Genomic DNA, 55,325 nt, shown 5'->3' on the forward strand with positions numbered 1-55,325 from the left:
TTAGCCTTTAGCCTTTAGCCTTTAGCCTTTAGCCTTTAGCCTTTAGCCTTTAGCCTTTAGCAAAAAAAATCATTTTTCATTTCAATTTTTCACTTTTCGTTGTTCGTTGGTGGTTGTTCGTTGGTGGTTGTTCGTTGGTGGTTGTTCGCTTTTAGTTCAAGTGGCATTTCACTATTTCACTATCCAACTATTTCACTAAAATTCAAGGTTCAGATTTGAGGTTTAACTTCATTCTAAAATCTATATTCTTACTTCTAAATTTCCATTTTTCACTTTTCACTTTTCATTTTAAAGGACACCGAATCCATTTACCAAAAGCACCCTAATTCCCACAATCAGGACCAATAGTGCCGTTACCCGTTTGATACCATTCGCGGAAAGTCGCTTCAAACTGATACGAATTCCCAACTGACCTCCCAATAGCACGGCAATTCCAAGACATAGGGTTTCCAACCAAGGGAGGAACAAGGAATCACTTGTTACCAATCCCATGAGTCCCGATACCGAATTGACCAAAATAAAGAAACTGGCCAAGGCCGCTATTTTAATGGCCTTGTCCCAACGTAAATGGTTTAAGATCGGTGCCAGGAATATACCCCCGCCAATTCCTACCAAACCCGATAGAAAACCTATTCCGGCCCCTAAAAAATAGCTCAGGTAACCCGGATATTTTTTGGTCTCCGGTACCGACTTTGCCCAATTAAAGGTTTGTAATGCCAAAAAGGTTGCCGAAAGAATCAAGGAGATACCCAGAATATTAAAGAATATATTTTCCTTTAAGCGGAACGACGCTCCAAGAAAGGCCAAAGGAATACTAGTAATTATAAAAGGGAGAAAATCCTTCAACTTGGCGTGTCCGTTCTTAAAATAAAGGTAGGTGCTCCCAGAAACCACCACCAGATTACAAATAAGTGCAATGGATCGTATGGCAAAAAAACTTCCTAAAAATAGGGTTAAGAGGGCCAAGTAACTGGATCCACCTCCAAATCCCACGGAAGAGTATAAGGTTGCCACCACAAAAAAACCGAAACATAAGAGTGGGAATTGCTCAATAGGTAGTTGCATAGGAGTTCAATTGGTTCATACCTCCGGCCACGTTGATATATTTTCCTTCCGGAGACAATTCTTGCAACATTAAAACAGCCTTCCTACTACGGATTCCCGACTGACAAATAACATATACCGGTTTTTCATTGGCCACCTCCCCCGCCCTTTTTTCCAATTCGTTTAAAGGAATATTTTTTGCACCGTAAATATGCTTCCTTTGGAATTCCTGATCCGTCCGAACATCCAAAAGCAACGCTTTTGTATCCTTTATCAGGTTTTGGATTCCAACTGCCTCAACGGACTCCAATACTACTTCGCAGTCAAAATCATAGGAATCCTGAATCCCATTTATCTTCAGATTTTCAGGATTTAGTCCGAATTTCATGTGCTGCATACGCTGAGATAGCGCGTCATAGAGTAACAAAACCCCTGCTAGTACACCGTCCAATCCGCAAACAATCTTTACAACTTCCAAGGCCTGCAAATTGCCGATAATCCCGGGAAGAATTCCTAAAACACCATGTTCGTTGCAATTGGGAACCTCATCCGCCTTTGGCATATTTGGGAACAAACATCGATATGTAGGGCCATTGTTGTAGTTAAAAACACTTACCTGTCCCTCAAAGCCGTGCAAAGCACCATATACAAAAGGCTTTTTTTGAAGAACACAAACGTCGTTTATTAGGTATCGGGTAGGGAAATTATCGGTAGCATCTACCACCAAATCATAGTTTTCAATAATTTTTTCGGCATTATCCGGTGCTAAAAAGGTTTTATAGATATGTATTGAAGTGGTTGTATTCTGTGCCGATAATCGTTCTTTTGCCATTTCTACTTTTGACTTGCCTATCATGGCCTCCGTGTAGAGTACTTGTCTTTGTAAATTGGACTTGGAAACCAGATCGGCATCCACTATTCCCAAGGTGCCCACTCCCATGGCATTCAGATAGGTCATTACGGGCACGCCCAGGCCTCCGGCTCCTACCACAAGAATCCTGGCCTTTGCCAAAGCCGCTTGCCCCCTTTCCCCGAAACCGGGCAAAATGGTCTGTCTATGGTACCTACCTTCCATTAGGCTTCCAGTTTTTGTACCGCTTCCTTATACTCCTCTTGGGAGTTGGCATTCAACAACACTTCCGGTCTTTTAGGAAATACGAGCAGCACATCATTATTGATCAAAAACTTTCGGGGACAGGTGCCATTGCCAGCTTCCAAATAGGAAATCGAAGTTCGTAAGGCTTCCGGCTCCCAAATGGCACACAAAGGTTCGGGTAGCGGATTTTCCCTTTGTGCGAAGGCGGTGGCCATCTTTTTGGTGTCTCTTTTCTCTATCAATTCCGTGATGGATTCCTGATCAATCAAAGGAAGGTCACATGCCAAAACCAGCCATGCCACATCCGGGTATTCCTTATGCGCCGATAACAATCCATTATACGGACCTCGAAATTCGTCTTTATCCAGAATGGTGTTGAACGTAGGCGGAATGTCTCCTTGTTGATCGTGCCGAATACTCATAAAAGTTCTGTCGCAAACATCCTCCAAAAGGTGATATATATGTTCCCTTTGTGGCACGCCGTGATAGGAAATCAATCCTTTGTCCTGACCCATCCGGGTGCTTTTCCCTCCGGAAAGCACCAATCCATAAATCTTATCGTTCGTAGTCATTTTTTCCTCCTGATTTTCTTTCTAACTGTACAGTAGAAATCACAATATCCTGGGACAAGGCCTTGCACATGTCATATAAGGTCAAGGCGGCCACGGAAACGCCGGTAAGTGCCTCCATCTCCACCCCTGTTTTTCCATCACACTTTACGGTACAGGTAATCAGAAATTGATTATCGCCCGGAACGATGTCCACATCTATTTTTGTCAGGTTGATCTGATGGCACAATGGAATCAATTCCGATGTCTTCTTGACTCCCTGTATCCCTGCAATCACTGCAGTCTGCACGATGCTTCCCTTTTTTCCCAAAAAGTCCTGCTGTTGCAATTCTTTAAAAACTTCCGTTGGAAATAGTACCCTACCGGAAGCAATGGCAATTCTTGAACTAACCTGTTTTTCCGAAACATCCACCATTTCGGCATTTCCGGATGCATTGATATGTGATAATTTTTTCTCCATGGCCTACCCTCCAATCGATGTCATGGAATTGGAAAAGACATCCCGATATTTTTCTTGGGCCTCGAAACCGGTTTTTGCCCTACTGCCAACAGCTATCAAAATTTGTTCTTCCACGTTGGATTTCGCATTTTCACTCCTCATAATGTCCCTTAGGTTTGCGCTGGGTTTTGCATACAAACAGGTAATAACATCGCCCGTGGCCGAAACCCTAAGTCGGTTACAGGTACCGCAGAAAGTCCTGCTAAACGAAGGTATCACCCCAAAAGTTCCCATATGACCGGGTATCTTATAATTTATGGAAGTGGAAGTGCTTGGTGATTCCAGTTTGTAGAAATCGGGATGTGCTTCCCTAATGTGCTCCAAGATTTTTTTATAATCCCAAGCAATTTTTTGGAAGGTTTTTGAACCACCGTTAAAGGGCATTTCCTCCAAAAACCGAACCGATACCGGATAGTGCTTCGCCAGCTCCAAAATGGGCAGAATGTCCTGGGTATTTTGTCCGTCAAGGGCGATAAAATTTATACGCACATTGAATCCTTCACTGATCAAACGAATCAGGTTGTTATGGACCGTATCGTATTGGTCCCTGCGAGTGATTCTCTCAAAAGTTGCTTTATTGATGGCATCTAGGCTCACATTGATATTTTTGATGCCCAAGGATTTTAGCTCATCGATATACGGCCCTATCAAGGTTGCGTTCGTGGTTGCCGAAATATCCTTCAAACCATCCAACTTTGCCAAGTATCTTAGCAATTCCATCAAATCCTTTCGTACAAAGGGTTCGCCCCCGGTTATCCTGATTTTATCGATTCCCTGACCTACCAAAATACCGCTTAGGGTTTTCAATTCTTCAATGGTGAGCAGTTTATCGTTTTTGGCAAAATTGATGCCTTCCGCGGGCATGCAATAGTTACACCTTAGATTACAACGGTCCGTAACCGCCAATCTTAGGTAATTTATTGTTCTATTATGATTGTCTATCAACATATTCTTTCAATATACGCTTTAGCGTTGCCAATGCAAAATAGCCGCCAGTGGGTTGGTTTCTCTTCCTTTTCATGGGTGGGCAGAAACCCAGACCGATTTATTTTTGAACAGTTCCTTTTTCCAAATGGGTACCGTTTCCTTCAAGGTGTCTATTAAGAACCGACATGCTTCAAAGCATTCCGACCTGTGTGCCGATGAGGCTCCCACAATGACCACCGCATCTTGGACCTCCTTCTTGCCGACCGCATGTTTTATGACCACTTTGTTCAACTTCCATTTTTCCAAGGCGGTATCCGCCAATTTGTCCATCTCTTTCAAAGCCATGGTCTCATAGGTCTCAAACTCTAGGGCCATCACTTGCTCGTTATTGGTAAACTCCCTGACTGAACCTACAAAGACGCAGATGCCACCACTGCTTGGATGGGATAATTCCTGATACACTTTGTTGGTATCCAGATCTTGTACTATTTCTATGATCTTATTCATTAGCCTCCACTTACGGGCGGAATTATCGCCACCTCATCATTTGATTTAAGCTGAACATCATCGGATGCATATTCGCTGTTAACGGCAATTGCCAAGGAGGTCAACTTCGAAAATTCGGGATATCTTTTTTTTAAGGCTTGTTTTAGCTCCGCCACAGAATTAGGGGAGTCTTCCCCAAAATCCATATCCAATTGGGATGTTCCAACAATATCCTTTGCAATTCCAAAAAAAAGTAAATCCATTTGACCCGATTTGTTTAATGGGCATGCCCATTTTACCTGAACCTCTAAATTACTTATTATTCTGGAAGAACCTAACGAATCAAAGACCTATTTAACCTTTCATTAAGTTTGAAAAAATACAAAATCAACTTTGGAATTTTCCTTCGACAAAAACCCCGGCTTCGGGTTTTGCATAATATTCATTGGGCTTGGATTCCTTACTTAATTCCACATTTTCAAACTGCACGGTATTTCGTATTTCGCCCATCTCCCTGCCTTCATAGGCAACCCAAGAAATCGATTTAGGCAAAATAAGGCCTTCCACTTTTTGCCAATCATCATAGCAAATCCACTTTATGTTATCGGAATCCTCCCCAGTTCTATAGGTTACCGTATAGCCCAACCAAGCCATTTGAAAAGTCTCCGGGTCGTAATGAAGGTAATACTCGTCCTTGGGTGACGTACCTACACCTGTATCATAAGTGATGCTGATTCCGGGAAAGGATTTGCCATCCACTAGTAAATCCTTGGTCTCCCCATAATTTATACCTTCATCGCCCAATACAAAGGGCATTGCATAAAAATAGAACATAAGGTTGTGATAAAATACCGGGTCGCCTTGATATGTTTTTTCAGGGTCAGCCAGCCAAACCTTGGTACCATCGAATCCCATTTGAACAGCACCCATGATAACCAAATCCATTCTTTTAGGTAGATCCACAACATGGATTTCATTGGTTTTTTCTTTCCCGATTTCATAGGAAAGCGTTTTGTATTCCTTCCATGTCCCGTACGTCCCATGGGCATCAAATATGCTTTCTAGGGCTTCCGGATACCTGCTTACTACGTTACTTGTCTCGGTAGTTTTACCCATGGTTTCATTGGTGTTCTTCTCTTTGGTAGCCTCTTTACAGCCCATCAGCATAAGAAGCATACAGATTGGCAATAGTTGTTTTATCATTGTTCAGGAATTAGTTTTTAAGTTGGTCGGTCATACCATGTTTAGTTAACAGATTAAATTATTTTTGTTGCCGATGAAGGAAATAAAACATATTAGCAGCCTACAAAACCCTCTGATAAAAAAGGCCCTTTCACTAAAGGAAAAATCCAGGGAACGAAAGAAATCCGGACTTTTCGTTCTGGAAGGAAGAAAGGAAATTGAACTCGCGATTCATGGAAACTATACCATTGACACCTTATTATTTTGTCCGGAACTTATCTCATATGAGACGTTGGAGACTTCCTTAGAAATAGAGAAGGCTTCTTTGATTTCGGTTAGTCCCGAGGTTTATGGAAAATTGGCGCATAGAAATACGACGGAAGGCGTTATCGCCATAGCCGAAGCCAAGAACCACAACTTGGAAGGGGTTTCCTTTCAAACCAAAAACCCCTTGATCCTTGTAGCCGAGGCCCCGGAAAAACCAGGGAATATTGGGGCTCTCTTAAGAACGGCCGACGCCGCAAACCTGGATGCCGTCTTCATCGCTAATCCTAAAACGGATCTTTACAATCCCAATATCATTCGGTCTAGTGTAGGATGTGTTTTTTCAAGAAAGATTTTTATGGCTGATACTTCCTCGATTATTTCTATTTTAAAGGAAAATGGCATTGCCCTATATTGTGCCGCACTTTCCGCTTCCAAACCTTACACGGGGATTGACTACAAAGGGCCCACAGCCATTGTTGTAGGTACGGAGCATAGCGGACTCAGTGATGAATGGCTTTCAAATTCCACTCAAAACATTATCATTCCCATGGAAGGCGCCATCGATTCCATGAATGTTTCGGTATCCGCGGCAATACTTATCTTTGAGGCGAAACGTCAGCGATTGGAATAACAAAACCGAAATTCGTTCGTTAATCTCAAAAGTCTTTATGGACCACACCGTTGTTTTTTATTGTATTCTGGGAATTCTCTTAGGGGAATTTGTCCTTACCACAATATTAAACTACCTCAATGCCAAGAAATTTAGGGATCCCATACCGGCGGATGTACATGATGTCTACAATCCGGAAGAGTACAAAAAATCACAGGAATATAAATTGGCCAATTACAGGTTTGGCATCGTAACCTCAGTTTTTTCACTCGTATTGATCGTAGGCTTTTTGGTTTTTGGAGGTTTCGGTTTTGTGGATACCATCGTTAGGGATCTTACCAACAATCAAATCCTACAGGCCCTGCTGTTCTTTGGATTCATTATGATCGGCAGTGATTTTCTGGCTACGCCCCTATCTTATTACCAAACTTTCGTGATCGAGGAGAAGTTCGGTTTTAACAAAACAACGGTGAAAACCTTTCTTTTGGACAAGCTTAAAAGTTGGTTAATGACAATTGTCATTGGCGGCATTCTTTTATCCCTGGTCATTTGGTTTTTTCAGTTCGCCGGCAAAGGCTTTTGGCTTTACACCTGGGCATTGATCGCGGTCTTTACCCTATTCATGAATTTGTTTTACAGCAAATTGATCGTTCCATTGTTCAACAAACAGGAACCCCTGGAGACCGGTTCGTTAAAGGAAAAAATAGAGGCATATGCTAGCAAGGTGGGCTTCGAGCTTAAAAATATTTTCGTGATCAATGGATCAAAAAGGTCGACCAAGGCGAACGCCTATTTTTCCGGGTTTGGAAAGGAAAAAAGGGTAACACTCTACGACACCTTGATCAATGATTTGGAAGAGGACGAGATTGTGGCCGTTTTGGCGCATGAAATTGGGCATTACAAGAAGCACCACATCATCTTTAATTTGATTACATCGGTTTTATTAACGGGCTTTATGCTCTTTATCCTTTCATTATTCATAAACAACCCTAGTATTTCCTTGGCCGTTGGGGTTGACCGACCCAGTTTTCACGCGGCACTCATCGGTTTTGGAATCCTATACAGTCCCATCTCTGAGCTTACCGGTCTTTTGATGAATTATTTTTCTCGAAAATTCGAATATCAGGCGGACGATTTTGCAAAAAACACCTTCGCCGCACCTCCCTTGATAACGTCCCTAAAGAAACTTTCAAAAAATAGCTTGAGCAACCTCACCCCCCATCCTACCTATGTTTTTGTCCACTATTCACATCCTCCCTTGGTAGAAAGAATCCGAAATTTAAAGGCATAATTTTTGTTGTCTAACAGCTAGGATTGTGCTAATTTTAATCAAGTATGACACAGGCTGCATTAGAACAAGAGAACAAATTAATCGCACAGGAGTACAAGGAACTTCTTCGTATCAGTTACCAAACCTTAACGGATGACGATAAGAAACTAATACGGAGCGCCTTTGAAGTTGCGGTAGATGCGCATAAAGAGCAGCGGAGAAAATCCGGGGAAGCTTATGTGTTTCACCCCATTGCCGTGGCCAAGATCGTTGCTTCGGAAATTGGTTTGGATGCTGTAAGTATTGCCTCAGCCCTGTTGCACGACGTTGTGGAGGACACACCGTACACACTGGACGATATTGACAGGATGTTCGGGGAAACGGTGGCACGTATTGTGGACGGACTTACAAAAATATCCCATCTTAAAAAGGATATGAATATCTCCCAACAAGCGGAGAATTTTAGAAAAATGTTATTGACCTTGAACGACGACGTTAGGGTCATCATCATAAAGATCGCCGATCGCTACCATAACATGCTCACCATGGATTCCATGCCGGAGCATAAACAGGTGAAGATAGCTTCCGAAACCTTGTACATCTATGCCCCTTTGGCGCATAGAATTGGGCTTTACAACATCAAAACGGAACTGGAGGACCTGAGTCTAAAGTATACGGAACCTGAGGTTTATTATGATATCAAAAGTAAAATAGAGGAAAGCAAAGAGGAGCAACAAGCGTACATAAATGCCTTTTCTGATATCATAGACAATTCCCTGAAACAGGAAGGGCTCAATTATTACATCAAAGGCCGTATGAAATCCATTTTCTCCATGCGGCGTAAAATGAAGACCCAAAATGTAGGTTTTGATGAAATCTATGACAAGTTCGCCATCCGTATCATTTATAAATCCGATGCCAAGAACGAAAAGTTTTTGGCCTGGAAGATATACTCCATCGTAACCGATCATTTTACACCCAACCCGGTTCGCTTGCGGGATTGGATATCCTCTCCAAAATCAACAGGTTATGAAGCTTTGCACATCACCGTGATGGGGCCTAAAGGAAAATGGGTAGAAGTACAGATACGAAGCGAGCGCATGCACGAGATTGCCGAAAAAGGGTATGCCGCACATTTCAAGTACAAGCACGGCGACCAAAAGGAACAGGGAATCGAGGTCTGGCTGAACAAACTTCAGGAGGCCTTGGAAAATTCCAATTCAAACGCGGTCGATTTTGTGGAGGAGTTCAAACTGAACCTTTACTCCAAAGAAATCTTTGTATTTACCCCAAAAGGCGAATTAAAATCGCTCCCAAAAGGAGCGACACCGCTGGACTTTTCTTTCAACATCCACACAGAAGTGGGCATGCGCACCCGTGGTGCCAAAGTCAATGGTAAATTGGTACCGCTAAATACAACGCTGCATAGTGGAGACCAAGTAGAAATCATTACATCGGAACAAGCGAAACCCAACCAGAACTGGTTGGATTACGCCACCACTGCGAGGGCCAGGGCAAAGATCAAATCGGTTTTACGGGAAGAGAAAAAATCAGTTGCGGAGGAAGGAAAGGAGATACTCCGAAGAAAATTAAAGTCGCAAAAAATTACCTTGAACGAGGATTCCGTCAATAAGATGGTGACTTTTTTCAAGCTGAAGACGAGTTTGGACCTGTTCTACAGGGTGGGTATCGGTTCCATAGACAATAAAATGATTCGTGATTTTGCATCTTCCTACAGCAATGCCTTTATCAGTTTCTTCAAAAACAGGATCAGAAGGACGCCGGCACCGGAGGATATCGACAAGGAGGAGATTACCTCCAAATACGATCTTTTGGTCTTTGGCAAGGAAGAGGAAAAATTGGATTACAAGCTGTCACAATGCTGCAACCCCATTCCCGGTGACGACGTTTTTGGGTTTGTGAGCGTATCCGAAGGCATCAAGGTGCATAAAAAGAATTGCCCCAATGCCATTTCCTTACAGTCGAATTATGCCTACCGCATCATCAGCGCGAAATGGGTAGATTCCACGCAGGAAGAATTCAAGGCCGATATTCAACTAACCGGCATCGACAATCTTGGACTGGTCAGTGAGATTACCGAAGTAATATCGGACAACATGCACGTAAACATGCGCAACCTCAACTTTAGCACGGACGGCGGCACATTCACCGGAAGAATTACCGTAGTCGTGAAAAACAAGGGCATCCTGAACAAGCTCACCGAGAACCTCCAGCAAATAAACGGTATAGATAAAGTAACCCGACTATAGTGTTTTACAGTCATTCTAAATTTGGAATTTGACACCCTATTTTGCATAGTCGGAAAAGAGCATTTTAGCCCATTGGATTTCGATTTTGACCGCTTACAAGGGCATGGATAACATTTGATAAATTCTTGAACAGGCCCTTAGAAAGGAATAAAAATTTAACTGTACCTTTGTACATTAACACAATTTGTATGGCTTCCGAGAAGAATCAGGAAATAGTGAAAAACGTCTTTACCACTTTTTTGGAGGAAAACGGACATAGAAAAACGCCTGAACGCTACGCGATCCTTCAAGAAATTTATGATAGCGATGATCATTTTGACATTGAATCGCTCTACATAAAAATGAAGAACAAAAACTATCGTGTTAGTAGGGCCACTTTATACAATACCATCGAGCTTTTATTGGACTGTAAATTGGTGCGCAAACACCAATTTGGAAAAAACCAGGCACAATACGAAAAGTCCTATTTTGACCGGCAGCACGATCACGTAATACTAACGGATACGGGTGAAGTCATGGAGTTTTGCGATCCCCGGATCCAGTCCATCAAAAAAACGATAGAGGAAGTATTCGACATCAAGATAAATACACATTCGCTGTATTTTTACGGAGTAAAAAATAATTCAGAAAACACAAATAACTAACCAAGCAAGTTTAATTTAAATGGCAGTAGATTTATTGTTGGGCCTACAATGGGGGGACGAAGGAAAAGGAAAAATCGTTGATGTACTCACAAAAAATTATGACATAATCGCCCGATTTCAAGGAGGTCCCAATGCCGGACACACCTTGGAATTCGACGGTATCAAACACGTTCTACATACCATCCCCTCCGGAATTTTCCATGAAAATGCCATAAATGTGGTTGGAAACGGCGTCGTCATTGATCCTGTCATCTTTAAAAAGGAATTGGACAACCTTAAAAAGTTCAACCTGGACATAAGGTCCATCCTCTTGATTTCTAGAAAGGCCCATTTAATATTACCTACACACCGCTTGTTGGACGCCGCGTCCGAAGCGGCCAAAGGCAAGGCCAAAATTGGATCTACCTTGAAGGGAATCGGTCCTACGTATATGGACAAAACGGGCAGGAACGGTATGCGCGTTGGCGATTTGGAACTGGACGATTGGAAGGAAAAATACCGTAGCTTGGCCAACAAACACGAGGCCATGATCAATTTCTACGATGTGGACATTCAATATGACCTGGCAGAGTTGGAAGCAGAATTTTTTATGGCGGTCAAGGAACTTAAGGAACTGACCTTCATTGATAGTGAGGAATATCTGTACCAAGCTCAAAAAGCGGGTAAAAAAATATTGGCCGAAGGCGCTCAAGGGTCCTTGCTGGACATTGACTTTGGAACTTATCCCTTTGTAACTTCTTCCAACACCACGGCGGCAGGAGCCTGTACAGGATTGGGAATAGCGCCAAACCAAATCCAGGAGGTAAAGGGAATTTTCAAGGCCTATACCACAAGGGTAGGCAGTGGCCCTTTCCCAACGGAACTGTTCGATGAAGTTGGTGAAACCATGGGACGGGTCGGTAATGAATTTGGGGCAACTACGGGAAGGCCTAGAAGGTGTGGATGGTTGGATTTGGTGGCCCTTAAATATGCCGTTCGAATTAACGGTGTTACGGAGTTGATGATGATGAAGGGGGATGTCCTTAGCGGATTCGAAAAACTAAAGGTATGCACCGCCTACAATTACAAAGGAAAAAAAATCGAGCATCTTCCATTCAATATTGAAGCCGAAAACGTGACGCCTATTTACACTGAAATGGACGGTTGGGCAGAGGATTTAACCAAAATGGAAACAGAAGAGCAATTCCCTAAAGCATTAAAAGAATACATCTCATTTTTGGAAAAAGAATTGGAAGTACCAATTAAGATTGTTTCAGTGGGACCGGACAGGACCCAAACGATACATAGGTAAGAACATAGAATTCATAAATTTTAGGATAGCGATATTGACAAAAGTCAGTATCGCTATCCTTTTTTTATTAAATTACCAATCAAACCAAATAACTTACAAAACCAAAAATGACTAAGCTCAAGTTTCTCCCACTGCTTTTTATTTTAATCATCTCCTGTAAAACCGATAAAAAAGATGACAGCCCCAAGGAAACCGTTGAACAGGAAACATCGGACGAATGGATTGTACTGTTCGATGGTGAAAGTACCGAAGGATGGCGGGCCTATAACGGGGAGGAACTCCCACCAGGCTGGATCGCGAAGGATGGCGCACTCACTTTTGATACGGAATTGGGATTGGAACAGGATTACACTGGGGGAAAGGATATAATTTATGGTGCGGAAGAGTTCGAAAATTTTGAACTGTATCTAGAATGGAAGTTACCGGAAGGCGGTAATAGCGGAATTTTTTACCACCTAAAGGAAGGCTATGGCGGTCCCCCGGAAGTTGCTCCGGAATATCAATTGATCGATGATGAAAACTACGCCAAAATCCACGACCTTACCGAATACAACAAGAGCCTGGGCTACACGGAAAAACCGGAAGAACTGAAGCCGCTACAACAAACAGCTTCGGACTATGCCATGCACGCCGCAGATGCCAGCAAAAAAATACTGCATCCCGTAGGGGAATGGAACGCTACCAAGATTGTCTTCACCCCGGAAAAAGTGGAGCACTGGCTGAACGGCCAAATGGTATTGTCCTTCGTTCCATGGTCCGAAGATTGGTACGAACGCAAGAATTCGGACAAATGGAAAAATAGCGAGGACTACGGAAAATACAAAACGGGATATATCGGCCTTCAAGACCATTCCAGTCCGATCTGGTTTCGAAATATCAAAATCAAAAAATTATAGACCAACAAAATGAAAAAAAGGGAATTTTTAAAAAAATCGGCTATACTGGCCTCCTCCACGGCTATCATGCCATCAATTTTAATCGCCTGTAAGGAAGAGCAAAAAGAAGTGGTAAAAACTCCATTAACCCGACTCAGAACCGCGCATATTGGTGTAGGCAATATGGGAGGAGAGGATTTGAGGGATATTTCCTCGCACCCCAAAGTGGATGTTACCGCCCTATGCGATGTGGATGCCAACAATCTGGCAGCAGCCAAAAAGTTGCATCCCAATGCAAAGACCTATACGGATTATAGGGTTATGTTGGAAGAAATTGGTGATGAGATAGATGCCGTAATCGTAAGTACGCCAGACCATACCCATGCACCCGCATCCATGATGGCCATGAACATGGATAAGGCCGTGTATTGCCAAAAACCCTTGACACATTATGTTTCCGAAGCCAGGGCGATGAACAAATTGGCAGCTGAAAAAGGTTTGGTAACCCAAATGGGAATACAGGTACATTCCTTTTACGATTATAAACTGGCTACGCTTTTGATACAGTCGGGCATCATTGGAAAGGTTCATACCGTACATGCGTGGTCACCCAAAAACTGGGGATATGACGGACCGGAACCAGAAGGTTCTGACCCGGTACCCGAAACCCTCAACTGGAACCTTTGGCTGGGAACATCGGCAGAAAGGCCTTATAAGGAGGGAGTCTATCACCCAGGAAACTGGAGAAAGTTGGTAGATTATGGGTGTGGAACCTTGGGAGATATGGGCGTACACATTTTTGACACCCCATATAACGCACTGGAATTGGGCGTTCCCAGAACCATCAAAAATGAATGTAGGGAACCGAACGGTTTTGGGTTTCCTGAAAAAAATATCGTTACCTACGAATTCCCCGGCACCAAGCATACGGCGGAATCCTTAAAATGGATATGGTATGACGGACCTGGAGCACCGGAAATGCACGAAGACCTAAAACTACCGAATAGCGTTGCGAATACGGGAGAAAATTCCAATGCGAACCAAGAAGAATCCGAAGAAAATAAAATTTCCTTGGATGCCGGTATTGCCGAAGCGGGACAACTCCCTGAGCAGGGGGCTATGTTCGTTGGCGATAAGGGCCGACTCCTATTGCCGCACTTCATGCAGCTTCCACAAAAAATAGTAGATGGGGAATATGTGGATATTTCCGAGGAAATTGCGCAAGTGGAGCAAGCGAACAATATGGGGAAACCCATTAGGGATTATGCTTCGGAAGGACCAAAACACTATCACCAATTTGTGGACGCCTGTTTGGGCAAAGCGGAATGTAGCGCACCATTTTCCTATGCCTCAAGGCTTACGGAAACCATACTATTGGGCGTGATTGCCGGAAGGTTTCCCAACCAAACCCTACACTGGGATGCCCAAAACGCAAAATTCGCCGAAGAGGAGGCCAATCAATATTTGGCCGGTGATTACCGGGATTTTTAATTTATCCAGGGCCGACCTTGAAACACGTCTAAACTTTGAAAAGCTAGACCTGACAGGTTTTAAAACCTGTCAGGTCTATTTGTTTCTATACGCAACTGTTAGCTGTTGTCCTTTTTGAGGTAGTTCAACATTATGACTATATTTAATAGCACTTATATTCAACCAATGAAACGCCAGTTTACCTACCCGTTAGTTTTTTTATTGATTTTCCTTTCCGCCTGTAAAAACCAGAAAGAGCCTTTAGTCGAAATAAACCCTAAAAGCAGTATTGTTCTTATTGGCAACAACCTAGGTTCCAGAATGCTGAATTTTGGTTTTTTTGAGACCGAAATGCAATTGAGGTTCCCAAAGGACTCCCTGCGGATTCGGAACATGTGCGATGGTGGAAACACCCCCGGGTTCAGGCCACATTCGTCCAGAAACAATCCATGGGCGTTTCCTGGCGCGGAGAAATTCCAAACGGAACTGGCCCAAAATTCCGGCAGCGAAGGATTTTTCCCCTCTCCGGATGAATGGTTGACACAATTGGAGGCGGATATCGTTCTTGGATTTTTTGGCTATAACGAATCCTTTGAAGGTCCAGAGGAGTTGGATAATTTTAAAGGTGAATTGGAGGCATTTATCCAACACACCAAGAATCAGGTCTATAATGGAAAAACAAGTCCAAAACTGGTCCTAATATCCCCAATTGCATTTGAGGACCTTTCCCAAAAGCTGGACCTACCCAACGGTCAAAAGGAGAATGAAAATCTTAGGTTGTATACAGATGCCATAAAAGAGGTAAGTCTTGAAAACCAAGTACCCTTTATAGATGTTTATACGCCGACCTTAGGGTGGTTTGCAGATAATGATGACTACACGATAGATGGTTCTCAGTTAAATGAAAAAGGGTATCAAAAATTTGCTGCCTACCTTGTGGAACAGCTTACAGGAATCCCCGAAGTCGGTAGCGCCTCTAAACGAATGGCCATCAACAAAATGGTTAACGAAAAGAATTTCTATTGGCATAATGACTATAAAATTCCCAACGGAGTGCATGCCTATGGAAGGAGGTACGACCCGTTTGGACCCGATAATTATCCCTATGAAAAATTGAAGGTCAGGGAAATGACCGCAATCAGGGATACCGCCATCTGGTCCATCCTCCAAAATAAGAATTATGATATTTCTATGGCCGATGCCAGGACCACGGTACTCCCCGAAGTAGAAACAAATTACAATCTAGCGGACGAAGGAGATATGATCAGTTACAAATACGGGGAGAACGCATTGGAAACACTCACGGTCCCGGAGGGATATAAAGTGGAGTTGTTTGCTTCCGAAAAGGAGTTTCCGGATTTGGCCAACCCCGCACAAATCTCCTTCGATAATAAAGGCCGATTATGGGTGGCTACCCTGCCCTCCTATCCACATTATCGTGTAGGCGATGCCAAACCGAACGATAAACTGATCATTCTTGAGGATACAGATAACGATGGAAAAGCGGACAAGCAAACGGTTTTTGCGGACAGCCTTCATTTGCCCATAGGATTTGAGTTTGCCCCAGAGGGGGTGTACCTGAGTCAGGGAACGAACCTTAAACTTTTAACCGATACCGATGGCGATGACAAGGCGGATAATATCGAAATCCTGCTCAGCGGTTTTGATGACCATGACACCCATCATGCCATTTCCGCTTTCTGTGCGGATCCTTCCGGGGCTTTTTATATGGCCGAAGGAGTTTTTCTCCACACCAACGTGGAGACTTCCTACGGTCCCGTGCGAGGCACCAATGGCGGCTTTTACCGATACAATCCGCAGCGAAAAAAATTGGAGCGCGCCGTTCAAGTGAGTATTCCTAATCCGTGGGGAATCGCTTTTGACGATTGGGGACAGGACTTTTTCCTGCATACTTCCGGGCCAACGGTCAATTGGATGATGCCCAGCACCTTAAAACCGATTTATGGTGTAGCATCTCCTTTGACAGAGGACCTTATCGAGGAGGCCCATCGGGTACGGCCTACCTCCGGCATGGAATTTATCTCCAGTAGACATTTTCCAGGCGATGTACAAGGAGATATGATCCTTGCCAATTCCATTGGGTTTTTGGGAATGAAGCAACATCAAGTGATGGAAGATGGTACGGGATATAAAACAAAACATCGGCTGGACCTCATCAGCAGTACGGACAAAAACTTTAGACCCGTAGAAATGGAATTCGCCCCAGATGGTTCCCTGTATGTGGTAGACTGGCACAATGTACTCATCGGCCATATGCAACACAATGCACGGGACCCATTACGTGATCATGTCCACGGACGGATTTACCGGATCACCTATCCTTCCAGACCCTTGGTGGAACCAGCCAAAATCGACGGGGCATCCATAGAGACCTTATTGGGGAACCTAAAACTGCCAGAATATAGGACCCGATACAGAACCCGACGCGAACTTAGGGCCAGGAATACCGATGAAGTTCTGGAAAAATTAAAAACGTGGGTAAACAACCTAGATGCATCGGAGGAAAATTTTGAACACCACAGATTGGAAGCCTTATGGGTAACCTGGGGACTGAACAAGGTAGACAAAAACCTGCTTGAAAGCCTGCTGCAATCGCAGGACCATAGGGTCAGGGCAGCCTCGGTACGCGTTCTCAGATATATGGGACATCAACTGGACAATGCACAGGAACTTTTAAAGACAGCGGCTGCCGATGCACATGGCCGTGTACGCTTGGAAGCGATAACGGCCGCCTCCTGGTTACCAAAAGAGAAAGGATTGGAAATTCTGGAAATTGCGGGTCAACATCCTTTGGACCGATGGATGGAAGATTCCTATAAGTTCGCCGAAACAAGACTTACCGGTAACTTCTTGGACACCACAGAAGAAGAAAACCTCATCACTACGCTTGAAGGGGAGGATTTAAAGGTGTTCGCCCAAGGAAAGAAAATTTATGAAACGGAGGGCTATTGCATTACCTGCCACCAAGAAAGTGGTACCGGTCTTCAACAGGCTGGCTATCCAACTTTGGTAAATCAACAATGGGTTACCGGCGATGAAGAAAGACTTATTAAATTGGCTTTACATGGCCTGTACGGGCCCATGGACGTCATGGGCAATCACTATGACGGTCAGGTTCCTATGATGCCTTTTAAAGGTCTATTGAACGATGAGGAAATCGCGGCGGTACTGACCTATGTGCGCAATGCATTTGGAAACAAAGCGTCTGTCGTACAACCCGAAACGGTACAACGTGTCAGGGAAGCCACCAAAGACCGAAACGATTTTTACACCCCGGATGAATTGTTGAAGGAACATCCTATGAAATAGTATTTAAATGAAGACCATGAAACCCTCATCGAGGGATTTGTTATGGTAAGTTAAATACCTCTACAAAAGGAAATGTTTAAAAATGAAGCTCTAAACCTAATTTTAAAAGTATGAAAGAACGAATCAATTTCAGACACTTAATGGTATTTGCTTTTGTGATACTGGCCTTCGCCTGCAAGGAGGAAAAAAAGGAGCCCCAATTGGCGCAAAAGAAAACTGAAAATCCACCACATATCGTGTTCGTAACGGGGGACGAGGAATATCGCTCCGAAGAATCCATGCCAATGTTGGCGGCCATAGCCAAAAGGGAGTTGAACGCCAAGGTCACTGTTGGTTATGCCTTGGACTCCACTGGGACTATAGACCCCAACAGATTGGACCATATTTCAAATTTGGAAGCATTGGAAGAAGCTGATTTAATGGTCATCTTTACCCGGTATCGGCAACTGCCCAAAGAAGAACGGGAGTATATTTCAAACTATGTGGAATCAGGAAAGCCGATCGTAGGCTTTAGAACATCGACCCACGCCTTCAAATACGATGATCCAACCTTGGAATACTGGAACAATGAATGGCCTACCAAAGTATTCGGTCAGCAATGGATTACCCACCACGGTCATTTTGACGACGGTAAATTTCCCGTTACGAACGTATCCGCCATCGATTCCAGTAATGTCATCCTCAACGGGTTTAAACCTTTTGAAGCATATTCCTGGCTCTATCATGTGGATGGTGGGGATTGGAGTTTGTATGGCGACTCAAAATCTATTCTAAAAGGATACTCCACCAAGTCCCAACATGAAATAGAAGGTAATTTGGATAAATTTCCACTGACCAACCCCGTAGCCTGGACCAAAAGTTATACCGGTAACAGTGGGAAAGCAGGGCGCGTATTTTTTACCACCTTGGGCCACCCTTATGATTTTAAACTTCCGCAGGTGCGCAAAATTGCCATGAACGGAATTTTTTGGGCATTGGGGAAAGAGGATAAGATTCCTGAGGATGGGGTGAACGTTACCTTGGCGAGTCCCTATGAACCCAACAATTCCGGATTTGGCCAAAAGTACAAATTGAACCAAAAGCCAAGACCGATACCCTAATGGCAAGAAACCGATACTAAAAATAGTCCAGCTAATATTGGAAAACCGAGTTTCGAAATTGGTGCCCAAAGGAAACGAATAGGCATCAAGGTTTCCTAAAAGAATGCTAAGGATGTGCCGGCCACCGCTAAAAATCCTATTTTTGAAAAAAAATTTGTGTTGCGTAGTACCGTATTGGGAACCTTGTTCCTTTTTGTAAGCATATGCGTTTTTGCGCAGGAACCCCCAGAGGAACCTAAACAAATCAATATTGTTTATGGGGCCAACTTCACCAAAAACGAAACCGAATATCCCGGTGCCTCTATTTTTAGCAAGGATGAAAGACAGGTCCAATTTGAACACCAAGGGGCCGACCTATGGTGTGACGTGGCCATTTATTTTCAACGTGAAAATCGGCTAGAGGCCATAGGAAACGTGCTCTTAAAACAGGGCGATTCCGTAGAAATGACGGCCAAAAAAATCAACTATCAGGGGGATGAAAAATTGGCCAAGGCTTGGGGCAATGTCGTGTTAAAAAACGCCGATATGACCCTACGAACCGATACGCTTCGGTTGGACCGTATCAAGCAAGAGGCCTACTATCAGGATAATGGTACGGTAATAGATTCGGCCAATACCCTTACCAGCAGAATTGGTCGGTATTTCATGGAACAGAAAAAGTATCAGTTCTTGGACAGCGTACATATTGACAATCCCGAATACATTTTGGATTCCGAACAGCTGGATTATTACACCACTTCCAAAAATGCCTATATGTACGGGCCATCGACCATCGTTGGGGAAACCTATAAGATTTACTGCGAACGTGGGTTTTACGATACAAAAGTAGAAAGCGGTTATGGAATTAAGAACACCAAAATCAACTATAATAATCGCATCGTTGAAGGGGATAGCGTTTATTTTAACAAGGCAAGGGAATTTGCATCGGCCACCAACAACATCACTGTTACGGACACCATAAACAATGGCGTGATAAGGGCCCATTATGCGGAAGTCCATAAAGCGAAAGATTCGGTTTTTGCGACAAAAAGGGCCGTTTCTATTTTGGTACAAGAACTGGATTCGCTGTATGTACATGGCGATACCCTGATGGTCACGGGAAAACCGGAAGCCCGTATTACGCGTGCGTTTAGAAACGCCAAGTTTTTCAAAAAAGACCTTAGCGGTAAGTGCGATTCCATCCATTCCGAAGAGAAAACAGGTGTCACCCAACTCATTAAAAATCCCATTTTATGGAACGGGGCCAACCAGATGACCGGCGACAGTATCCATCTTATTTCCAACCTGGAAACGGAAAAATTGGATTCGCTGAAAGTACTTCAAAATGCCTTTATCATTTCTCTGGACAGCATCAGTAAAAAAGGGTATAATCAGGCGAAGGGCATCAATCTGTACGGTCAGTTTGTGGAAAACGAATTAAAGATTATCGACCTGGTTCAGAATACGGAGGTAATCTATTACATGTACAACGATGACGATGAGCTTATCGGCATTGACAAAACAGTCTGTAGTGCCATCAGAATAACCATGGCCAATAACGATGTAGAGGACCTGACGTTTTTTACCAATCCCGATGGAACCATCTATACGGAAGCGGAACTCCCGGAAAACAGTAGAAAACTCCAAGGCTTTATTTGGCGGGGCGATGAACGCATCATGACCAAGGACGACATCTTTGATGAGGACGATAACAATATTGAGTTGGTCACCATCCGGGGAATTGACAATCCCATAGATATTGATGCCGAAGAAGAGGAGCGGAGCAAAAATGAGAGCGACCCCGTGAACAACCTTCCCAATACCAAGGCTACGGATCCAAGGCAAAAAAATGCTTCAAGAAAATAATCCATCCCATTCATGAAAGAGGATTTTCTCAAATATCAGGCACAGACTTCCCCATATCCGTTGGGAATTGAAATTTCACACGCAAAGGGGAGCTATATTTACGATGTTGCCGGAAATGCCCATCTGGATTTTGTTGCCGGGGTATCTGCCTGCAGTCTGGGGCATTGCCACCCAGCCGTTGTAGCGGCCATTCAAAAACAGGCACAGGAGTATATGCACGTAATGGTGTACGGGGAGTATATCCAATCCCCTGCCACGGAATACGTCAAATTATTGCAACAACAGCTACCTGCGAACCTGGAAGTGACCTATTTAGTGAATTCCGGGACGGAGGCCATGGAAGGAGCCATTAAATTGGCAAGACGCTATACGGGTCGGTCACAGATTATTGCCGCCCATAACGCCTACCATGGCAATACAATGGGTAGTCTCAGTCTTATGGACTATGAGGAACGTAAGGCCCCCTTTAGACCTCTGTTACCGGATGTGCACCATATCCGGTTCAATAATTTGGAGGATATTGATCTCATTACTGAAAAAACGGCATGCATAGTGCTGGAAACCATCCAAGGAGGAGCGGGTTTTATTTTGCCGGAAAACGACTATCTCAAAAAAATCAGAAACCGATGTAAAGAAGTTGGAGCTTTATTGATTCTGGACGAGATTCAGCCCGGTTTTGGCAGGACAGGCAAACTTTTCGCTTTTGAACATTTTGATTGTGAACCGGATATACTGGTACTAGGCAAGGGAATGGCATCCGGCTTGCCGGTAGGTGCCTTCATTGCAAGTAAGACCATCATGGATACCCTGAGCGACGGTCCCAAGATGGGACACATTACCACTTTTGGAGGAAATCCAGTTATCGCCGCCGCCAGTTTGGCGACGCTCAAAACCCTTTTGCAAACGACCTTTATCGAAGATACCTTGGAAAAGGAAAAACTGTTTAGGGATTGTTTGAAGCACCCCAAAATCAAGGAGATACGCGGAAAGGGACTTATGTTGGCATTGATTATGGAAACTCCGGAAATAGCCGATCAATTGGTGCTAGAAGCCAAAGAGAAAAACCTGATTTTATTTTGGTTGTTGTTTGAAAAAAGGGCAGTACGTATTTCTCCTCCATTGACCATTTCCATGGATGAAATCCGCAAGGGATGTAGGGTTATTCTTGACATTCTTGACAGAATCTGACAATATTTTGTTAACTAATTTGTTAATAATATACCGCCTATTTGGGGTACTAAGCACCAACAAAAGATTAATTTTAAATCCATAGTTTAACCAAAACGTTCCTATGGCGTTAGAATCTAACGAAAGACCTGACAAGCCCATTACCAAGTTTGAATCTATGCTTAAGACCGATGACGTCTATTTTTTTGACGCGGAGGACTTTGAGGACATAGTGCACCACTACCTGAACAACGGTAAGATTTCCCTGGCCAAAAAAGGTATTAAAATAGGTTTACAACAGCATCCATGTTCCATTGAACTGAAACTTTTGCAGGTGGAGGTCATGGTGTTTGAAAACCATTTGGAAAACGCCGAAAAATTATTGGACGAACTGGAGATGTTGGATAGGAACAATGAGGAAATCTACATCCAAAGGGCGAATATCTTTTCAAAAAAGGACAATCACGCGGCAGCGGTTTCCCTATTGCAAAAGGCTTTGGAACTAACGACCGATTCTTTTGACATTTATTCCCTCTTAGGCATGGAATATTTGTTCATGGACGATTTTAAATTGGCGAAGGAAAGCTTTATGCGCTGTGTTGAATTCGATAACGAGGATTATTCGTCGCTCTACAACGTCATTTATTGCTTTGAATTTTTGGAAGACTACGACGGTGCTATTTATTATCTCAACGAATACCTGGACAAAAATCCATATTGTCAGGTTGCTTGGCATCAATTGGGCAAGCAGTACTACGAAAAGCGTATGTTCCCCGAAGCCCTAACGGCATTCGATTTTGCCATAATATCCGATGACACCTTCATAGGGGCCTACTTTGAAAAAGGAAAAGTGTTGGAGAAACTAGGGAAATACAAGGAGGCCATAGAGAATTACGAGACCACCATCAATATTGAGGATCCTACCTCCCATGCATTCCTACGTATTGGAAAGTGCTATGAAAAGTTGAAGAACAAGGAAATGGCCAAATACTATTTCTACCAAACCGTTCACGAAGATCCTTTGTTGGATAAAGGTTGGTTGGCCATTACCAATTTTTATTACAATAATAAGAATTACGAGAAGGCCCTTTATTACATAAACAAGGCATTGAACATTGACGGGGAAAATCCGTTGTATTGGAAGAAATGTGCCAATATCAATTACGCTTTGGAAAATTACGACCAAGCCGATTTCGCCTACAAGCAGGTGGTAGATCTAGGAAACTATGAATTGGACACGTGGTTAAAATGGGCCGATGTAGCGCACTATAACGGAGACACATTGTCCGCCCTACAAATTCTGGCGCAAGGAAGGGAGTTTTATCCAAAAAATTTGAAAATTATTTATAAATCGGTTGGGTTTAACTTAATCATTAAAGATTTTATCAATGCCAGAATATGCCTTCTGGATGCCCTGAAACTCGACAAAAAACGAAAACAACTCCAACTTTTTAATAAACAATTTCCCCAATACAGCAATTCAGAGTGGATTAATACTATTTTAGCGAACTACAAAAAAGCTTCTTGACGTTTCACTCCAAAATTGTATGGGAAATAGAAAATTAATAGACTACCTATTCATAACACTTAAGGGAATGGCCATGGGGGCGGCCGATGTAGTACCCGGCGTTTCCGGCGGCACCATTGCCTTTATTTCAGGGATTTACGAAGAGTTGATTACAGCCATCAACAATATTAATCTTGGATTATTAAATACGTGGAAAGAGGATGGTTTTAAGGCCGTTTGGAAATCCGTGAATGGAAATTTTCTATTGGCTCTATTCATCGGCATTTTTATAAGCCTTTTTTCACTGGCGACCTTGGTAAGTTGGTTATTGGAAAACGAGCCCATTTTGCTCTGGTCCTTCTTTTTTGGGTTGGTACTGGCCAGTGTTTTTTTTGTGGGCAAGGAAATCAAACGATGGAATCTTGGAATCGTTTTTGCCATGATATTGGGAGCCTTTGTTGCATTTTACATTACCACCCTCCCACCAAGCGATAATATTGACAGCCTTCCGTATCTTTTTCTTTCTGGAGCTTTGGCCGTATGTGCCATGATTTTGCCCGGAATTTCAGGAGCGTTCATTTTGGTGCTTTTAGGGTCCTATAAAACCATCTTGGACGCGGTACATGAAAAGGATTTTGCAATAATCATCACTGTGGGTCTGGGAGCTGTCTTCGGGCTGTTGAGTTTTGCAAGATTGCTAAAGTGGATGTTCACCAATTATAAGAATTTGACCTTGGCAATATTAACGGGTTTCATTCTAGGATCCCTCAATAAAATTTGGCCATGGAAGCGCATCTTGGAAACTAGGGTTTTTGGAGAAAAAACCGTGGTTATCGACACCAATACTTCCCCTTTCAACTTTGAGGGTGATCCCCAAATATTATATGCCATCCTTGCGGCCCTCATAGGATTTTCCCTTATTTTTATCTTGGAAAGAACAGCTTCCAAAAAATAGGCAAGGTCCCAAATGAGCGATACTAGAACTTTACTGGACAAACTATTTTTAGTGGTCAAAGGACTATGTATGGGCGCCGCCAATAAAGTGCCCGGAGTGTCCGGCGGTATTGTGGCCTTCGTTGCCGGATTCTACGAAGAATTCATTTATTCCCTCCAAAAGGTAAATATCAAGGCTTTTAAGCTTCTGATCGCTGGTAGGTTCAAAAGTTTCTACAGATATATCAACGGCTCTTTCCTTTCGCTCCTAATTTTCGGGATGTTGGTGAGCTATTTCAGTGTTTCAAAAGTGCTCGATTATTTTTTGGTCAAAAAGGAACTTTATGTTTGGGCGGCTTTCTTCGGGATGATCATAGGGTCCATTTATTACATTGGAAAGGATTTTGGGCATTGGACAAAAAAAACGGTTCCAGCCGCCCTATTGGGGCTTGCCGTAGGCGTGGCCATTAGTTTTTTGAGTCCCGCAAAGGAAAACGACAATCTGTTGTTCATTTTTTTCTGTGGCATGATCAGTGTATCGGGTATGACACTTCCCGGATTATCGGGTTCGTTCATCCTGATTTTGCTAGGTAATTACGTTTTGCTTCTGGTAGATTCCGTAAACGCTCTCTACGACACTTTTTCAGAGGTGTTTGTGGGGGATTTCAGTTTCGTTTCCAATGCGGAACGCCTTAGGACATTGAAGATTCTTGCGGTATTCACCTTGGGATCGGCGGCCGGATTGGTAACCTTGTCACATATTCTCAGTTATGTGCTAAAACATTACAAACATATTTCCACAGCAGTAATTCTAGGGTTTATAACGGGATCTTTGGGCGTAGTATGGCCTTGGAAAAAAACAATTTTTAAGGAGGACGCTGATGGTACTATTCTTTTGGACTCCAACGGAAAAGAAATCATCATGAACTACGAACGCTATCTTCCAGATCTTGGGTTGACCGAAACCTGGTGGGCCTTCTTCTTCATAGTTCTGGGTGTTGGTATTTTGTTACTTTTGGATTGGTATGGAAAAAACAGGAAACGGTTTGCATAGATTCGGGTTGGTGGGTAGAAATATCTCCTATTCCTTTTCAAGAGGTTATTTTTCAAAAAAGTTCGAGGCACTTGGTCTGGACAGCCATCGGTATGAAAACTTCGATATCCCGTCGATAGCGGACTTTGAATCGGTCATTTCCAACACCGAAAATCTCATCGGCTTAAATGTTACCATTCCCTACAAGCGGGAAGTGCTTCCATTTTTGGATGCCCTTGATGCATCGGCAGCGGAAATAGGCGCGGTAAATACCATAAAAATCCGGGGAAATCATTTAAAGGGATACAATACCGATGCCTATGGTTTTCAAAAATCCTTGGAACCATTTCTCAAAACCTACCACAAAAAAGCATTGATATTGGGAACAGGTGGCGCATCCAAGGCCATTGCCTTTGTGCTTAAGCAATTAGGCATCCAGTTTTCATTTGTTTCACGAAAATCAAAGTCGGGTGATTTTACCTACGAAGAGCTATCGGAAGAAATTATAAAAGAGCATTTGTTGATCATAAACTGTACTCCTTTGGGTACTTTCCCCAATATAATGGACAAACCTGCCCTACCCTATGCCTATTTGGGACCAAAACACCTCCTGTTCGATTTAATCTACAATCCGGAAAAAACGGAATTTCTACGATTGGGGGAAGCCCAAGGCGCTGTCATATTGAACGGATTGAAAATGTTGGAACTACAGGCCGAACGCGCTTGGGAAATCTGGAACGCAAAGGACTATTGATTGGTTTCCATAATCGTTTTCCAACACTATGGTTTTAACTATGTTACATTTAGCATAACCATAGGTGTATTCTAGGCCCACAAAAAGAAAACCCATATACTTTGCAGTTATTTAGGTTGTCACTATCTTGTAGACACCTAATTTTCCATGATGTCTGAAGAAAACGAGAAAAAAATAACCGAAGAAAACGTAGCCGAGGAAAAGACCGAAGTTGTAAAGGCCGATAATTCCATTCTAGAAGAACCTACCGAGGAAAGAACCGACAATGCTGAAAATGAACCCCTTGTATCGAATGAATCGGAAGAGACACATACCGAATCGGTAGAGGAAGCCTCAGAAAAAGAGGTGGATGTCCAGGACGAAATCGATGAAAGCAACGCCGAAGATGCCGAGGATACGGAAACCCAAAAGCGACATGAAATTCCGTTTTTGGATTACCATTCCATGTCCATGGAAAATCTCGTTGGTGAACTTCAAAAATTGGTCAGGAACGAGAAAGTACAGGCCATTAGGAAGCATGTGGACACCATTAAGGACGAATTCAATCTGAAGTTTCAGGATTTTATCGAACAGAAAAAAGAGGATTTCGTGGCCAATGGAGGCAATGAAATCGACTTTCGGTACAATTCCGTTACCAAGCGTCAGTTCAACGAGGTATATACGGATTACAAGGAAAAGCGAAACCAGTATTACAAGAACCTTGAGAAAAGCCATAAGGAAAATTTGGCGTATAGATTGGAACTTATAGAGAGCTTGAAAGGTCTGGTAAACATGGAAGAGGATATGAACACCACGTACAAAACCTTTAAGGAGATTCAGGAAAATTGGCGAAATGCCGGTCCGGTCCCCAGAGCCGAATACAACAATGTGTGGCGAACCTACCACCACCATATCGAGATTTTTTATGATTTCCTTCACCTGAACCGGGAACTCAGAGATCTGGACTTCAAACATAATCTGGAGGAAAAGCTCAAAATCGTGGAACGTGCCGAAGCCCTTGCCGTGGAGCCGGACCTCAACAAAGCCTTTAGGGAACTACAGGTGCTGCACAAGATTTGGAAGGAGGACATTGGACCCGTGGGCAAGGAACATAGGGAAGAAGTATGGGAGCGTTTTAGCGGTGCTACCAAGGCCATTCATGAAAGAAGGCAGGAGTATTTTAAGGAACTGGACAAACTAAGCGAGAAAAATCTGGAAAGGAAAAACGAAATAATCCAGGAAATTGTTAAGCTTTCGGAAAATGTGGCCAACAATCACAGGGGCATCCAAAAGCAGATCAAGCATCTGGAAGAACTTAGGGAACTCTTCTTTAAGGCGGGAAAGGTCCCCCAAAAAGAAAATGATAAGACATGGAGTTCCTTTAAGAATGCGGTGCGTTCCTTTAACCGAAACAAGAACGCGTTTTATAAAAACCTTAAAAAGGACCAACAGGACAATTTGGACAAAAAGAGGGCCTTATTGGATATAGCGGTTTCTCTCAAGGACAGTGAGGATTTTGAAACCGCGACCAATGAAATGAAACGCATTCAAAGCGAGTGGAAAAAAATTGGTCATGTCCCCAGAAAATATTCGGATAAACTTTGGAAGGATTTCAAGACTGCCTGTAACCATTATTTTGATAGATTACATGCCTCCAAAAATGATTCCTATAAGGAGGAGATGGAGAACCTCAATAAAAAAGAGGCCATCCTTGCAAGCCTAAAGGATTTCAAACTGAGCGATAAAAAGGAAAGCGACATAAAGGAAATCCAAAAAATGCTGGAGGAATGGAAGGTCATTGGCCATGTTCCCTTCAAACAAAAAAACATCAATCAAAAGTTTCATAAAATAGTCGACGCCCTGTTCAATAAATTAAAGGTAAGCCCCCAAGAATCGGAGTTGTTGAAATATGGAAATAAAATTCAAAAGCTCAAGGAAGAGGACAACCAAGAAATAGCCATTCAAAAGGAACGTAGCTTTATCAAGAAAAAAATCGAGGAAAGCAAAAACGAAATAATACAGCTTGAGAATAACCTACAGTTTTTTTCAGACGATTCCGAAAACAATCCATTGGTCCAAGATGTAATCAACCGGGTTGAAAAACATAAGGAAGCCTTGGACTCCTGGAAAACGAAACTTAAGAAGTTGAATATCTTAAGGAACAACTTGGAAAAGGAGGATGCCGAAGAAGCTAACGACGCCCCTGAAGAGGAATAATCCAATACTTCCTGTTTTACAGTTCTTTATGGTTATACACTTTACTGTTCCACCAAAAAAATACGGGATATGAAAATCCGAATAGTTAGTTTAATGCTTCTTTTTTTCGTTGGACTTATCAGCTGTAATTCCGGTAAGGAAAGAACCGAGGAACCTTTGTCCAAAATTGATTGGAGAAGTAAGGAAGTGAATCTTGGCCAAAAAGATTCATTGCTTACCGGAAGCACTTACTTATCCGTTTATTCACAGATATACAGTTACACGGAGCATACCTCCATTGATTTAACGGCGACCGTAAGCATACGCAATACAGATGACAAAAGGAAGCTCTATCTTTTAAAAGCCGACTATTTTGACACCCACGGAAATAAAATACATTCCTATATCAACAAACCTATAGAAATTTCCGAATTGGAAACGTTGGAAATAGTCATTGCGGAATTTGATAAAAAGGGGGGCACTGGAGCTAATTTTATTTTCGATTGGGCAATTGAACCTGAGAGCACCTACCCTATTTTTGAAGCAGTAATGATTTCAACCTATGGACAGCAAGGTTTATCATTTACTACCCAAGGACACCAAATAAAATGATGTGAAGGAAATAATCACTACCATCCTTTTTCTTTTTGCAGTAATTGACCCAATAGGTTCAGTTCCCGTCTATTTGGAGGCCACCAAACACTTTGACAGGCTTCATAAGAGAAAGATTGCAGTAAGAGCCTGCATTGTCGCCTTCTTCATATTATTGTTCTTCATCGTCATTGGCCAACTTATTCTTGAAGGCATGGAGATTTCACTAGATGCCTTTCAAGTTTCGGGTGGCGTTATTTTGTTTCTCTTTGCCTTGACCATGATTTTTGGCGACGGTAAACCAGAATCGGAAAAGCATTTAATCTCGGATTACAAACATGTTACTATCTTCCCGGTGGCAATACCAAGCATCGCTTCCCCTGGTGCTATCATGGCCGTTGTTTTGATGACTGACAATCACAAATACGCTCTGAATCAGCAAGTAATAACTACCGTTTTGGTTTTGGTAGTCATATTTTTAACCTGCTTGTTGTTACTTGCCGCCAACATAGTACAAAGAAGAATCGGTGAATATGGCATTACGGTAATCAGTAAGATTATGGGACTAATTTTGGCCTCTTATGCCGTGCAAAGCATTTTGGACGGCCTCAAGGATTTTTTCCATTAGAATTATACATAATGGTCAAAAGCAAGGTTTTTATTTTTCCATTGTTAATTTGGGTTCACTTTTTCTACAACGACCGAATACATTTTAGTTTTGATGCTCTAACCGGACCCTCGGAATTACCCATTTCGGTTGAGCCGCAGGATCCCATTCAAAACAAGGCCTTTTCCGTTTTGGATTCCAAATGTAATTTCTGCCATATGACTAGGAAAAGGCTTGATCACTTTACATTGGATAACATGAACGGTCTGGTGTCTAAAATCAATGAGCAGGTCTTTGTAAAAAACAAAATGCCCAAAGGAAAAAATAACGCCCTCACACTTGAAGAAAAAAATTCCCTATTGCTATGGATTAACAGGGAATCACAAAAGTAAAAAGGAGGCATTATAGCCTCCTTGCCGATTTATTTGGCAACGTTCACGGCCCTTGTTTCCCGTATCACCGTTACCTTTACCTGACCTGGATAGGTCATATCCGTTTGTATTTTCTGCGAAATTTCAAAGGACAATTGTGCGGCCTTTTCATCGCTGACCTTTTCACTTTCCACAATTACCCGCAGCTCCCGCCCTGCCTGTATGGCATAAGCTTTCTGAACACCCCCAAAACCAAAGGCAATCTCCTCCAAATCCTTCAAACGTTGAATGTAGGAATCCAGCACTTGTCTTCTTGCTCCGGGACGCGCACCACTAATGGCATCACATACCTGGACGATCGGCGATATAAGTGTCTTCATTTCAATCTCATCATGGTGGGCGCCAATGGCATTACATACCTCTGGTTTTTCACCGTATTTCTCGGCCCACTGCATACCCAATATAGCGTGCGGCGTTTCAACTTCGGCCTCGGTGTTGGGCACTTTTCCAATGTCATGCAACAAACCGGCCCTTTTGGCAATTTTTGGGTTTAAGCCCAATTCGGATGCCATAACGCCACAAAGTTTCGCAACCTCGCGGGAATGCTGCAACAAGTTCTGCCCGTAAGAGGAACGATATTTCATCCTTCCCACGGCTTTGATCAATTCTGGATGTAGCCCATGGATACCCAAATCGATAACCGTACGTTTCCCAATTTCAACAATTTCGGCCTCTATCTGCTTCTCCGTCTTTTTAACTACTTCCTCTATCCTTGCCGGATGTATCCTTCCATCGGTAACCAACTTGTGCAAGGACAATCTGGCCACTTCCCTTCGTACGGAATCAAAACAAGATAGAATAATTGCCTCCGGTGTATCATCTACAATAATCTCAACTCCGGTAGCTGATTCCAATGCCCGTATATTCCTTCCTTCCCTACCAATGATTCGACCTTTAACATCGTCCGATTCAATATTGAAAACGGATACACAGTTTTCCACCGCTTCCTCTGTTCCAATCCTCTGTATGGTATTGATAACAATTTTTCTAGCTTCCTGCTGGGCGGTAAGTTTGGCCTCTTCCAACGTGGTCTGTATATAGCCCATAGCATCGGACTTGGCCGTATCCCTCAAACTCTCGATCAATTGACTTTTGGCCTCATCAGCAGAAAGACCGGAAATGACCTCCAATTGCTGCACTTGGCTCTTATGGAGCTTATCCACTTCGGCCTGCTTCTTTTCAAAAAACTCCTTGGCATGCTCAACTTCCTTCATCTTGTTTTCAAGTTGGGAATTGAGCTGTTTGTTCTTGGCAAGTTCGCTACTCACTTGAGACTCCTTGTCTCGTGTCCTTTTTTCCGCCTCCCCTATTTTCTTGTCCTTCCCAATGATGACCTTCTCATGTTCCGCCTTAAGCTCCAAGAATTTCTCCTTGGCCTGTAGTATCTTATCCTTTTTAATGTTTTCTCCCTCTATCTTGGCCTCTTTCAAAATTTGGGCAGCATCCTTCTTGGCGTTGGCGATGGTTTTGGAGGCCTTGCCCTTTTCCATAAACTTGGCGATGGCAAAACCGATGGCCAAACCAACAATGGCCGCTATAATAATCATTGTACTATCCATATTGTTATATTTAAAAAAAAAGCCCACATTGGAGAAGTTTTGTACAAACTCCGATAAACAGGTTTAGGGCTAACAGACTGATCAAGGATCCTTATACGAGTAAGGCCTGCTTTTACAATCTAAACTCACCCTTTTTAACTTAATTAATGTTGAGTTCGTCAAAAGGTATTACCAATGTGGGCAGTAACTTAATGTATTTAAAAGAACGTTTTTATTTTGATGCAAGCTGCAAATTTACCAGTTCCGCGAGCGCCTTTAAACGCTCCTCTGCTTCCTTGGTGCCCTTTGTCTGTTCTATCCCCTTCTGCTCAATTTTGGAGGCAAACTGCAAGGCGCACATGGCCAATACATCCTGCTTATCCCGCACGGCATAGTTCTGCTCAAATTTTTTGGCCAATTGTTCAATATTTTTGGCCGCCTTTCTCAAACCTTCCTCCTGACTTGGGTCAATGGTCAATGGATAGACCCTGTCAGCAATGGAGAGCTTTATTTTGAGCTTTTCAGACATAGTATGTTACATTATTCAGAAAGCTGTGCTATACAATAGTCCAACTCCCTTATCAATGTATTTATTTTAAGCTTAGCTTCTGTTTTGTTTGTATTACTGCCAAGCATTGAATTTGCCAGTTTGAGCGAATTGTACTTCTCCTCCCATTCAGACACCGTTTTACGGGCATTTTCCTGATTGGACCGTACATTTTTTAATTCATTCTCCAACGTTTTGTTAGCCCTGTCCAAAACCTCCAATCTATGGAGCAACTTGCTAATCTTATTCTCTAAGGAATCAACGATTTGAATTAATTCGCCCATACAAAAATTCGATGCGATTTACACAAAGTTAACATTCGTTCGCTGACTTAGCAATACTTTTCAGAAATATTCTTTTGGCCATTTGGACAACCTCAATAAATAGGAGCGTTGGGGCCAATTTCATTTTTGGCATACGGAGCTTTCTCCAATTGAAGCCTATTATTTATTTTCGTAGCAACGTAACATTGCTATGAAAAGATTTACCGTTGGACTCCTATTATTATTTTCCACTTTTGGTTTCACCCAAGAAAACTATCCCCAGGACGCTTTTAGGTCCCCGCTGGATATCCCCCTAATTTTGGCCGGTACTTTTGGCGAACTTCGCTCCAATCATTTTCATGGGGGTATCGATATCAAAACACAACAACGTGAAGGACTGCCAGTATATGGCATAGCCGATGGTACCATTACGAGGATAAAGGTTTCCATCTGGGGCTACGGCAAGGTGCTGTATGTAGCCCATCCCAACGGATACACATCGGTTTACGGTCACCTTCAGAAATTTTCCCCTAGAATTGAGGAATATGTAAAAAAACTACAGTACAATAAAAAATCCTTTGAAGTTGAAGCCTTCCCTGATTATGGAGAACTAAAAATTGAAAAAGGCGAGCTCATCGCGTACAGTGGAAATACGGGAGGTTCCGCCGGTCCGCACCTGCATTTTGAAATTCGCAGTAGTATTTCGGAAAAACCCACCAATCCAATGCTTTACGGAATCGATATCCCCGATGCCACAAACCCTACCTTGGAAAAACTTTTTGTTTATCCACTTTCCGATAATTCGCAAGTGAACCAGAGCCGGGAAAAGGTCCAAGTCAATTTTAGTCGGCAAGCGGACGGGACCTATTTGGCGAGCACCGTAAACGCCCTGGGAAAAATAGGCGTCGGTTTTGTGGGATATGACCGTCTGGATATGGCCGCGAACAAGAATGGGGTCTACGCCGTATCGCTTTCGGTAAACGGTAAAACATACTGCTCCTACGATTTTGAATCATTTTCCTTTGGCGAAACTAGGTATATCAATACACTCATCGACTATGACCACCTTGGACGCTATAGGGAACGAATCCAAAAATTGTTCAAATCCCCTGGAAATTACCTGAGCATTTACGAGGATCTTTATAATAATGGCATTATTGAGGTGAGCGAAGGTTTGAGCTATAACCTGCAACTACTGATTTCCGACTTCAAAGGGAACAAGGTTACCCTCAACATTCCCGTGGAAGGGAAAAAGGAAGAAATAAAAATTGAAAAGGAGGATGACCGGACGGATTATTATGTTATCGCCAAGAAACCCAACAACTATGACCTTGGCGGGGCAAAGGTCTATTTCCCCGAGAATACTTTTTACGAGGACTTTTACATCGATTTGAAAAAAGGCCAGGATACGGTTACCATCCATAGAAACACAGTTCCAGCGCACAGGAATTTCACTATCACCTTTGACGTGGACAAATATCCGGTAGAAGAACGAAAACAATTGTTCATAGCAAGATTGGATAATCGTTTGAACCCCAGTCATTTGAATACCTATAAACGAGGAAATACATTTACGGCAAGGACTAGAAACCTGGGCACCTATACCTTGGCAAAGGATACCGTTCCTCCCAAAATACGTACAAAGAACTTCAAGGAGAAACAATGGCTAAACAACTACAGATATCTCAGTGTCCATATTTCGGACGACCTTAGCGGGGTGGACAGTTATTCTGCCACGCTCAACGGGGAATGGATATTGATGGAATATGAGCCAAAAACGAATACGCTTACCTATAATTTTGACGATTCAATTTTGGATAAAAAGCAATGTGTACTGGAAGTTACCGTTACAGATAATGTGGGCAATACCAGTACCTTGGCCACACCTTTTTACAGAAATTAAAGTCTTTGAAGCTTAGGAACATCATTTTCGTCCCACTAGTGCTTTTTTGCACTGTTGGGGCCGCCCAAACTGCCTCCATAACAGGAATTGTGTTGGATGAGGAAAACACCCCCTTGCCCAATGTCGAGATTACATCGGGCAGTTCCAGAACCTTCTCGGACGAAACGGGCTTTTATCTTCTGGAACTGGTTTCCGATGTAGAAACGTCCGTAACTTTTTCACATATTGGCCACCAAAAGGTCATTCTTGAAAATTTATTGTTGAATACGAATGAGACCTTTGAGTTTCACCCGGTTCTAAAAATGGATGTGCTGCAAGTGGACGAGGTTACCGTTACTTCCACTGGCAATAGAAAGCCTATGGAAATCCTGAACATCTCCCCCGAAAAGATCAGAAAAATACCTGGTGCCAATGCCGGCGTGGAGAATATCCTAAAGCTGTTGCCTGGCGTAACCTCCAACAATGAATTGAGCACCCAATATTCCGTTCGCGGGGGAAATTACGATGAGAATCTGGTCTACATAAATGATATTGAGGTATATAGACCTTTTTTAATTCGTTCCGCACAACAGGAAGGCCTTAGTTTTGTCAACAGCGACCTTGTGCAGGAGGTCATGTTTTCCGCTGGAGGTTTTCAGGCGAAATATGGGGACAAACTCTCTTCCGTACTGGATATCAAATACAAAATCCCAACCAGTTTTAACCTCACGGGTGACTTTAGCTTTTTAGGGGCCAATGTTTCCATGGACACACGTTCCAAAAACAAGAAACTAAGCAGCACATCGGGTTTCCGGTATCGAAACAATTCACTATTACTAAACAGTCTCCAGACTCAGGGAAGTCTTCAACCCAACTTTACGGATTTACAAAGTTTTATCACCTATCAGGTTTCTAACAAGTTCAATATAAATTTTTTAGGAAACATATCGGTGAACAATTATAGAAATGAACCGAGACAGAGACAGACCAACTTTGGGACCATTACGGATCCCCGGGCACTGACCATTTTTTATGAAGGAAGGGAAAACAATCGCTTCGCAACGGCATTGGGTGCCCTCAAGGGAAATTATTATTTGAATGAAAATACCACCTTAAAATTGATAGGCTCCATTTATCATACCACGGAGGAAGAATACTCGGATGTTATTGCGAGTTATCTACTGGGCCAAGTGGATAGTAATTTGGGGAGCGACAACTTTGGACAGCCCACCAACAGTCGCGGTGTGGGTTCCCAGTTTAACCGTGCCAGAAACGATTTGGACGCAATCATAGTCAATCTTTCCCACAGGGGGAGCCATCGGAAGGATAAAACGAATGTGGAATGGGGCGTAAAATATACCCATGAGGATATCAGGGACCAACTACGGGAATCTGAATTCATCGATTCCTTAGGGTTTTTTGTACGACCTCCGGGATTATCTTTTGTGAACAATCAGCCAGAGGAACCGTTTTTAGCGCCTTTAGAGGCCTATCAAAGCATTAATGCCCTAAATTTTGTTAAGACCAATCGGTTTTCCGGTTTTGTACAAATGGGCACCCAAACAGCGTGGAACTCCAACGTATTATATTACAATGTAGGCATACGCGCCCATCACTGGACGGTCAGTGGACAGAATGTAGAAAAAGTATCGCATACCGTTGTAAGCCCTAGGGCCCAAATTGCCATAAAACCGAATTGGAAGCGGGACATGCTGTTCAGAATTGCCACGGGCCTTTACCAACAACCGCCTTTCTACAGGGAGTTAAGGGATAGCACGGGTACTATCAATCCCTATGTGGAAGCCCAGAAATCCTTTCATTTCGTTACAGGGAACGAATATAGTTTCTTGCTTTGGGAACGGCCGTTTACCATGATCAGCGAGGGATATTATAAAAAATTGACTGATGTGAATCCCTACACATTGGAGGACGTTCGTATTCGATATAGCGCCAATAACGATGCGGAGGCCTATGTGTATGGAGCTGAAGTAAGACTCAACGGCGCCTTTGTTCCCGGAACCGAATCCTGGGTAAGCTTGGGCTATATGGAAACCAAGGAAAATAGGAACAATAGAGGCTATATTTCAAGACCAACGGACCAAAGGTTGAAACTGGGCATCCTGTTCCAAGATTACATTCCCAACATTCCAGAGCTGAAAATGTATTTGAACCTGGTGTACAGCACGGGCGTACCAGGAGGTTCCCCCAGTTATGCGGACCCCTATATTTTTCAGAATAGATTAAGAGATTATAAACGTGCCGATTTAGGAATTTCCTATATTTTTGCCGATAAGAACAAATCCTTTCCCGAAAGCCACTGGTTACACGCTTTCAAGAATTTGAGTGTCGGTTTTGAAATTTTCAATCTGTTCAACAATCAAAATTCGATAACCAATACATGGGTAAGGGATGTGGATAGTAAAAATGAGTTTGCCGTACCGAACTTTCTCACATCCAGGGTTCTTAACTTGAGATTACAAATGCGACTGTGATATAGAATAATGCAGAAATTCATACTTTACGTTTCCCTGTTTTGCGCCATTGCCTTAAACGCCCAAAAAAACATTTATGAAAACCCTCGTTTCGATGAAATGAGCGATGACCATAAAATGCTGGCCATTCTACCCTTCCTTACCAATTTGGACCTGAGGGAAAATGCATCCGAAGAAGATATCCAATCCCTAGAGGAAAAAGAGGGATATGCCGTTCAGGATGCCTTTGAAACCTATTTCTCCAAAAGAAAGAAAAAAAAGAAATTTCCGGTGGACTTCCAGAATATTAAGGACACCAAGGCGATTCTTGCCCAGCACAACATTGATTACCGCAATATAGATGTCTATACCACCAAACAACTGAGCGAGATCCTGGGCGTAGATGCCATTATCAGTGGCACGCTGGACTTGAACGTGCTATTGTCCAAGGGAGTTTCCACGGATTTTAGTATAACCGATTATTTCTCTGGAGCTGCGGACTATGGAAGGATCGGAGTTAAGATAAGTGATGGCGATACGGGCAAACTTCTCTGGAAATATGAAAAGGAAATCAACAAAAAGACCGGCAAGAATACCGATGACCTGATAGATCGGATGATGAAGCTTGCCATTCGAAAATTCCCATACGAACGGGAACGTAAAAGGGACAGAGGCCAATAAAAGGTTTTTGCTATTGGAGGGTAAATTCCTTAAGCACCCCAATCGTGTAATCGATTTCCTCTTTGGTGTTGTACTTTGAAAACGAAAACCTTAGAGAAGGTTTTTTTAGGTCCTCGCCGCTTAAAATTTCGTTGAGCACATGGGAACCGGAATCACTACCGGATTGGCAAGCGCTTCCCTTGGAACAGGCAATTCCCTTAATATCCAAATGAAAAAGAAGCATTAAACCCTTTTCTGGAGATACGGGCAAACAGACATTGGCAAGGGTATAGGTACTTTCTTCCAGACTTCCGGAAAGACCATTGAACTTGGCTCCCGGAATCTCGGTTTTAATCTTTTCCACAAAATACCCTTTTAATTCCTTTACGTACGACTGCTCTTTTTCAAGATTATCATAGGCCAAAACAAAGGCCTCTTCCAAGCCTACGATGTTATGGAAGGATTCCGTTCCCGCCCTAAAACCGCGCTCTTGGGAACCTCCGGATATCAAACATTTAAGACCGGAATTCTTGCGAATAAAGGCAAAACCAACCCCTTTTGGGCCGTGAAATTTATGCGCGGCGGCAGCTAGAAAATCGACCGGGACTTCTTTTACATCCCAAGGGTAATGTCCAATGGACTGCACGGAATCCGAATGGAACAAGGCCCCGTGTTCCTTACACATTTTGGCGACCTGTTTAATATTCAACAAGTTTCCTATTTCATTGTTTACATGCATAAGACTTACAAGTTTTTTGCCCAAGTCCTTTTGCAATAGTTCCTGTAGATGTTCCAAATCTGGATTTCCAACCTGGTCCAAACGAACGTACAAAACATCAAGTAGGCCGGACTGTTCCATTTCCTCCACGGTATGCAGTACGGCATGGTGTTCAATTTTTGAGGTGATAATTGTCTTTACCCCGCAGTCCTTCACGGCGCTTCGTAAAATCATGTTGTCCGCCTCCGTGCCCCCGGACGTAAATATAATTTCAGAAGGTAGCGCATTCATATATTTGGCAATGGTTTTACGGGCGCTTTCAATAGCCGTTTTCGCCGTTCTACCGTAACTGTGCGTAGAGGATGGATTACCATAATTGTTGGCCAAGGCATCCTGCATTTTAGATATTACTTCGTCCCGAACCTTGGTAGTAGCGGCATTGTCAAGATATACGTGCTTCATGACTTCCTGAATCAGATTTCTTTAGAGCCGCAAAAATAATTGAAATAAAGGAAAATGCCTTGATATAAGGGGAGGATATGCCAAAACTATAAATCATATCAATGCTATTTCTACACCAGGTTCCAAACCTTGGCCCTGTTAATTTAAACATAATTGGTGTTGGGTCGATTGAGCCATATCCAATAATTCAATTAAATTTGAGGGATGAAAAAGTATGTTGTCTTAGCGCTGTTTGCGCTTTTCCTTTCGTGTGACGATGGGGATTTGGAAATAGAAACCCTGGATTTCGATAGTATTACTTCCGTGCAAAGTTGCGGTGGGGTCTCTGTAACTTCGGCCAATGTGCTGTTCAAGATCAATGGGGATGAGGCCCTGATTCTTGAATTGCCCAATGGGGCGATAAAAAACGAGGCTACTATGGAGGACATTACCGTGAACATTACGGAATCGGGTTCCGTGACCTACCGAATCTTCTCGGGCACGGTCTCCTCGAACTATTTCTGTGACGATGTGCCACCTGTTGAACCTGTCGTCACCAAGGAAATCATTGCTCAGGATGGGGTCGTTTTTATAACTACAGCGCCCGTGGATTCCGTTACCTTTGAACATAACATACGCCTAAGCGGCATTTCTTTGGTAACCGAAGATGAAAGTAGGATTACGGATCTGCGCATCAATGATTTCGGTACCGTTACGACCAAATTATAGTTTTCAGTAGTTCTGAAATATGTATACTTCGGTAGCCCCTAATCCATATTTCTGGTAATCGGCATCATAATATTTTACATTCTCGTATTTTCTAAATAAGGAGTACAATTCCTCCTTTAAGACTCCCTCGCCCACCCCGTGTATAAACACTACTTTTTGTATGCGTTTGCCAATGGCAAAATCAAGCTGCCTTTTCGCAGTGTCCAGTTGTAGGTTCAACATTTCAAAATTGCTCAAGGGCTTTGGGTTTTTCACCAACTGATTGATATGTAGGTCCACTTCCATCTTTGGTAGGTTTCTTTCCTTGGGCTTGACCGTTTTTTTAGTTCTTTTTTTGGGAACCTCCTTTTCCTTCTTTACCTGGGACACCTCAAAATTACTTACCCTTATGTCATTGGAGACCAGCACCAATTCCGTGTCCTGAAATTGCATGGGGAATCCGTCCTTGGTCTTGAGCGTAACCATATGACCGCTTACTTGTGTCACGGTTCCCGATATGACATCGTCAATTGCCTCTACCCTATCCCCTATTTCAAATTGCGTCATTTTTTATTTTGTTTACCCAAAAATAGTGGTAATTTTCTGCTTGTGAATAAAGCGTACCATGCAACTATCGGCATTGTTATATATACTCAACATTGAGAAGTACATGCTTCCCTGTTTTACGAAGCAATTTCTGGGTGTGGACTGTCCGGGATGCGGATTACAACGGTCCCTGTTGTTTTTGTTTAAGGGCGAATTTGTGGAGGCCTTTAAAATGTATCCTGCCATATATCCTTTGATTGCCCTGTTCGCGTTTTTACTAGTGAGAAATAGGTTTAACTTTAAACACGAGTCCAATATTACGTTTTCACTCATGTTTATAAGCACTGCGGCCGTATTCATTAACTTTATTTTAAAATTTATCTAACCAAACCTTTTAAAAATTATGGAACAACAAAAATTACCTAATGAAATAGCGATCATCGTTTTATCAATCTTTGGAATTATCTGTTGCTGGTGTTTTGGTCTTGGGATCATCCCAGCGGTGATAGCCTTGGTATTGGCCCTTAAATCACAAAGGATTTATAAGGAAAAACCTGAACTGTATTCCAACTTTAAGACCATCAACATTGGCAAGATTCTGGCCATTATAGGAATTGTTTTAAGCGTATATTACATAGGTAGCGTGATATACCAAATAAGCACTATCGGTTGGGACGGCATTATGGAACAACAAAGGGAAATGATGGAACAGTGGGGAATTGAAGAGTAGTCAACTATGAATATGCAACCACTACCCGGCGCAAGTAATGCCCTAACTTTTGGCATTCTGTCCATTGTTTTGACCATTTTCTGTTGTGGTCCTTTTGGTGCTATTTTCAGTTTCATAGGACTGAGCAATGCCAAAAAAGCGGAGAACATATATCGGTCTGAAGTCGGCAATTCGTACAGCGGATATGAAAATGTAAAAACAGGAAGGATCCTTTCCTATATTGGATTGGGCCTCGCCTTGATCTATTTGATTTTTACCATTATTTATTTTGGGGCAATCATAGCCCTTGTAATGTCATCAGGTAATTTTTAAATAATAGGAATCGAGAGAAAAAAATCCCCGAAGAATTTCGGGGATTTTTTTATTTCTTAAACTCGGACAACGTTCTGATGATTATGCCGACACAATCCAGTAGCTGTTCTTTGGTCATTACCAGTGGTGGCGCAAATCGGATGATGTTACCATGCGTAGGTTTCGCCAATAAACCGTTTTCCTTCAAGGCCATACAAATATCCCATGCCGTGGAGCTTTCTTCGGTATCATTGATTAAAATAGCGTTCAAAAGGCCCTTACCCCGCACCGCAGTAACCAAATCGCAATTGGGGATGAATTCATTCAGTTTTTCCCGGAACAGTTCCCCAAGTTCTTGGGCGTTTTCTGCCAATCGCTCCTCTTTAATGACACTTAATGCGGCCATGGCAACGGAAGCGGCCACTGGGTTGCCCCCAAAAGTACTTCCATGATTACCAGGTCTAATGACCTCCATAATATCGTTATTGGCCAATACAGCGGAAACAGGATAGGCCCCACCGGACAATGCCTTCCCTAAAATTAAAATATCGGGTTTTACCTCTGGAGTGCCACTACAATGCTTATCTGAACAGGAGCAATTACCGCAGGTAGCCAAAAGTCGGCCCGTACGCGCAATGCCTGTCTGTACCTCATCGGCAATGAAAAGCACATTATATCTTTCGCAAAGTTCCTTCGCCTTTTTTAAATACCCATCGGACGGAACATACACCCCGGCCTCACCTTGGATAGGTTCCACCAAGAATCCGGTTACATTGGGGTTGTCTTTCAAAGCTTCCTCCAAGGCCTGCAGGTTATCGTATGCGATTTTTAGGAAGCCCTTGGTATAAGGCCCAAAGTTCCTTCGTGCAATAGGATCATTGGAAAAGGAAATGATCGTGGTGGTCCGTCCATGGAAATTGTTTTCACACACAATGATTTCCGCTTCGTTCTCCGGAATCCGTTTCTTCTCATACCCCCACTTTCTAGAGATCTTCAAGGCGGTCTCTACGGCTTCGGCACCGGTGTTCATCGGAAGGAGTTTATCAAACCCAAAAGTTTCCGTTGCATACTTTTCAAACGCGCCCAATTTGTCATTATAAAATGCCCTGGAAGTGAGCGTTAAGGTTTGGGCCTGCTCCATCATGGCCCCAACAATCTTGGGATGGCAATGCCCTTGGTTTACTGCAGAATAGGCCGAAAGAAAATCGTAATACTTTTTGCCTTCCACATCCCACACATATACACCGGCTCCCTTGCTCAAAACTACGGGCAACGGATGGTAATTGTGGGCCCCGTACTTATCCTCCAATGCAATGGCATCTTCAGAAGTGATTTTTTCTAAAACTGACATGATAAAATTACTTTAAATAAGACTTTAGCAATTCCTTCTGTACCTTTATCCTTTCGCTATCCCGATGGGCATCGGAACGAAAATTCAGCGTGGGAGAGAAATCATCCCTGTAGAGCTTCAAAAGTACAAATATTCCAATTCATTTTAAAGCTTTTTTGAAGGGTGTCAACGCACTTGTTAATAGTATGCCTATCCTAACCTTCAATCCAAAGAAACCTATTATTTTTGCCGCATGCGAAAGAACAGAAGGAGACTCATTTTTGAAAATGTAGCAGTCATGGACGCCGGTGCCAAGGGGAAAACCGTGGGGAAGGCCCCAGATGGAAGAATCGTATTTTTGGATAACGCCGTACCGGGCGATGTGGTGGATGTGCAAACGCACAAGAAACGAAAAAGCTATTTTGAGGGTACAGCCGTTGCGTTCCACTCCCTCTCGGAAAAGCGGGTCGAACCTGAATGCGAACATTTTGGTGTTTGTGGCGGATGCAAGTGGCAAAATATGGGCTATGATCACCAGCTTTATTATAAACAAAAAGAGGTTGAGAACAATTTAAAGCGAATAGGTCATTTGGATCTACCCGAAATCCAATCCATTTTAGGCTCCAAGGACATCTATTTTTATAGGAACAAAATGGAGTTTTCATTTTCGGACAGCAGGTGGCTTACCATGGATGAAATCCAATCCAACAAGGACATCGATAACAAAAACGCCCTCGGTTTTCATATACCGGGCATGTGGGACAAGATCCTGGACATAAAAAAATGCCATCTGCAGCGGGATCCATCCAATGCCATACGGTTGGAAACCAAAAAATTCGCACAAGAAAACGACCTTACTTTTTTCAATCCAAGAAATCAACATGGTTTGCTGCGCACCCTCATGATACGCACGGCTTCGACGGGTGAATTGATGGTATTGATACAGTTTTTTGAGGAAAACAAACCTCAAATAGAACTATTGCTAAATCATTTAAAGGAAACATTCCCTGACATTACTTCCTTGCTCTACGTAGTCAACACAAAACAAAACGACACCATTTACGACCAAGAGGTGATTTGTTTTGCAGGGAGGGACCATATTTTTGAAGAGATGGAAGGCCTTTCCTTTAAGATTACCGCAAAATCCTTCTATCAGACAAATTCTGAACAGGCCTACGAACTTTATAAAGTAACCCGGGATTTCGCCATGCTTACCGGGAACGAACTGGTGTACGACCTTTATACCGGAACTGGAACCATAGCCCAATTCGTTGCCAAAAAGGCCAAAAAAGTCATTGGAATCGAATCCGTTCCGGACGCTATTCTGGATGCCAAGGCAAATGCGGAACGAAATAATATTAATAATGTGGCTTTCTTTGTTGGGGATATGAAAAACGTTTTTAACGATAGTTTCATTGCACAACATGGAAAACCAGATGTCATCATAACCGACCCCCCAAGGGACGGCATGCACAAAGATGTGGTGCAACAAATTCTCAACATTTCCCCACAACGTATCGTTTATGTAAGCTGTAATAGTGCTACCCAGGCCAGGGACCTTGAGCTGATGAAAGATAGGTATGAGGTAGTAAAGGTTCAGCCCGTGGATATGTTCCCACAGACACACCACGTTGAAAATGTCGTACTTTTGAAAAAGAAAAATTAGCATGCAGAAGTTAGGTTGGGTCTTGTTCGCGGTATTGTGTATCCTCTTTGTGGCTTCCTGTGAGAAGGATGACATTTGTGTTGAGGGAGATACACCGCTGCTTGTTCTGGAATTTTTTGATGCGGCCAACCCCACCGCAAACAAAAATGTCACCGCCCTGCGTATTTTGGGCGAAGGGCAAAGTACAGCGGTCAATACGTTTACAGATCGGTCCAATTTGAACAACGTCCAAATCCCTCTCAGAACGGAAACGGATGCAACCACATTTTTGATGATTTCCAACTCTGCCACAAACGATGGCGGACAAGAAACTGGCAATATAGATACCCTGACCTTCAATTATGAACGCCTAGAGGACTTTACATCGCGTGCCTGCGGATTTATTGTCAATTATGACAGTCTTACGACCAACCTACAATCCGGCTCTGATAATTGGATCTTGGATATAGAAATCGTTAGGGCCAATATTACAAACTCAGACTCCACAAATGTCAAAATATTTCATTAATTCCCTTTTTCTATCCGGACTGATGTTTGGTTTTGCCCAAAGCAAACCCATTGACACCCAGCCCAAGGATACCGTGGAATATAAACAGGCTTACGGACTGCGTGCGGGAATCGACCTTAGTAGGCCCTTGATCAGCGCTTTGGACGAGAACTATACGGGATTTGAAATTGTGGCCGATTATAGACTCACGGAAAAACTGTACTTGGCCGCTGAACTAGGTACGGAAGACAAGACAAAACAGGAAGACCTATATAATTTTACCACAACCGGAAGCTACCTCAAATTGGGGTTTGACAACAATACCTATGAAAACTGGTACGGGGAACAAAATTTGCTCTATTATGGAGGCCGATTGGCTTTTAGCAGTTTTAGTCAGACCTTGAACAACTATCAATATTTCAATTCCAACAGGTACTGGAATCCGACGGATTTTGTAGAAGGCTCCAACATAGCGGAGGAATTTTCCGGAAGGTCCGCCGTATGGATAGAGGCACTTTTTGGTACCAAAGTGGAACTGTTCGCAAATATATTTTTGGGAGCGAGTGTACGTTTGGGAATTTTGGTTTCCAATTCTGACGGTGGGGACGATCGGTTTCCCAACCTTTGGATTCCAGGTTTTAACAAGGTCACGGACGGTACCCGGTTTGGTGTAGGCTATAATTATTCCATTTCCTATTTCCTACCCCTCTACAAAAAGAAAAAACAGCCCAAGGAACTGGAGCCTGAGCAATAATCACAATTCCTTAAAACCCTTCAGGAAAATCCACTTCATCAACAATTTTGGAACACCCTCAATGCTAGCGACGGCAAATTTTGGGGCAATAACCATTGCCAAAACTGCGGAAATTACCGAAATATATACCGGTTTGATGGCCAACAAATAAGAAAGTCCAAACCGGAATAGGAGGAAAATAACGGCAAATCCCAAAAAATTGAACAACAATGCCTTTTGCTTCAAACTCATGCCTCTGTATTTCCAGTTTTATTATATTTCGCCTTCTTACTTCCCTCATACATTTCATAATGTACCAAACGGGACTCCAAATGGCTGTTGAATACCTTTATTTTGCGTGAGGGTCTTAGCCCAACAAATTTCAGGGCATCCAGATTTGAAGTAATCATCCATGCGTTGGTGCCGGGATATCCCTGTTTTAAGGTATCACCAATGGAGGCATAAAAGTTTTGCATGTCGATGTCCAAACGTTCGCCGTACGGCGGATTGAAACACATGTGTAAAGGTCCTTCCGTCTCCTTTTCCGTTTTGAAAAAGTTATCCCTTTTTACTTCTATATAATCCGATAGGTTTGCATTCTCAATATTCTCCGTTGCCTTTCTTACCGCTGAGGGAGCTTTGTCCATTCCGATGATTTTATGATGGAATTCCCTGGTCTTTTTGAGACTTGCCTCGATAATTTTTTCATAAAGATCTGCATCAAAGTCGGGCCATTTTTCAAATGCAAAACCTTTCCGGTTGATGTTCGCCGGAATATTGCAGGCAATCATGGCCGCCTCCGCCAGCATGGTTCCACTGCCGCACATAGGATCCATAAAATCGCACTGGCCGTCCCACCCGCTCAATAATAGAAGTCCGGCAGCAAGGACTTCATTTATGGGGGCTATATTGGTCGCTGTCCTGTAGCCCCTATGGTGCAGGGAGGCCCCGGAACTATCCAAGGAAACATTGCATTGATTTCTGTGAATATGTACATTGATTCTTAGGTCCGGGTTCTTGACATCCACATTGGGACGTTTGCCATCCGTTTCTCGGAATTTATCGGCAATGGCATCCTTGGTCTTTTGGGAAACATAGAGCGAATGGGTGAAATTATCGGAAAAAACAGTGGCATCGATGGCAAACGTATCGTCCACGGACAAATATTCGGCCCAGTCCATCCGAAAAATCTTTTTATAAAGATCATCCTCCCCTGATACGGAAAAGGTGGCGATGGGTTTTATAATTTTAATAGCGGTCCGCAAGCATAGATTGGCCTTGTACATGAATCCGGTATCGCCGTCAAAGGCCACGTTGCGAATCCCAATTTCAACATTTCCTGCACCAAGGTTCCTAAGTTCCTTGGCCAATATTTCTTCAAAGCCAAAAAGTGTTTTGGCTACCATCCTAAAATTATTCCCCATACCCATTGTTTAGCATACAACAAAAATACGTTAATTTTGATGCAGCAAAGATTCGCCATTCTCAATTAGACAACAAACCCTGCTTTTCATGATTTATATTCTGCCAATTCTTGGTGTACTGCTAAGTTTTGTTTTTGTTTTCTTTACCAAACCCAAAAAAAAGGAGCATTTTAGATTATTACTGGCCTTTAGCGGGGCATTCTTGCTTGCATTGACCATTTTTGAATTGCTGCCGGAGGTGTACGAGCATTCCAATACCAAAAGTATAGGAATATTTATCATGTTGGGGATATTGCTGCAGATATTCCTGGAGTTCTTTTCCAAGGGTGCGGAGCATGGACACGTTCATTTGTCCAAAACCGATACTAACTTTCCATGGTTGCTTTTTGGAAGTCTCTCCATACATTCGTTGTTGGAGGGTATTCCCATTTCCGAAAACAACAGTATTATCTATGGAATCCTGATCCACAAGATAGCCATCGCCGTAATTCTGAGCTTCTTTTTATTGAACTCCAAAATGAAAACAATTGCATCGGCATTGTTCATACTACTTTTCTCGATGATGACACCTTTGGGAACCTATCTATCGCAATCCTTTGGTTTTATAATGGATAACCTGATGTTCATTAATGCCATTGTCATTGGGGTTTTACTCCATATTTCTACGGTAATCCTATTTGAAAGTTCAGAAGGACATAAATTCAACCTAAGAAAACTAGTGGTCATTGTACTTGGAATAATCATAGCCTATTTTATTTAATGTTCAGCAAAGAGGAATCACGAAGACTCAGGGAGGAATTCTGGATTTCCTATGGTAAATCATATCCCAAAAAATGGATACTCTATAAAACCAAAATAAAGGGGCTGACCTTTAAATTCACTTTTGACTCCAAAAAAGCCTTGGTATCCATTGATGTGGAGGGCGACCTTGAACAACGTATATTGCTATGGGAAAAACTCCTATCCTTAAAATCCGTTCTTTTGGAGGACTACTGGCACAATGCAATATTCGAAGAATACCACTTGCTGGAAAACCAAAAGGAGATTTCCAGAATTTATGTTGAAATTAAAGGTGTATCCATCCACAACAAAAATACTTGGCTGCAGACCATGTTATTTTTTAATGAAAACATGAATCTTGTGGAGGCCTTTTTTGAAGATTTTAGGGAAATACTAAAACCTTGAATCCCCTATTCAGGGGTCTGTTTTGGAAAGGCATTGATAGAAAAGTCGCACTCCGTGTTTCGCTAGCCCAGACAAAACCCTTTGTTAAAGAAGGCTTTCCCGAATACCCAATTCAAGTCCTGATAATTGGGCAAGTCCCATAGCCCTTCCTATCAAGGAGTATCCAGAGTAGAATTCGTCCTGTCTCTGGATATCGTCCAAAAGCACATGACCGTGATCGGGTCGCATTGGAATGTTCACGATACCTCCATTTTTACTTCTCTTTAACTGTTCCTCAACGATAGCTTTCATCACTTTTTGCATAGGAACGGAACCGTTTAGGTGTTCCGCCTCATAAAAGCTTCCATTCTCGTGTCTTTGTACATTTCGCAAATGGATAAAATGAATCTTATCACCAAAATCCTTGATGATCTTCACCAAATCATTATTGGAAGAGGCCCCCAAGGAACCGGAACAAAATGTTAATCCATTACTGGGCGATGGACAGGCATCCAACAAAAACTTGAGTTCCTCATAATTAGATACTATCCTAGGAACCCCAAATACCGAAAATGGTGGGTCGTCTGGATGGATGGCCATTTTTACACCCAATTTTTCTGCCTCGGGAATCACAGCTTTTAGAAAATAGGCCAAATTATCCTGAAGTTGTTGTTTACTGATTCCCAAAACGATTTCATGGTTCTTTTTGAACTCGTTCAAATCGATAAGCTTTCTTGAACCCGGCATTCCGGCGAGGATGGACTTTTCGAGTTTGGATATTTCTTCGGTCGATAAATTTTTGAAAAAGGAGGCTACCTCCTTTAAAAAACCTTCGTCATAGTCCTTTTCCGCATTTCCGCGTTTAAGGATATACAAATCGAAAGCTGCCGCGGCTAGTGGATCGTATTGCAACGCCGATGCCCCATTGGGCAATTTGTAATCCAAGTTGGTACGTGTCCAATCGATCAGTTGCATAAAATTATAGCAAACGACTTTTATATCGTTCTTTGCCAAATTCTTAAGCGTTTCAATGTAATTGGAAATATATCTGTCCCTATCCGGAAGACCATATTTAATGGACGTATGGATGTTTACACTTTCCACCACGGACCATTCCAATCCGGCACCTTCAATTTCAGATTTCAAGGATGCTACGGTTTCAATTGGCCAAACCTCTCCCAAAGGTACTTCCTGACAAGCGGCCACAATACCTTCTACTCCAATTTGCCTTATATCGCTTAACCGAACCCCAAAAGAGGGACCAAACCACCTAAATGTCTTTTTTAAATATTCCATTAAACTCCTGAAAAAGAATTAAAACCACCATCCACATCATAACACACACCCGTTACAAAACTGGAAGCCTCGCTCAATAAATAATGGACCATACCATTTAATTCCGAAGCATCCCCAAAACGGGCCATGGGCGTATTGTTGATTATTTTGTTTCCGCGCTCCGTGTAGGTGCCATCCTCGTTGGTCAAAAGGCTTCTATTTTGATTTCCGATAAAAAACCCAGGAGCGATGGCATTTACGCGAATCCTGTTCGTGAATTTGGAAGCCATTTCGTTGGCCATCCATTGGGTAAAGGTATCCACGCCCGCTTTGGCCATCGAGTAGCCCAAAACCCTTGAAATAGCCTGCTTTGAGGCCATAGAGGAAATGTTTATAATGGAACCGTGTCCTTGCCTAGCCATAAGTCCGCTCAACACAATGGTAGGTATAACCGTTCCGAACAGGTTGATATCCAAGACCTTTTGTGTATCCGAAATCGCTATGTCGTAGATACTCTGATTGGCACTTAAAGTAGCTCCAGGTATATTTCCCCCGGCAAGATTAATCAACCCATCCAAGGTTTCAAACTTTTGGGCAATCTCCTCCCGAACTTCGTTAAGTGCTTCCTCATTTAAAACATCCACTTCAAAAGTAAATGTGAGATCCGGGGAAATGCTATCCAGTTCATTTTTTTTATCCCTTAATTTTTTTGTTGACCTTCCCAGTAAAATTACCCGAGCCTCTTGCTCGATCAAGTATTTGGCGATAGATCCGCCCAAGGTTCCCGTTCCTCCAGAGAGTGCAACAATCTTATTTTTTAGGGAAAATAAATCGGTCATTTAAGTATGTTGGGTTTAAACGTCACACCGGAATCCAGTAATCCGGGAACGAAAGTTATTCGCACTAAAAATAAGATATTCGAAACTCATATCCCACCAAGTGGCCTCAATAAAGAAATTTTAATTACTTACATTCGTAACGAACAAATGTATAGCCCATTAGAATCCATTTAAAAAAATGAAACCCTCAACGAGGGACTTGTTATGGAAAGTTAAATACCTCTTTAAAAGAAAATATTTAATAATCAAGCTATTAACCTAGTTTTAAACGTATGAAAACTTTAGTCTATTCCCTTATTTTGCTATTTCTGTGCCTTGAGGTTTCTTCACAAGATCTGGAACCTTTCGATTTAACCCAGGAATGGACAAATTCCATCGTATCCAAATTACCGAATGATTACCCAAAATTGAAAGAAAGGAAAAAGGTGTTGATTTTTAGCCTATTCACCGGGTTTGACCATTGGACGGTTCCACACACCGAGGCCGTAATCAAAGGAATCGCTGAAAAAAGTGGTAATTTTGATATCACTACTTCCAAGGATGTTGCCATGTTCAACAAGGAAAATATCCAGCAATTTGATGCAATCGTATTGAATAACAATTGTTCCGAAAGGGATTTTAGAAATCTTTTCTACGACGTTTTTAAGAAAGAATTGAATGCTGATGCCGCTTGGTCAAAAGCCGAGCAATATGAAACCATTCTCTTGCAATACATCCGGGACGGTAACGGTTTGGTGGTACTTCATGGTGGCATTACCATGCTAAACAAATCCAAAAAATTCAGTGAATTGGTGGGTGGAAGTTTTGATTATCATCCCAGGCAGCAGTTGATCCAAGTCAAACTGGCGGATAAAGACCATCCTATTCTTAGAGCCTTTGATGGGGAAGGCTTTGCACATGTGGACGAACCTTATTTTTTTGACAACGCCTATTTTGAGTATGATTTTAAGCCTTTGCTATATATGGAGGCAGAAAAAATAGAAGGAAAAAATAAAGATTTTTCCAAAAACATAAGTTATTTGGCTTGGATAAAAAAGTTTGGAAAAGGAAGGGTCTTTTACTCCGCCCCTTCACATAATCCACAGAGCTATGAAAACCCTAGCATACTTTCATTTCTGCTCAATGGATTGTTATATGCAACGGGAGATTTAGAATGTGACGATAGTCCAATCAAGTCCTAGTCACTTAATTTTCAAAATCGAGTTCCAACAGTTCAGCCTCGGTAAATTCATTCCCATCCTGGGATTCTATTTTCCTTAATTCACCTACGCTTTCTTCCGAAATCCACTGAGGGTTATCCGCAAATGCATTGCTCACATAGGTAATTACATCTGCTATGTCCTTATCCGATAACGTTTCGTTATTCTTTAACCCTGGCATAGCCTGATTCATTTCAAACCGATTTCCATTTACGTGGATGGGTCCCTTCAATCCATTTAAAACTATCAATGCCAAGCGCTCAATAGGCTTGGACACATACTCTGAATGTACCAATGGCGGAGCAAGGCCCTCATTTCCCCCTCCGTTGATGCCATGACATGCAGCGCAAATCTGCCTAAAGATTTTTGCACCCTTGGTTCTAGGATCTTCTTTCAATCCCTTACTTACGTAAATTGGATTTAGAATAGCATCGGCTTTGTTTTGTATGCTTTCCAATAGCATTTGGTACAAAATCGATGACCTATCAAAGTCATTTTGGTCCAAAATCACCTTATAATCTTCCAGTATCGTCTCGGCACCACTTACCAAAGCTTCGGATATAATAGGATTTCCCTTATATAAAATACTATACTCCACAAGCAAGGGCGCTAACAATTCTTTGGATCCATGCGCCCAAATACCCAATGAACTGGCCAAATAAATATCTTTAAATAGACTTTTTTCCTTGATTATCCCATTCCCTAATTCAAGGAAATCGGCAGTATTTTTGCTATTTACGAATGATTCGAGCAAAACAATAGCATGGGCAGCCAGTTGTTCTTCGCCATTTTTAGCAACTTGAAGTAAAAGATCAAAATCCAAGGTATCCATTCCTTCCAACGTATATAAGGCATGAATTTGCGAAATACTTGGTTCCTTTTCTTTCACCAAATTGACTAAAGAGTTCACTAATCCTTTCTTGTTTCGGTCTATTAAAAGTTGCTGGGCACGATTCCTGACCCAACCGTTTGGATGATCTAGCCATTCTAAAAGATGCTCATCTGTAGCTGTCTCGAGGTTTACTGGGGTTGCAATTGAAATATTTTCACTTTCTACTTTTAGGATCCTACCTCTGTTGATAATGGTATCCAGGGACTTTTCCTTGGCCTTCTTTTTGAAGTATGGACTCAAATACGCATGGTGACCAATTACGCCCCTGTGCATATCCACAATATACAATGCCCCATCCGGACCATTGGATAGGCTTACGGGTCTAAAGCCTTCATCGGTCGACGCTAAAAACTCCTTTCCTTGCCAAGCCTGATAGGCACTGGTACTGTCGCCATGAAATTCCAAAATATTACGCTTGACCAGGTTTGCCTCGGGCACGCAGACAAAAACGTTCTGGTCATATTCCAATGGAAACATTCCTCCCCTGTATACCAGCGGTCCACAAGCTGCGGTTACATCTACCAACAAACTGTCCTTATCCAAAATACCTTCGGCATATCCCCTATTGACCAAACTGGCGTGTAACGGGTACACTCTCTGGTCTTCCGTTAGCAATTTATGTACGCTATGGGCTGGTTTCAAGAACTTGTTACGGGTAGTTCTGTTTGGCAAAACATAATCCCCCAATAATTGTCTGGAATTATCATTGTAGTATAAACGCCCAAAGTTGTCATGGGTAATTCCCCATTGCCCTCTGAATGTAGTGGGCTCCTTCAACCATTTGCCATTTTTTTGACGATACCTAAAATGCGATTTGGCATTATAAATCCAGTTATCCACATTCATCATTAGTCCATTGGGCTGATGTTCCGGATTACCGTCCGGAGCATACATAGAATCGACCAATATGCGATTAACCGGTCTGTCATTCTGTACTTCAACGAACCAAAGATTGGGGGGTTCCGCATATAACAAACCTCCGTATACATGGGCAATCGCCCTAGGCAATCTCAAACTATCCAAAAACTTTTTGGCGTGGTCCATAACACCATCACCATCCCTATCCTCCAAAATTTTAATCGTTCCCAGTGGCAACTCCTCCCCTTTACCCTCCATAGTATTCATATAACCATTCATTTCGGCGACCCAAATTCTTCCTCGATTGTCAAAATCCATAGCCACAGGGGCTATGAGTAAAGGTTCTGAAGCAACGGGTTTTAATTGAAAACCATCCTGTATAATATAGTCTGTCAAATCGACATCTGTTTCAGGATAATCCTTCTTACATGAGACAAAAAGAATAAGTAGAAGTATAAAGTAGTTTCGAATAATCATCGAATATTCAAGTTAGACAATTATTTAAAAAATTAGATTACATCGGTATATAAAAAGAACCAATGACAAAAGGCACCTGCCAAAACGAACAAATGCCATATAAAATGATTGTAGGGAATTCTTTGAATTGCATAAAATATAATTCCAATACTATAAAATATGCCTCCAAGAAACAAAAGGGTTAGACCAAGGTTGGTAGAATTTGCGAGGAGATTTTTAAGGTCGAAGACGATTAACCATCCCATTATCAGATATAGTAATAAAGAAATAAATTCAAATCGTCCCGTATAAAAAATTTTTAATCCGGTTCCTAACGCTGCAATTGCCCAAACAATATAAAATAACGTCCAACCGTTTCCATTCACCAAAGTTATCAAGGCTACGGGGGTATATGTACCGGCAATCAAATAATAAATATTGATGTGGTCAAGAATTCGAAGTCGTTTTTTCCAACGGGGATTCTCAACAAAATGATACAATGTCGAAGACGCAAAAAGTACTATTAGACTAATACTATATAACCCAATACTAAATTCCGAATAGACCGACCTATGATTATTATCTTTCCATAAAAAAATAAGACCTATACAAGCGGCAATAACACCGCAAAAGTGAGACAAGGAGTTTAAACGTTCTTCTGTATCTTGATTTCCTATTTTGAAGAGTTGATTCAAATTCATTTGTACTGCTTGCCCTTTTTAAATACGATGTCAACGTCCTGCAAAATGTTTATATGACGAAGAACATCACCTTTTACCGCAATGATATCAGCGTATTTACCAGGAGTTACGGTCCCAACCTTATCGGCAACGCCCATCCATAACGCGGGCCAATAGGTAGCTGCCCTAAGGGCATACATTGGGTCGATTCCAAACTCATTTACCCAAACATCAAATTCATGCCATGTTGATTGACTATGGAACTTCATGGGAATGCCACTATCCGTTCCTATTAATAATACGACCCCTGCATCCAAGAGTTGCTTGACCTTTGTTTCCAAGGTAGGCTTCCTGGAAGGCGTCAATTGAAAATAGGGAAGTCGATCGGGATGTGCAAAACTGTTCCTGATATCCGTAATTACACTGTCAGGCAATCCACGGTGCCAAGAGTCATTATCAAGTTCCTCCTGATTGTCCCTAACATATTCATAGTTATATAATCCTTCCACAGTAGGGCACCAGAATAAAGGACCTTGGCTCATATCTGCGGTACGTTCCCTTATCATTTGCATGATATAATCCGGATATTCCGGGGCCGAGGATAAACCAGTGTGTTCAAAGCAATCTGCACCAGCCAAAAGTGCCCTCCTGATTTCTTCCGGTCTGTGGGCATGTGCAACTACTTTAAGTTCTTGCTTATGTGCCTCATCAACGATTGCCCTTACTTCTTCCATCGTCATTTTATCTTGATCGATTAGCTTGATGACATCCACACCGGCATCAGCCAATTTTTTAATCTTTTTTCTACCATCCTCAATTCCATTTACTCCCCATCGAAATGCTTCAGTGCCGGGATAGGGCTCATGCTGGATAAAAGGTCCTGAAACATATAATGTGGCACCTGGTATTTCTCCGTTATTGATAGCATCCCTAACATTAATACTTTCTTGCAATGGTCCACCTAAATCCCTGGCACTTGTTACACCAGCTAATAGTAATTGTTCTGCTGATGAAGGCATTATTACATCCTCCAGTAATGGCGGGTATGTTCTATCCCAATAGGTGTAATCTGCATGACCATTGATCATGGTATGTACATGCATATCCCAAAGTCCTGGTAATACACTCATTCCTTCAGTAGATATCACAGTGTAGTCAGAAGGAATTTCTAAAGTGGCAACACTGCCAATCTCCTTAATATATTCTCCTTCAATAAGGATTACGCTGTTCTTAATAGGTATGCCCCCAAATCCATCTATAAGAGTTCCTCCTACTAGGGCAATCTTGGTATTTTGAGCGTTAACGGAATTCATGAATACCAGAACGACAACGAACAAAAACTGAAATTTTCGCATGAATATTAATTTTAAAAGAAAGATACTAAATAGGGAATATAAAACATATATCCAAGACACAGGATTGTTCAATCAAGAATGTAAAAGAATTTGTAATGACCTTAGGAAATAGTATAAATTTTTGGGCATAAAAAAAGCCCCCTTACGTTATGTAAGGGGGCTTTGAGGAAGGCGGCTACCTACTCTCCCACTTGGTATA

The 55,325-nt window shown here is 42.4% G+C and carries 53 protein-coding genes and 1 other RNA gene; 32 read left to right on the forward strand and 22 right to left on the reverse strand.

Features of this window, described 5'->3' with window-relative positions; genetic code table 11:
- Positions 1 to 288: 288 nt before the first annotated feature.
- The 8 genes from PP181_RS16810 to PP181_RS16845 all read right to left on the reverse strand — a co-directional run bounded on the left by PP181_RS16810 (position 289) and on the right by PP181_RS16845 (position 5,824).
- Positions 289 to 1,065, reverse strand: a complete 777-nt coding sequence (locus PP181_RS16810; protein ID WP_272637941.1) for a sulfite exporter TauE/SafE family protein — start codon at positions 1,063 to 1,065, stop codon at positions 289 to 291.
- A complete protein-coding gene (locus PP181_RS16815) occupies positions 1,049 to 2,119 on the reverse strand; it encodes a HesA/MoeB/ThiF family protein (RefSeq protein ID WP_272637942.1) in 1,071 nt (356 codons plus the stop codon). The genes PP181_RS16810 and PP181_RS16815 overlap by 17 nt, the downstream gene beginning before the upstream one ends.
- Positions 2,119 to 2,712, reverse strand: coding sequence for an NTP transferase domain-containing protein (locus PP181_RS16820; RefSeq protein WP_272637943.1), 594 nt, complete (start codon positions 2,710 to 2,712; stop codon positions 2,119 to 2,121). Before PP181_RS16820 ends, PP181_RS16815 begins: the two co-directional genes overlap by 1 nt.
- Positions 2,696 to 3,169, reverse strand: coding sequence for a cyclic pyranopterin monophosphate synthase MoaC (gene moaC / locus PP181_RS16825; RefSeq protein WP_272637944.1), 474 nt, complete (start codon positions 3,167 to 3,169; stop codon positions 2,696 to 2,698). The genes PP181_RS16820 and moaC overlap by 17 nt, the downstream gene beginning before the upstream one ends.
- Positions 3,170 to 3,172: 3 nt before the next feature.
- A complete protein-coding gene (gene moaA, locus PP181_RS16830) occupies positions 3,173 to 4,156 on the reverse strand; it encodes a GTP 3',8-cyclase MoaA (protein WP_272637946.1) in 984 nt (327 codons plus the stop codon).
- Positions 4,157 to 4,225: 69 nt separating this feature from the next.
- The gene (locus PP181_RS16835) at positions 4,226 to 4,642 is read right to left on the reverse strand and encodes a molybdenum cofactor biosynthesis protein MoaE (protein ID WP_154920786.1); all 417 of its coding nucleotides are present in this window, start codon (positions 4,640 to 4,642) and stop codon (positions 4,226 to 4,228) included.
- Positions 4,642 to 4,884, reverse strand: coding sequence for a MoaD/ThiS family protein (locus PP181_RS16840; protein ID WP_272637947.1), 243 nt, complete (start codon positions 4,882 to 4,884; stop codon positions 4,642 to 4,644). Before PP181_RS16840 ends, PP181_RS16835 begins: the two co-directional genes overlap by 1 nt.
- Before the next feature lie 124 nt (positions 4,885 to 5,008).
- A complete protein-coding gene (locus PP181_RS16845; RefSeq protein WP_272637948.1) occupies positions 5,009 to 5,824 on the reverse strand; it encodes a DUF6503 family protein in 816 nt (271 codons plus the stop codon).
- Positions 5,825 to 5,897: 73 nt separating this feature from the next.
- Here PP181_RS16845 and PP181_RS16850 point away from each other — a divergent pair, with 73 nt between their 5' ends.
- The 19 genes from PP181_RS16850 to PP181_RS16940 all read left to right on the forward strand — a co-directional run bounded on the left by PP181_RS16850 (position 5,898) and on the right by PP181_RS16940 (position 29,934).
- Positions 5,898 to 6,701, forward strand: coding sequence for a TrmH family RNA methyltransferase (locus PP181_RS16850; RefSeq protein ID WP_272637949.1), 804 nt, complete (start codon positions 5,898 to 5,900; stop codon positions 6,699 to 6,701).
- A 37-nt stretch (positions 6,702 to 6,738) separates the two neighbouring features.
- Positions 6,739 to 7,971, forward strand: coding sequence for a M48 family metallopeptidase (locus PP181_RS16855; protein WP_272637950.1), 1,233 nt, complete (start codon positions 6,739 to 6,741; stop codon positions 7,969 to 7,971).
- Between the two features lie 44 nt (positions 7,972 to 8,015).
- Entirely contained in the window at positions 8,016 to 10,220 is a 2,205-nt protein-coding gene (locus PP181_RS16860) for a RelA/SpoT family protein (RefSeq protein WP_272637951.1), read from the forward strand.
- Positions 10,221 to 10,408: 188 nt separating this feature from the next.
- Positions 10,409 to 10,864 (forward strand): Fur family transcriptional regulator, encoded by a 456-nt coding sequence (locus PP181_RS16865; RefSeq protein ID WP_154920780.1) that lies wholly within the window; start codon positions 10,409 to 10,411, stop codon positions 10,862 to 10,864.
- Positions 10,865 to 10,883: 19 nt separating this feature from the next.
- Positions 10,884 to 12,155: an adenylosuccinate synthase gene (locus PP181_RS16870; protein ID WP_272637952.1), complete on the forward strand. Its 1,272-nt coding sequence runs from the start codon at positions 10,884 to 10,886 to the stop codon at positions 12,153 to 12,155.
- A 107-nt stretch (positions 12,156 to 12,262) separates the two neighbouring features.
- A complete protein-coding gene (locus tag PP181_RS16875; RefSeq protein ID WP_272637953.1) occupies positions 12,263 to 13,051 on the forward strand; it encodes a 3-keto-disaccharide hydrolase in 789 nt (262 codons plus the stop codon).
- Positions 13,052 to 13,060: 9 nt separating this feature from the next.
- A complete protein-coding gene (locus PP181_RS16880; RefSeq protein ID WP_272637954.1) occupies positions 13,061 to 14,521 on the forward strand; it encodes a Gfo/Idh/MocA family protein in 1,461 nt (486 codons plus the stop codon).
- Positions 14,522 to 14,686: 165 nt separating this feature from the next.
- Entirely contained in the window at positions 14,687 to 17,830 is a 3,144-nt protein-coding gene (locus PP181_RS16885) for a PVC-type heme-binding CxxCH protein (protein WP_272637955.1), read from the forward strand.
- A 110-nt stretch (positions 17,831 to 17,940) separates the two neighbouring features.
- The gene (locus tag PP181_RS16890) at positions 17,941 to 18,930 is read left to right on the forward strand and encodes a ThuA domain-containing protein (protein WP_272637956.1); all 990 of its coding nucleotides are present in this window, start codon (positions 17,941 to 17,943) and stop codon (positions 18,928 to 18,930) included.
- A 156-nt stretch (positions 18,931 to 19,086) separates the two neighbouring features.
- Positions 19,087 to 20,775, forward strand: coding sequence for an OstA-like protein (locus PP181_RS16895; RefSeq protein ID WP_430905224.1), 1,689 nt, complete (start codon positions 19,087 to 19,089; stop codon positions 20,773 to 20,775).
- 12 nt (positions 20,776 to 20,787) lie between these two features.
- Positions 20,788 to 21,963, forward strand: a complete 1,176-nt coding sequence (locus PP181_RS16900) for an aspartate aminotransferase family protein (protein ID WP_272637957.1) — start codon at positions 20,788 to 20,790, stop codon at positions 21,961 to 21,963.
- A 103-nt stretch (positions 21,964 to 22,066) separates the two neighbouring features.
- The gene (locus tag PP181_RS16905) at positions 22,067 to 23,470 is read left to right on the forward strand and encodes a tetratricopeptide repeat protein (protein ID WP_154920884.1); all 1,404 of its coding nucleotides are present in this window, start codon (positions 22,067 to 22,069) and stop codon (positions 23,468 to 23,470) included.
- A gap of 19 nt (positions 23,471 to 23,489) precedes the next feature.
- Complete coding sequence (locus tag PP181_RS16910) at positions 23,490 to 24,404, forward strand: DUF368 domain-containing protein (RefSeq protein WP_272637958.1); 915 nt, start codon at positions 23,490 to 23,492, stop codon at positions 24,402 to 24,404.
- Positions 24,405 to 24,416: 12 nt separating this feature from the next.
- Positions 24,417 to 25,436 carry a DUF368 domain-containing protein gene (locus PP181_RS16915; protein WP_154920882.1) on the forward strand — a complete coding sequence of 340 codons (1,020 nt, stop codon included), beginning with the start codon at positions 24,417 to 24,419 and terminating at the stop codon, positions 25,434 to 25,436.
- Positions 25,408 to 26,169, forward strand: a complete 762-nt coding sequence (locus tag PP181_RS16920; protein WP_154920881.1) for a shikimate dehydrogenase family protein — start codon at positions 25,408 to 25,410, stop codon at positions 26,167 to 26,169. The genes PP181_RS16915 and PP181_RS16920 overlap by 29 nt, the downstream gene beginning before the upstream one ends.
- Positions 26,170 to 26,319: 150 nt before the next feature.
- Positions 26,320 to 28,365 (forward strand): DUF349 domain-containing protein, encoded by a 2,046-nt coding sequence (locus tag PP181_RS16925; protein WP_154920889.1) that lies wholly within the window; start codon positions 26,320 to 26,322, stop codon positions 28,363 to 28,365.
- Between the two features lie 69 nt (positions 28,366 to 28,434).
- Entirely contained in the window at positions 28,435 to 28,956 is a 522-nt protein-coding gene (locus tag PP181_RS16930) for a DUF3124 domain-containing protein (RefSeq protein WP_154920880.1), read from the forward strand.
- A 1-nt stretch (position 28,957) separates the two neighbouring features.
- Positions 28,958 to 29,563, forward strand: coding sequence for a MarC family protein (locus PP181_RS16935; protein WP_138259695.1), 606 nt, complete (start codon positions 28,958 to 28,960; stop codon positions 29,561 to 29,563).
- Between the two features lie 11 nt (positions 29,564 to 29,574).
- Entirely contained in the window at positions 29,575 to 29,934 is a 360-nt protein-coding gene (locus tag PP181_RS16940; protein WP_272637959.1) for a hypothetical protein, read from the forward strand.
- 29 nt (positions 29,935 to 29,963) lie between these two features.
- Here PP181_RS16940 and rny read toward each other — a convergent pair whose 3' ends face one another.
- From rny to PP181_RS16960, 4 genes are all read right to left on the reverse strand, one after another.
- On the reverse strand, positions 29,964 to 31,532 hold the full coding sequence (gene rny / locus PP181_RS16945; RefSeq protein WP_138259694.1) for a ribonuclease Y: 1,569 nt from the start codon (positions 31,530 to 31,532) through the stop codon (positions 29,964 to 29,966).
- Between the two features lie 45 nt (positions 31,533 to 31,577).
- Positions 31,578 to 31,687, reverse strand: a non-coding RNA gene (gene ssrS / locus PP181_RS16950) — 6S RNA.
- A 56-nt stretch (positions 31,688 to 31,743) separates the two neighbouring features.
- Entirely contained in the window at positions 31,744 to 32,040 is a 297-nt protein-coding gene (locus PP181_RS16955) for a cell division protein ZapA (protein ID WP_138259693.1), read from the reverse strand.
- Positions 32,041 to 32,051: 11 nt separating this feature from the next.
- The gene (locus PP181_RS16960) at positions 32,052 to 32,342 is read right to left on the reverse strand and encodes a hypothetical protein (RefSeq protein WP_138259692.1); all 291 of its coding nucleotides are present in this window, start codon (positions 32,340 to 32,342) and stop codon (positions 32,052 to 32,054) included.
- 190 nt (positions 32,343 to 32,532) lie between these two features.
- Between PP181_RS16960 and PP181_RS16965 the strand changes: the two genes are divergently transcribed.
- The 3 genes from PP181_RS16965 to PP181_RS16975 are packed head-to-tail and all read left to right on the forward strand — an operon-like array spanning position 32,533 to position 37,355.
- On the forward strand, positions 32,533 to 34,224 hold the full coding sequence (locus PP181_RS16965; RefSeq protein ID WP_272637960.1) for a M23 family metallopeptidase: 1,692 nt from the start codon (positions 32,533 to 32,535) through the stop codon (positions 34,222 to 34,224).
- A 5-nt stretch (positions 34,225 to 34,229) separates the two neighbouring features.
- A complete protein-coding gene (locus PP181_RS16970; protein ID WP_272637961.1) occupies positions 34,230 to 36,695 on the forward strand; it encodes a TonB-dependent receptor in 2,466 nt (821 codons plus the stop codon).
- A gap of 9 nt (positions 36,696 to 36,704) precedes the next feature.
- Positions 36,705 to 37,355, forward strand: a complete 651-nt coding sequence (locus tag PP181_RS16975; protein WP_272637962.1) for a hypothetical protein — start codon at positions 36,705 to 36,707, stop codon at positions 37,353 to 37,355.
- A 10-nt stretch (positions 37,356 to 37,365) separates the two neighbouring features.
- Here PP181_RS16975 and PP181_RS16980 read toward each other — a convergent pair whose 3' ends face one another.
- Positions 37,366 to 38,514 carry a cysteine desulfurase family protein gene (locus PP181_RS16980; RefSeq protein ID WP_272637964.1) on the reverse strand — a complete coding sequence of 383 codons (1,149 nt, stop codon included), beginning with the start codon at positions 38,512 to 38,514 and terminating at the stop codon, positions 37,366 to 37,368.
- Between the two features lie 204 nt (positions 38,515 to 38,718).
- Between PP181_RS16980 and PP181_RS16985 the strand changes: the two genes are divergently transcribed.
- Positions 38,719 to 39,222 carry a hypothetical protein gene (locus tag PP181_RS16985; RefSeq protein ID WP_272637965.1) on the forward strand — a complete coding sequence of 168 codons (504 nt, stop codon included), beginning with the start codon at positions 38,719 to 38,721 and terminating at the stop codon, positions 39,220 to 39,222.
- Between the two features lie 3 nt (positions 39,223 to 39,225).
- Here PP181_RS16985 and PP181_RS16990 read toward each other — a convergent pair whose 3' ends face one another.
- Positions 39,226 to 39,768, reverse strand: a complete 543-nt coding sequence (locus PP181_RS16990; RefSeq protein ID WP_272637966.1) for a Smr/MutS family protein — start codon at positions 39,766 to 39,768, stop codon at positions 39,226 to 39,228.
- A gap of 103 nt (positions 39,769 to 39,871) precedes the next feature.
- Here PP181_RS16990 and PP181_RS16995 point away from each other — a divergent pair, with 103 nt between their 5' ends.
- Genes PP181_RS16995 through PP181_RS17005 form a run of 3 tightly spaced genes read left to right on the forward strand, consistent with a single transcriptional unit; the run spans position 39,872 to position 40,789 of the window.
- Entirely contained in the window at positions 39,872 to 40,132 is a 261-nt protein-coding gene (locus PP181_RS16995) for a DUF2752 domain-containing protein (RefSeq protein WP_246160937.1), read from the forward strand.
- An 18-nt stretch (positions 40,133 to 40,150) separates the two neighbouring features.
- Positions 40,151 to 40,477, forward strand: a complete 327-nt coding sequence (locus PP181_RS17000) for a CCC motif membrane protein (RefSeq protein ID WP_272637967.1) — start codon at positions 40,151 to 40,153, stop codon at positions 40,475 to 40,477.
- 12 nt (positions 40,478 to 40,489) lie between these two features.
- On the forward strand, positions 40,490 to 40,789 hold the full coding sequence (locus PP181_RS17005; RefSeq protein ID WP_317131751.1) for a CCC motif membrane protein: 300 nt from the start codon (positions 40,490 to 40,492) through the stop codon (positions 40,787 to 40,789).
- Positions 40,790 to 40,838: 49 nt separating this feature from the next.
- Here the strand turns inward: PP181_RS17005 and rocD are convergent, their stop codons facing one another.
- Positions 40,839 to 42,119, reverse strand: a complete 1,281-nt coding sequence (rocD, locus tag PP181_RS17010; protein WP_154920873.1) for an ornithine--oxo-acid transaminase — start codon at positions 42,117 to 42,119, stop codon at positions 40,839 to 40,841.
- 232 nt (positions 42,120 to 42,351) lie between these two features.
- On the opposite strand from rocD, the gene rlmD reads away from it, so the two are divergent.
- Genes rlmD through PP181_RS17025 form a run of 3 tightly spaced genes read left to right on the forward strand, consistent with a single transcriptional unit; the run spans position 42,352 to position 45,005 of the window.
- A complete protein-coding gene (rlmD, locus tag PP181_RS17015; protein WP_272637968.1) occupies positions 42,352 to 43,764 on the forward strand; it encodes a 23S rRNA (uracil(1939)-C(5))-methyltransferase RlmD in 1,413 nt (470 codons plus the stop codon).
- Between the two features lies 1 nt (position 43,765).
- A complete protein-coding gene (locus PP181_RS17020) occupies positions 43,766 to 44,272 on the forward strand; it encodes a DUF6452 family protein (protein WP_272637969.1) in 507 nt (168 codons plus the stop codon).
- On the forward strand, positions 44,253 to 45,005 hold the full coding sequence (locus PP181_RS17025; RefSeq protein ID WP_272637970.1) for a DUF6048 family protein: 753 nt from the start codon (positions 44,253 to 44,255) through the stop codon (positions 45,003 to 45,005). The genes PP181_RS17020 and PP181_RS17025 overlap by 20 nt, the downstream gene beginning before the upstream one ends.
- On the opposite strand, the gene PP181_RS17030 is transcribed toward PP181_RS17025, so the two are convergent.
- Positions 45,006 to 45,236, reverse strand: coding sequence for a hypothetical protein (locus PP181_RS17030; RefSeq protein ID WP_272637971.1), 231 nt, complete (start codon positions 45,234 to 45,236; stop codon positions 45,006 to 45,008).
- Complete coding sequence (locus PP181_RS17035) at positions 45,233 to 46,408, reverse strand: THUMP domain-containing class I SAM-dependent RNA methyltransferase (RefSeq protein ID WP_272637972.1); 1,176 nt, start codon at positions 46,406 to 46,408, stop codon at positions 45,233 to 45,235. The genes PP181_RS17030 and PP181_RS17035 overlap by 4 nt, the downstream gene beginning before the upstream one ends.
- 88 nt (positions 46,409 to 46,496) lie before the next feature.
- Here PP181_RS17035 and PP181_RS17040 point away from each other — a divergent pair, with 88 nt between their 5' ends.
- Entirely contained in the window at positions 46,497 to 47,168 is a 672-nt protein-coding gene (locus PP181_RS17040) for a ZIP family metal transporter (protein WP_272637973.1), read from the forward strand.
- Positions 47,168 to 47,593, forward strand: coding sequence for a DUF4268 domain-containing protein (locus PP181_RS17045; RefSeq protein WP_272637974.1), 426 nt, complete (start codon positions 47,168 to 47,170; stop codon positions 47,591 to 47,593). Before PP181_RS17040 ends, PP181_RS17045 begins: the two co-directional genes overlap by 1 nt.
- Before the next feature lie 84 nt (positions 47,594 to 47,677).
- Here PP181_RS17045 and uxuA read toward each other — a convergent pair whose 3' ends face one another.
- Together uxuA and PP181_RS17055 are read right to left on the reverse strand one after the other, a co-directional pair.
- The gene (gene uxuA / locus PP181_RS17050; protein ID WP_272637975.1) at positions 47,678 to 48,868 is read right to left on the reverse strand and encodes a mannonate dehydratase; all 1,191 of its coding nucleotides are present in this window, start codon (positions 48,866 to 48,868) and stop codon (positions 47,678 to 47,680) included.
- Entirely contained in the window at positions 48,868 to 49,686 is an 819-nt protein-coding gene (locus PP181_RS17055) for an SDR family oxidoreductase (RefSeq protein WP_272637976.1), read from the reverse strand. Before PP181_RS17055 ends, uxuA begins: the two co-directional genes overlap by 1 nt.
- 272 nt (positions 49,687 to 49,958) lie before the next feature.
- On the opposite strand from PP181_RS17055, the gene PP181_RS17060 reads away from it, so the two are divergent.
- Positions 49,959 to 50,867 (forward strand): ThuA domain-containing protein, encoded by a 909-nt coding sequence (locus PP181_RS17060; protein ID WP_272637977.1) that lies wholly within the window; start codon positions 49,959 to 49,961, stop codon positions 50,865 to 50,867.
- A 4-nt stretch (positions 50,868 to 50,871) separates the two neighbouring features.
- Here PP181_RS17060 and PP181_RS17065 read toward each other — a convergent pair whose 3' ends face one another.
- From PP181_RS17065 to PP181_RS17075, 3 genes are read right to left on the reverse strand one after another with little or no spacing between them, the layout of a single operon-like run.
- Positions 50,872 to 53,112, reverse strand: coding sequence for a DUF7133 domain-containing protein (locus tag PP181_RS17065; RefSeq protein ID WP_272637978.1), 2,241 nt, complete (start codon positions 53,110 to 53,112; stop codon positions 50,872 to 50,874).
- A gap of 32 nt (positions 53,113 to 53,144) precedes the next feature.
- Positions 53,145 to 53,792 carry a PAQR family membrane homeostasis protein TrhA gene (trhA, locus tag PP181_RS17070; protein WP_272637979.1) on the reverse strand — a complete coding sequence of 216 codons (648 nt, stop codon included), beginning with the start codon at positions 53,790 to 53,792 and terminating at the stop codon, positions 53,145 to 53,147.
- Complete coding sequence (locus tag PP181_RS17075) at positions 53,789 to 55,126, reverse strand: amidohydrolase family protein (RefSeq protein ID WP_272637980.1); 1,338 nt, start codon at positions 55,124 to 55,126, stop codon at positions 53,789 to 53,791. The genes trhA and PP181_RS17075 overlap by 4 nt, the downstream gene beginning before the upstream one ends.
- Positions 55,127 to 55,325 lie beyond the last annotated feature (199 nt).

The sequence above is a fragment of the Maribacter sp. PR66 genome (genome assembly GCF_028464205.1).
GTDB lineage: Bacteria > Bacteroidota > Bacteroidia > Flavobacteriales > Flavobacteriaceae > Maribacter > Maribacter flavus.

What these genes read in the sequence shown, in the direction of transcription:
- PP181_RS17005 (WP_317131751.1), top strand. Translation starts at nt 40,490, where the DNA reads ATGCAACCACTACCCGGCGCAAGTAATGCCCTAACTTTTGGCATTCTG.
- PP181_RS16930 (WP_154920880.1), top strand. Translation starts at nt 28,435, where the DNA reads ATGAAAATCCGAATAGTTAGTTTAATGCTTCTTTTTTTCGTTGGACTT.
- PP181_RS16845 (WP_272637948.1), bottom strand. Translation starts at nt 5,824, where the DNA reads ATGATAAAACAACTATTGCCAATCTGTATGCTTCTTATGCTGATGGGC.
- PP181_RS16810 (WP_272637941.1), bottom strand. Translation starts at nt 1,065, where the DNA reads ATGCAACTACCTATTGAGCAATTCCCACTCTTATGTTTCGGTTTTTTT.
- rny (WP_138259694.1), bottom strand. Translation starts at nt 31,532, where the DNA reads ATGGATAGTACAATGATTATTATAGCGGCCATTGTTGGTTTGGCCATC.
- trhA (WP_272637979.1), bottom strand. Translation starts at nt 53,792, where the DNA reads ATGAATTTGAATCAACTCTTCAAAATAGGAAATCAAGATACAGAAGAA.
- uxuA (WP_272637975.1), bottom strand. Translation starts at nt 48,868, where the DNA reads ATGGAATATTTAAAAAAGACATTTAGGTGGTTTGGTCCCTCTTTTGGG.
- PP181_RS16985 (WP_272637965.1), top strand. Translation starts at nt 38,719, where the DNA reads ATGAAAAAGTATGTTGTCTTAGCGCTGTTTGCGCTTTTCCTTTCGTGT.
- PP181_RS17055 (WP_272637976.1), bottom strand. Translation starts at nt 49,686, where the DNA reads ATGACCGATTTATTTTCCCTAAAAAATAAGATTGTTGCACTCTCTGGA.
- PP181_RS17025 (WP_272637970.1), top strand. Translation starts at nt 44,253, where the DNA reads ATGTCAAAATATTTCATTAATTCCCTTTTTCTATCCGGACTGATGTTT.
- PP181_RS16850 (WP_272637949.1), top strand. Translation starts at nt 5,898, where the DNA reads ATGAAGGAAATAAAACATATTAGCAGCCTACAAAACCCTCTGATAAAA.
- PP181_RS16915 (WP_154920882.1), top strand. Translation starts at nt 24,417, where the DNA reads ATGAGCGATACTAGAACTTTACTGGACAAACTATTTTTAGTGGTCAAA.
- PP181_RS16860 (WP_272637951.1), top strand. Translation starts at nt 8,016, where the DNA reads ATGACACAGGCTGCATTAGAACAAGAGAACAAATTAATCGCACAGGAG.
- PP181_RS17035 (WP_272637972.1), bottom strand. Translation starts at nt 46,408, where the DNA reads ATGGGGAATAATTTTAGGATGGTAGCCAAAACACTTTTTGGCTTTGAA.
- PP181_RS16880 (WP_272637954.1), top strand. Translation starts at nt 13,061, where the DNA reads ATGAAAAAAAGGGAATTTTTAAAAAAATCGGCTATACTGGCCTCCTCC.
- PP181_RS16820 (WP_272637943.1), bottom strand. Translation starts at nt 2,712, where the DNA reads ATGACTACGAACGATAAGATTTATGGATTGGTGCTTTCCGGAGGGAAA.
- PP181_RS16940 (WP_272637959.1), top strand. Translation starts at nt 29,575, where the DNA reads ATGGTCAAAAGCAAGGTTTTTATTTTTCCATTGTTAATTTGGGTTCAC.
- PP181_RS16925 (WP_154920889.1), top strand. Translation starts at nt 26,320, where the DNA reads ATGTCTGAAGAAAACGAGAAAAAAATAACCGAAGAAAACGTAGCCGAG.
- PP181_RS16955 (WP_138259693.1), bottom strand. Translation starts at nt 32,040, where the DNA reads ATGTCTGAAAAGCTCAAAATAAAGCTCTCCATTGCTGACAGGGTCTAT.
- PP181_RS16890 (WP_272637956.1), top strand. Translation starts at nt 17,941, where the DNA reads ATGAAAGAACGAATCAATTTCAGACACTTAATGGTATTTGCTTTTGTG.
- PP181_RS16960 (WP_138259692.1), bottom strand. Translation starts at nt 32,342, where the DNA reads ATGGGCGAATTAATTCAAATCGTTGATTCCTTAGAGAATAAGATTAGC.
- PP181_RS16885 (WP_272637955.1), top strand. Translation starts at nt 14,687, where the DNA reads ATGAAACGCCAGTTTACCTACCCGTTAGTTTTTTTATTGATTTTCCTT.
- PP181_RS16875 (WP_272637953.1), top strand. Translation starts at nt 12,263, where the DNA reads ATGACTAAGCTCAAGTTTCTCCCACTGCTTTTTATTTTAATCATCTCC.
- PP181_RS17065 (WP_272637978.1), bottom strand. Translation starts at nt 53,112, where the DNA reads ATGATTATTCGAAACTACTTTATACTTCTACTTATTCTTTTTGTCTCA.
- moaA (WP_272637946.1), bottom strand. Translation starts at nt 4,156, where the DNA reads ATGTTGATAGACAATCATAATAGAACAATAAATTACCTAAGATTGGCG.
- PP181_RS16835 (WP_154920786.1), bottom strand. Translation starts at nt 4,642, where the DNA reads ATGAATAAGATCATAGAAATAGTACAAGATCTGGATACCAACAAAGTG.
- PP181_RS16965 (WP_272637960.1), top strand. Translation starts at nt 32,533, where the DNA reads ATGAAAAGATTTACCGTTGGACTCCTATTATTATTTTCCACTTTTGGT.
- PP181_RS16840 (WP_272637947.1), bottom strand. Translation starts at nt 4,884, where the DNA reads ATGGATTTACTTTTTTTTGGAATTGCAAAGGATATTGTTGGAACATCC.
- PP181_RS16975 (WP_272637962.1), top strand. Translation starts at nt 36,705, where the DNA reads ATGCAGAAATTCATACTTTACGTTTCCCTGTTTTGCGCCATTGCCTTA.
- PP181_RS17060 (WP_272637977.1), top strand. Translation starts at nt 49,959, where the DNA reads ATGAAAACTTTAGTCTATTCCCTTATTTTGCTATTTCTGTGCCTTGAG.
- PP181_RS16910 (WP_272637958.1), top strand. Translation starts at nt 23,490, where the DNA reads ATGGGAAATAGAAAATTAATAGACTACCTATTCATAACACTTAAGGGA.
- PP181_RS16905 (WP_154920884.1), top strand. Translation starts at nt 22,067, where the DNA reads ATGGCGTTAGAATCTAACGAAAGACCTGACAAGCCCATTACCAAGTTT.
- PP181_RS17030 (WP_272637971.1), bottom strand. Translation starts at nt 45,236, where the DNA reads ATGAGTTTGAAGCAAAAGGCATTGTTGTTCAATTTTTTGGGATTTGCC.
- PP181_RS16900 (WP_272637957.1), top strand. Translation starts at nt 20,788, where the DNA reads ATGAAAGAGGATTTTCTCAAATATCAGGCACAGACTTCCCCATATCCG.
- rlmD (WP_272637968.1), top strand. Translation starts at nt 42,352, where the DNA reads ATGCGAAAGAACAGAAGGAGACTCATTTTTGAAAATGTAGCAGTCATG.
- PP181_RS16815 (WP_272637942.1), bottom strand. Translation starts at nt 2,119, where the DNA reads ATGGAAGGTAGGTACCATAGACAGACCATTTTGCCCGGTTTCGGGGAA.
- PP181_RS16990 (WP_272637966.1), bottom strand. Translation starts at nt 39,768, where the DNA reads ATGACGCAATTTGAAATAGGGGATAGGGTAGAGGCAATTGACGATGTC.
- PP181_RS17000 (WP_272637967.1), top strand. Translation starts at nt 40,151, where the DNA reads ATGGAACAACAAAAATTACCTAATGAAATAGCGATCATCGTTTTATCA.
- moaC (WP_272637944.1), bottom strand. Translation starts at nt 3,169, where the DNA reads ATGGAGAAAAAATTATCACATATCAATGCATCCGGAAATGCCGAAATG.
- PP181_RS16870 (WP_272637952.1), top strand. Translation starts at nt 10,884, where the DNA reads ATGGCAGTAGATTTATTGTTGGGCCTACAATGGGGGGACGAAGGAAAA.
- PP181_RS16995 (WP_246160937.1), top strand. Translation starts at nt 39,872, where the DNA reads ATGCTTCCCTGTTTTACGAAGCAATTTCTGGGTGTGGACTGTCCGGGA.
- PP181_RS17045 (WP_272637974.1), top strand. Translation starts at nt 47,168, where the DNA reads ATGTTCAGCAAAGAGGAATCACGAAGACTCAGGGAGGAATTCTGGATT.
- PP181_RS17020 (WP_272637969.1), top strand. Translation starts at nt 43,766, where the DNA reads ATGCAGAAGTTAGGTTGGGTCTTGTTCGCGGTATTGTGTATCCTCTTT.
- PP181_RS16980 (WP_272637964.1), bottom strand. Translation starts at nt 38,514, where the DNA reads ATGAAGCACGTATATCTTGACAATGCCGCTACTACCAAGGTTCGGGAC.
- PP181_RS17040 (WP_272637973.1), top strand. Translation starts at nt 46,497, where the DNA reads ATGATTTATATTCTGCCAATTCTTGGTGTACTGCTAAGTTTTGTTTTT.
- PP181_RS17075 (WP_272637980.1), bottom strand. Translation starts at nt 55,126, where the DNA reads ATGCGAAAATTTCAGTTTTTGTTCGTTGTCGTTCTGGTATTCATGAAT.
- PP181_RS16920 (WP_154920881.1), top strand. Translation starts at nt 25,408, where the DNA reads ATGGAAAAAACAGGAAACGGTTTGCATAGATTCGGGTTGGTGGGTAGA.
- PP181_RS16865 (WP_154920780.1), top strand. Translation starts at nt 10,409, where the DNA reads ATGGCTTCCGAGAAGAATCAGGAAATAGTGAAAAACGTCTTTACCACT.
- rocD (WP_154920873.1), bottom strand. Translation starts at nt 42,119, where the DNA reads ATGTCAGTTTTAGAAAAAATCACTTCTGAAGATGCCATTGCATTGGAG.
- PP181_RS16855 (WP_272637950.1), top strand. Translation starts at nt 6,739, where the DNA reads ATGGACCACACCGTTGTTTTTTATTGTATTCTGGGAATTCTCTTAGGG.